Origin of the sequence: Gemmatirosa kalamazoonensis (assembly GCF_000522985.1) — a bacterium.
Taxonomy (GTDB): Bacteria; Gemmatimonadota; Gemmatimonadetes; order Gemmatimonadales; family Gemmatimonadaceae; genus Gemmatirosa; species Gemmatirosa kalamazoonensis.
In genome coordinates, this window is the sequence record NZ_CP007129.1 from 111,489 (window position 1) to 168,916 (window position 57,428).

General features: G+C 73.4%; 47 protein-coding genes and 3 pseudogenes (2 of these 50 cut by a window edge). 24 read left to right on the forward strand and 26 right to left on the reverse strand.

What is annotated here, in order from left to right:
- Nucleotides 1-788, reverse strand: a pseudogene (locus J421_RS34815) (pyridoxal-phosphate dependent enzyme); it reaches 177 nt to the left of the window's first position.
- Between the two features lie 354 nt (nt 789-1,142).
- Here J421_RS34815 and J421_RS23595 point away from each other — a divergent pair.
- Together J421_RS23595 and J421_RS23600 are read left to right on the forward strand one after the other, a co-directional pair.
- Nucleotides 1,143-3,575: an ABC transporter permease gene (locus tag J421_RS23595; RefSeq protein ID WP_025413581.1), complete on the forward strand. Its 2,433-nt coding sequence runs from the start codon at nt 1,143-1,145 to the stop codon at nt 3,573-3,575.
- Between the two features lie 122 nt (nt 3,576-3,697).
- Complete coding sequence (locus J421_RS23600) at nt 3,698-4,297, forward strand: class I SAM-dependent DNA methyltransferase (RefSeq protein ID WP_025413582.1); 600 nt, start codon at nt 3,698-3,700, stop codon at nt 4,295-4,297.
- A 66-nt stretch (nt 4,298-4,363) separates the two neighbouring features.
- Here the strand turns inward: J421_RS23600 and J421_RS23605 are convergent, their stop codons facing one another.
- From J421_RS23605 to J421_RS23615, 3 genes are all read right to left on the reverse strand, one after another.
- Nucleotides 4,364-4,867, reverse strand: coding sequence for a DUF456 domain-containing protein (locus J421_RS23605; protein ID WP_025413583.1), 504 nt, complete (start codon nt 4,865-4,867; stop codon nt 4,364-4,366).
- 84 nt (nt 4,868-4,951) lie between these two features.
- Nucleotides 4,952-6,001: a saccharopine dehydrogenase family protein gene (locus J421_RS23610; protein WP_312845250.1), complete on the reverse strand. Its 1,050-nt coding sequence runs from the start codon at nt 5,999-6,001 to the stop codon at nt 4,952-4,954.
- A 17-nt stretch (nt 6,002-6,018) separates the two neighbouring features.
- Nucleotides 6,019-6,759, reverse strand: coding sequence for a DUF1906 domain-containing protein (locus J421_RS23615; RefSeq protein ID WP_104023218.1), 741 nt, complete (start codon nt 6,757-6,759; stop codon nt 6,019-6,021).
- 381 nt (nt 6,760-7,140) lie between these two features.
- Here J421_RS23615 and J421_RS23620 point away from each other — a divergent pair, with 381 nt between their 5' ends.
- Nucleotides 7,141-7,689, forward strand: coding sequence for a hypothetical protein (locus J421_RS23620; RefSeq protein ID WP_025413586.1), 549 nt, complete (start codon nt 7,141-7,143; stop codon nt 7,687-7,689).
- A 164-nt stretch (nt 7,690-7,853) separates the two neighbouring features.
- Nucleotides 7,854-8,483: a hypothetical protein gene (locus tag J421_RS23625; protein WP_025413587.1), complete on the forward strand. Its 630-nt coding sequence runs from the start codon at nt 7,854-7,856 to the stop codon at nt 8,481-8,483.
- Nucleotides 8,484-8,890: 407 nt separating this feature from the next.
- On the opposite strand, the gene J421_RS23635 is transcribed toward J421_RS23625, so the two are convergent.
- Complete coding sequence (locus tag J421_RS23635) at nt 8,891-10,417, reverse strand: N-acyl-D-amino-acid deacylase family protein (RefSeq protein ID WP_025413588.1); 1,527 nt, start codon at nt 10,415-10,417, stop codon at nt 8,891-8,893.
- Between the two features lie 113 nt (nt 10,418-10,530).
- Between J421_RS23635 and J421_RS23640 the strand changes: the two genes are divergently transcribed.
- Nucleotides 10,531-11,526 carry a cytochrome D1 domain-containing protein gene (locus tag J421_RS23640; RefSeq protein ID WP_025413589.1) on the forward strand — a complete coding sequence of 332 codons (996 nt, stop codon included), beginning with the start codon at nt 10,531-10,533 and terminating at the stop codon, nt 11,524-11,526.
- A gap of 7 nt (nt 11,527-11,533) precedes the next feature.
- Here the strand turns inward: J421_RS23640 and J421_RS23645 are convergent, their stop codons facing one another.
- Together J421_RS23645 and J421_RS23650 are read right to left on the reverse strand one after the other, a co-directional pair.
- Nucleotides 11,534-12,529: a hypothetical protein gene (locus J421_RS23645; RefSeq protein WP_025413590.1), complete on the reverse strand. Its 996-nt coding sequence runs from the start codon at nt 12,527-12,529 to the stop codon at nt 11,534-11,536.
- Between the two features lie 90 nt (nt 12,530-12,619).
- The gene (locus J421_RS23650) at nt 12,620-13,771 is read right to left on the reverse strand and encodes a cis-3-hydroxy-L-proline dehydratase (protein ID WP_025413591.1); all 1,152 of its coding nucleotides are present in this window, start codon (nt 13,769-13,771) and stop codon (nt 12,620-12,622) included.
- A gap of 264 nt (nt 13,772-14,035) precedes the next feature.
- Here J421_RS23650 and J421_RS34385 point away from each other — a divergent pair, with 264 nt between their 5' ends.
- The gene (locus J421_RS34385; protein ID WP_260525865.1) at nt 14,036-14,170 is read left to right on the forward strand and encodes a hypothetical protein; all 135 of its coding nucleotides are present in this window, start codon (nt 14,036-14,038) and stop codon (nt 14,168-14,170) included.
- A 119-nt stretch (nt 14,171-14,289) separates the two neighbouring features.
- On the forward strand, nt 14,290-14,769 hold the full coding sequence (locus J421_RS23655) for a hypothetical protein (RefSeq protein WP_025413592.1): 480 nt from the start codon (nt 14,290-14,292) through the stop codon (nt 14,767-14,769).
- Between the two features lie 22 nt (nt 14,770-14,791).
- Here the strand turns inward: J421_RS23655 and J421_RS23660 are convergent, their stop codons facing one another.
- Both J421_RS23660 and J421_RS23665 read right to left on the reverse strand, forming a co-directional pair.
- A complete protein-coding gene (locus J421_RS23660) occupies nt 14,792-15,061 on the reverse strand; it encodes a hypothetical protein (protein WP_025413593.1) in 270 nt (89 codons plus the stop codon).
- A gap of 106 nt (nt 15,062-15,167) precedes the next feature.
- Nucleotides 15,168-16,739, reverse strand: coding sequence for a PAS domain-containing sensor histidine kinase (locus J421_RS23665; protein WP_025413594.1), 1,572 nt, complete (start codon nt 16,737-16,739; stop codon nt 15,168-15,170).
- Between the two features lie 219 nt (nt 16,740-16,958).
- On the opposite strand from J421_RS23665, the gene J421_RS23670 reads away from it, so the two are divergent.
- Nucleotides 16,959-18,251, forward strand: a complete 1,293-nt coding sequence (locus J421_RS23670) for a copper resistance CopC/CopD family protein (RefSeq protein WP_104023220.1) — start codon at nt 16,959-16,961, stop codon at nt 18,249-18,251.
- A gap of 2 nt (nt 18,252-18,253) precedes the next feature.
- Nucleotides 18,254-18,826 (forward strand): DUF1775 domain-containing protein, encoded by a 573-nt coding sequence (locus J421_RS23675; protein ID WP_025413596.1) that lies wholly within the window; start codon nt 18,254-18,256, stop codon nt 18,824-18,826.
- 6 nt (nt 18,827-18,832) lie between these two features.
- On the opposite strand, the gene J421_RS23680 is transcribed toward J421_RS23675, so the two are convergent.
- A complete protein-coding gene (locus J421_RS23680) occupies nt 18,833-19,621 on the reverse strand; it encodes an SDR family oxidoreductase (RefSeq protein ID WP_025413597.1) in 789 nt (262 codons plus the stop codon).
- Nucleotides 19,622-19,645: 24 nt separating this feature from the next.
- On the opposite strand from J421_RS23680, the gene J421_RS23685 reads away from it, so the two are divergent.
- Complete coding sequence (locus tag J421_RS23685; protein WP_025413598.1) at nt 19,646-19,963, forward strand: ferritin family protein; 318 nt, start codon at nt 19,646-19,648, stop codon at nt 19,961-19,963.
- Between the two features lie 24 nt (nt 19,964-19,987).
- Here the strand turns inward: J421_RS23685 and J421_RS23690 are convergent, their stop codons facing one another.
- A complete protein-coding gene (locus tag J421_RS23690; RefSeq protein ID WP_104023221.1) occupies nt 19,988-20,518 on the reverse strand; it encodes an LssY C-terminal domain-containing protein in 531 nt (176 codons plus the stop codon).
- 3 nt (nt 20,519-20,521) lie between these two features.
- A complete protein-coding gene (locus tag J421_RS23695) occupies nt 20,522-21,229 on the reverse strand; it encodes a hypothetical protein (protein WP_025413600.1) in 708 nt (235 codons plus the stop codon).
- Nucleotides 21,230-21,326: 97 nt separating this feature from the next.
- Here J421_RS23695 and J421_RS23700 point away from each other — a divergent pair, with 97 nt between their 5' ends.
- From J421_RS23700 to J421_RS23715, 4 genes are all read left to right on the forward strand, one after another.
- Nucleotides 21,327-24,662: a VPS10 domain-containing protein gene (locus J421_RS23700; protein ID WP_025413601.1), complete on the forward strand. Its 3,336-nt coding sequence runs from the start codon at nt 21,327-21,329 to the stop codon at nt 24,660-24,662.
- Nucleotides 24,663-24,691: 29 nt separating this feature from the next.
- Nucleotides 24,692-25,693: a DUF3592 domain-containing protein gene (locus J421_RS23705; protein WP_025413602.1), complete on the forward strand. Its 1,002-nt coding sequence runs from the start codon at nt 24,692-24,694 to the stop codon at nt 25,691-25,693.
- A 270-nt stretch (nt 25,694-25,963) separates the two neighbouring features.
- Nucleotides 25,964-26,314, forward strand: a complete 351-nt coding sequence (locus tag J421_RS23710; protein ID WP_025413603.1) for a PadR family transcriptional regulator — start codon at nt 25,964-25,966, stop codon at nt 26,312-26,314.
- Entirely contained in the window at nt 26,311-28,995 is a 2,685-nt protein-coding gene (locus tag J421_RS23715; RefSeq protein WP_025413604.1) for an ABC transporter permease, read from the forward strand. The genes J421_RS23710 and J421_RS23715 overlap by 4 nt, the downstream gene beginning before the upstream one ends.
- Here J421_RS23715 and J421_RS23720 read toward each other — a convergent pair.
- Nucleotides 28,915-29,655 (reverse strand): PEP-CTERM sorting domain-containing protein, encoded by a 741-nt coding sequence (locus J421_RS23720; protein WP_148306510.1) that lies wholly within the window; start codon nt 29,653-29,655, stop codon nt 28,915-28,917. The genes J421_RS23715 and J421_RS23720 overlap by 81 nt on opposite strands.
- A gap of 171 nt (nt 29,656-29,826) precedes the next feature.
- Here J421_RS23720 and J421_RS23725 point away from each other — a divergent pair, with 171 nt between their 5' ends.
- The 3 genes from J421_RS23725 to J421_RS23735 all read left to right on the forward strand — a co-directional run bounded on the left by J421_RS23725 (nt 29,827) and on the right by J421_RS23735 (nt 33,789).
- Nucleotides 29,827-30,714 (forward strand): energy transducer TonB, encoded by an 888-nt coding sequence (locus J421_RS23725; RefSeq protein ID WP_025413606.1) that lies wholly within the window; start codon nt 29,827-29,829, stop codon nt 30,712-30,714.
- A gap of 77 nt (nt 30,715-30,791) precedes the next feature.
- Nucleotides 30,792-31,124 (forward strand): PadR family transcriptional regulator, encoded by a 333-nt coding sequence (locus tag J421_RS23730; RefSeq protein WP_025413607.1) that lies wholly within the window; start codon nt 30,792-30,794, stop codon nt 31,122-31,124.
- Nucleotides 31,117-33,789, forward strand: a complete 2,673-nt coding sequence (locus tag J421_RS23735) for an ABC transporter permease (protein ID WP_025413608.1) — start codon at nt 31,117-31,119, stop codon at nt 33,787-33,789. The genes J421_RS23730 and J421_RS23735 overlap by 8 nt, the downstream gene beginning before the upstream one ends.
- 272 nt (nt 33,790-34,061) lie before the next feature.
- Here J421_RS23735 and J421_RS23740 read toward each other — a convergent pair whose 3' ends face one another.
- Nucleotides 34,062-36,761: an ABC transporter permease gene (locus J421_RS23740; protein WP_025413609.1), complete on the reverse strand. Its 2,700-nt coding sequence runs from the start codon at nt 36,759-36,761 to the stop codon at nt 34,062-34,064.
- A 1-nt stretch (nt 36,762) separates the two neighbouring features.
- Nucleotides 36,763-37,113: a PadR family transcriptional regulator gene (locus J421_RS23745; protein WP_104023222.1), complete on the reverse strand. Its 351-nt coding sequence runs from the start codon at nt 37,111-37,113 to the stop codon at nt 36,763-36,765.
- A gap of 120 nt (nt 37,114-37,233) precedes the next feature.
- Here J421_RS23745 and J421_RS23750 point away from each other — a divergent pair, with 120 nt between their 5' ends.
- Both J421_RS23750 and J421_RS23755 read left to right on the forward strand, forming a co-directional pair.
- Nucleotides 37,234-39,666: a glycoside hydrolase family 95 protein gene (locus J421_RS23750; RefSeq protein ID WP_025413611.1), complete on the forward strand. Its 2,433-nt coding sequence runs from the start codon at nt 37,234-37,236 to the stop codon at nt 39,664-39,666.
- Between the two features lie 154 nt (nt 39,667-39,820).
- On the forward strand, nt 39,821-41,227 hold the full coding sequence (locus tag J421_RS23755; protein ID WP_025413612.1) for an amidohydrolase family protein: 1,407 nt from the start codon (nt 39,821-39,823) through the stop codon (nt 41,225-41,227).
- Between the two features lie 4 nt (nt 41,228-41,231).
- On the opposite strand, the gene J421_RS34090 is transcribed toward J421_RS23755, so the two are convergent.
- The 6 genes and pseudogenes from J421_RS34090 to J421_RS23780 all read right to left on the reverse strand — a co-directional run bounded on the left by J421_RS34090 (nt 41,232) and on the right by J421_RS23780 (nt 46,534).
- Nucleotides 41,232-41,483, reverse strand: coding sequence for a hypothetical protein (locus J421_RS34090; RefSeq protein WP_236646354.1), 252 nt, complete (start codon nt 41,481-41,483; stop codon nt 41,232-41,234).
- Between the two features lie 80 nt (nt 41,484-41,563).
- Nucleotides 41,564-41,740 (reverse strand): annotated as a pseudogene (locus J421_RS34820) (histidine phosphatase family protein); the annotation flags it as partial.
- A gap of 8 nt (nt 41,741-41,748) precedes the next feature.
- Nucleotides 41,749-44,550 carry a glycoside hydrolase family 2 TIM barrel-domain containing protein gene (locus tag J421_RS23765; protein WP_025413613.1) on the reverse strand — a complete coding sequence of 934 codons (2,802 nt, stop codon included), beginning with the start codon at nt 44,548-44,550 and terminating at the stop codon, nt 41,749-41,751.
- Nucleotides 44,551-44,697: 147 nt separating this feature from the next.
- Nucleotides 44,698-44,976, reverse strand: a complete 279-nt coding sequence (locus J421_RS23770; RefSeq protein ID WP_025413614.1) for a DUF6510 family protein — start codon at nt 44,974-44,976, stop codon at nt 44,698-44,700.
- A gap of 171 nt (nt 44,977-45,147) precedes the next feature.
- Nucleotides 45,148-45,918 carry a ferredoxin reductase gene (locus J421_RS23775; RefSeq protein WP_236646355.1) on the reverse strand — a complete coding sequence of 257 codons (771 nt, stop codon included), beginning with the start codon at nt 45,916-45,918 and terminating at the stop codon, nt 45,148-45,150.
- A complete protein-coding gene (locus J421_RS23780) occupies nt 45,908-46,534 on the reverse strand; it encodes a molybdopterin-dependent oxidoreductase (protein WP_025413616.1) in 627 nt (208 codons plus the stop codon). Before J421_RS23780 ends, J421_RS23775 begins: the two co-directional genes overlap by 11 nt.
- A gap of 87 nt (nt 46,535-46,621) precedes the next feature.
- Between J421_RS23780 and J421_RS34535 the strand changes: the two genes are divergently transcribed.
- The 3 genes from J421_RS34535 (at nt 46,622) to J421_RS23795 (ending at nt 49,986) form a co-directional block, all read left to right on the forward strand.
- The gene (locus tag J421_RS34535) at nt 46,622-48,298 is read left to right on the forward strand and encodes an FAD-dependent oxidoreductase (protein WP_025413617.1); all 1,677 of its coding nucleotides are present in this window, start codon (nt 46,622-46,624) and stop codon (nt 48,296-48,298) included.
- 137 nt (nt 48,299-48,435) lie between these two features.
- Nucleotides 48,436-48,705, forward strand: a complete 270-nt coding sequence (locus tag J421_RS23790; protein ID WP_025413618.1) for a UBP-type zinc finger domain-containing protein — start codon at nt 48,436-48,438, stop codon at nt 48,703-48,705.
- 18 nt (nt 48,706-48,723) lie between these two features.
- Nucleotides 48,724-49,986, forward strand: a complete 1,263-nt coding sequence (locus J421_RS23795) for a hypothetical protein (protein ID WP_148306511.1) — start codon at nt 48,724-48,726, stop codon at nt 49,984-49,986.
- Between the two features lie 4 nt (nt 49,987-49,990).
- Here the strand turns inward: J421_RS23795 and J421_RS23800 are convergent, their stop codons facing one another.
- Nucleotides 49,991-52,669 (reverse strand): ABC transporter permease, encoded by a 2,679-nt coding sequence (locus J421_RS23800; RefSeq protein ID WP_104023225.1) that lies wholly within the window; start codon nt 52,667-52,669, stop codon nt 49,991-49,993.
- Complete coding sequence (locus J421_RS23805) at nt 52,666-52,998, reverse strand: PadR family transcriptional regulator (RefSeq protein ID WP_025413621.1); 333 nt, start codon at nt 52,996-52,998, stop codon at nt 52,666-52,668. Before J421_RS23805 ends, J421_RS23800 begins: the two co-directional genes overlap by 4 nt.
- Before the next feature lie 172 nt (nt 52,999-53,170).
- Here J421_RS23805 and J421_RS23810 point away from each other — a divergent pair.
- Both J421_RS23810 and J421_RS23815 read left to right on the forward strand, forming a co-directional pair.
- Nucleotides 53,171-54,966 (forward strand): annotated as a pseudogene (locus tag J421_RS23810) (ABC transporter ATP-binding protein).
- A gap of 119 nt (nt 54,967-55,085) precedes the next feature.
- On the forward strand, nt 55,086-55,784 hold the full coding sequence (locus J421_RS23815; protein ID WP_025413622.1) for a histidine phosphatase family protein: 699 nt from the start codon (nt 55,086-55,088) through the stop codon (nt 55,782-55,784).
- An 82-nt stretch (nt 55,785-55,866) separates the two neighbouring features.
- Here J421_RS23815 and J421_RS23820 read toward each other — a convergent pair whose 3' ends face one another.
- The 3 genes in view from J421_RS23820 to J421_RS23830 are tightly spaced (at most 60 nt apart) and all read right to left on the reverse strand, a layout consistent with a single transcriptional unit that may run on beyond the window.
- Complete coding sequence (locus J421_RS23820; RefSeq protein WP_025413623.1) at nt 55,867-56,826, reverse strand: MBL fold metallo-hydrolase; 960 nt, start codon at nt 56,824-56,826, stop codon at nt 55,867-55,869.
- A 60-nt stretch (nt 56,827-56,886) separates the two neighbouring features.
- Nucleotides 56,887-57,294 (reverse strand): hypothetical protein, encoded by a 408-nt coding sequence (locus J421_RS23825; RefSeq protein WP_025413624.1) that lies wholly within the window; start codon nt 57,292-57,294, stop codon nt 56,887-56,889.
- A 60-nt stretch (nt 57,295-57,354) separates the two neighbouring features.
- Nucleotides 57,355-57,428, reverse strand: partial view of a hypothetical protein gene (locus J421_RS23830; RefSeq protein WP_025413625.1) — the final stretch only. 301 nt of this gene lie beyond the right edge of the window; only the last 74 of its 375 coding nucleotides appear in the window; the start codon falls outside the window, past its right edge; it ends in the stop codon at nt 57,355-57,357.

Sequence of the window (57,428 nt, forward strand, 5' to 3'; positions counted from 1 at the left end):
TTCGCTCACCGTCACGTGGTCGTCGATGAGCGCCGCGCAGAGCGGGACGGTGATCGCGCCCGGCTCGAGGTTCCCGGCCGTGCCGTCGGAGAGCGTCGGCTCCTCCTCGACCTCCACGACGTGGCCGGCGCGGATCGACGCGAGCATCGCGGTCGCGTGCTCGGGCCAGCAGCCGACCACGCGCACGTCGGGGCGCGCCGCCTTCACCGCCGCCGCCACGCCGGCCGCGAGCCCACCGCCGCCGACCGCGACGTAGATCGAGTCCAGCTCGGGCAGCTGCTCGAGCAGCTCGATGCCTAACGTCCCCTGGCCGGCGACGACGTCGGGATCGTTGTACGGGGACACGTAGACGCGGTTCTCGCGCTCGCCTAACGCGCGCGCGCCGCCAGCTCGGCCGCCATCGGGTCGCCGTCGTGCGTCACGACCTCGAGCCCCGCCGCGGCGAGCTTCCCGACCTTGTACGCCGACGCCCCCGCCGACACGACGATCGTCCCGCGCCCACCGACGAGCCGCAGTGCCTCGGCGACGGCGAGGCCATGGTTCCCGGTCGAGGAGGTGACGACGCCGCGCGCGCGAGCCTCCGCGGGCAGCGACAGGATCTTGTTCAGCGCCCCGCGGATCTTGAACGACCCGGTGCGCTGCAGGTTCTCGCACTTGTACCACGCGCGGTCGTTCGGATCGAGCGCGCGCGCGGGGACCACCGGCGTGCGGAGCGCGTACGGCGCGAGCCGCTCGGCGGCGGCGCGGATCTCGTCGCGGAGAGTGACGAGCGTGGGAGCGGCGGTCATGGGCCAATGTTAATCTCACGCGGAGCCGCGGAGAACGCGGAGCGGTGAACCGGCCGTGCATGTGAACCGCAGAGGGCGCAGAGGGCCGCAGAGCCTTTCACCTGAACCACAGAGGACACGGAGGACACGGAGGAAAACCAACTCTCTTCAGAAGCGTTCTCCTCTGTGCCCTCCGTGTCCTCTGTGGTTCAATACAAGGAGGGCAGTCCTCTGCGGCCCTCTGCGTCCTCTGCGGTTCGATTCGAAGAGGAAGTTCTCCGCGTGCTCCGCGCCTCCGCGTGAGACACGAAGAGCCGGAGAAACGCTTTCCCACCGACCGCTGTCTCACGGCCGACCTTCATCCCGAGGGATTCCGTGTCGTTCAGCATGATGGAGCTCCGCTCGGCCGCGCGCGGCCTGATGCGCGCCCCCACCGTCGCGGTGTCGGCGATCCTCTGCCTCGCCCTCGGCATCGGCGCCACCACCGCGATCTCGAGCGCGATCGACCGCGCGCTCGTGCAGGCGCTCCCATTCCGCGCGCCCGACCGGCTCGTCGCCGTGTTCCGCACGACGCCGCAGTCCGGGCCGCAGGGCACGTGGCCGCAGTCCGTCGCGAACTACCTCGATCTCGCCGCGGGCACGCGCCGGCTGAGCGCCCTCGCCGCCATCTCGCAGGGGACCGCGCTCGTCACGCTGAAGGGCGGCGCCGTGCAGGCGAGCCAGCTCTACGTGACCGGCAACCTGTTCCCGCTGCTTGGCATCGCGGCCGAGCGCGGACGGCTCATCGGGCCCGAGGACGACCGCACCGACGCGCCGCTCACCGCGGTGCTGAGCGACGAGTTCTGGCGCGCCACGCTCGGCGCCGACCCGACGATCGTCGGACGCACCGTCATCATCGACGGCGACCCGACGACCATCGTCGGCATCGCGCCGCGCGATCTCCGGCTCCCGGTGGGGCCGCAGATGCTGAAGGCCGACGTGTGGATGGCGACGCGCTTCACGGCGCCGCAGCCCGGCACGCGGCGCAACAACTTCCTGCAGCTCGTCGGACGGCTCGCCCCGGGCGCCACGCCGGAGGCCGCGGAGACCGAGCTGCGCACGCTGTTCCAGGGGATCGTCGCCGCGAACCCGGAGCTGCGCGGCGAGAACGTGCGCCTCGCCGGGATGCAGCCGGAGAGCGTGCAGTCGATCCGCACGCCGCTGCTGCTGCTGTTCGGCGCCGTGTGCATGGTGCTGCTCATCGCGGCGACGAACGTGGCGGGGCTGCTGCTCGCGCGCGGCGTCCAGCGGCGGCGCGAGCAGGCGGTGCGCTCCGCGCTCGGCGCGAGCCGGTGGGACGCGATGCGCCCCGCGCTGGCCGAGTCGGCGGTCGTCACCGTCGTCGGCGCGACGTTAGGCCTCGGCCTCGCCGCCGCCGGCGTGCGCACGATCGGCAAGCTCGCGGCGGCACGCATGCCGCAGCTCGAGGGGCTCGGACTCGACCCGCGCGTGCTGCTGTTCGCGGTTGCCGTGTCGGCGGTCGTCGCGGTGGTGTGCGGCGCGGTGCCGGCGTGGCGCGGCGCCTCGGTGGATCCGCAGGACGCGCTGCGCGGTGGACGCGGCGGCGGCATCGGCCGGTCGCAGCACCGCATGCTGCGCACGCTCGTCGTGTTCGAGATCGCGCTGTCGCTCGTGCTGCTCATCGGCGCGGGGCTCGTGCTGAAGGGCTTCGCGCAGCTGCTGCGCAACGATCCCGGCTTCGAGACGGCGCACGTGATGACGATGCGCGTCGCCGTGCCCGCGGCCGCGTACACGAACCAGCGCGCCGTGCCGCGCTTCCTCGAGCCGGCGCTCGACGCCATGCGGGCGATCCCGCGCGTGGAGAGCGTCGCGGCGATCTCGGCGCCGCCGTACGTGAACTGGGGGAACAACTCCAACATCCGCTACGAGGGACAGCCGAAGGACGACCCGACGCGGCAGCCGATCGTCGAGCAGCGCACGATCACGCCCGGCTTCTTCGACGTCACGAAGCAGCGGCTCATCGCCGGCCGGCTGCTGAACGCGTCGGACGACGAGCGCCCCGAGGCGCCGGCCGTCGTCGTCGTGAACCAGGCGCTCGTGAAGCGCGACTTCCACGGCGAGAACCCGGTGGGCCGCCGCTTCTACACGAGCGACACGTCGTTCGCGACGATCGTCGGCGTGGTGAGCGACATCCGCAACATGGGTCCTGCCACGGATCCGCAGCCGGAGATGTACTGGACGTACCGCCAATCGGGGCTCGGCAGCTCGTCGTTCCCGCTCGTGATCCGCGTGCGCGGCGAGGACCCGACGGCGGTCACCGGCGAGGTGCGCGCGGCGCTGCGGCGGATCGACTCGCAGGCCGCGGTGTCGCAGGAGCGCGCGATGCCGGACGTGATGGCGAAGGCGTTAGGCCGCCCGCGCTTCTACTTCAGCCTCCTCGGCACGTTCGCCGGCGTCGCGCTGCTGCTCGCGCTCGCCGGGCTGTACGGGGTGCTGAGCTACGTCGTCGCGCAGCGCACCCGGGAGCTCGGGATCCGCACGGCGCTCGGCAGCTCGTCGGTGGGGCTCGTGGCGCTCGTCACGCGCGACGGGCTCGCGCTCGTCGTCGCCGGAGTCGTGCTCGGCCTCGCGGGCGGCGCGGGCGTGACGCGGCTCATGGAGTTCATGCTCTACGGCGTGAGCCCGCTCGACGTCGTCGCGTGGTCCGGCGCCGCGCTCCTCATGATCGCCGCCGGTGCGCTGGCCACGCTCGTCCCGGCGCGGCGCGCCACGCGCGTCGACCCGACGATCGCGATGCGGGCGGAGTGAACGGGGCTGACTAACGGCCGGTCGTCCGCAGATTGCGCAGATTTCGCAGACCGCTCTTCACCAGCGCTGCGGAATCTGCGTAATCTGCGGACCACCTGTGCCGTCGACTCAGCGCCCGAGACATGCCCCGCGCCTACGACAAGAGCTACTTCGACAAGTTCTACCGCGCCTCCGACACCCGCGTGCGCTCGGCCGCGGAAGTGGAGCGCATGATCCGGTTCGTGCTGTTCACCGCGGACTACGTGCTCGGCCGCCCCGTGCGCTCGGTGCTCGACGTCGGCGCGGGCGAGGGGAACTGGCTGCCGGTGCTGCGAAAGCTGCGGCCGCGCATCCACTACCAGGGCGTGGACCCGAGCGCGTACGCGGTGCGCCGCTTCGGCGCGCGGCGCAACATCCTGCTCGGCGGCGTGGGCTCGCTCGACCAGCTGCCGCTGCGCGACGGCTACGACCTCGTGGTCGCGAACGGTGTGCTGAACTACCTGTCGCCCGATGCGCTGCGCGATGGACTCCCGCAGATCGTTCGCCGCGCCGACGGCATGCTGTACCTCGAGATCTTCACCGACACCGACGACATCACCGGCGACACGCGCTTCGGGCAGCTCGAGTCGGCGGCGCACTATCGTACGCTGCTGAAGCGCGCGGGGCTCGTCGGGTTGGGCATGCACTGCTACCTGCGCCGCGCGCTCGAGGGACGGCTCGCGGCGCTCGAGCGATCGATGTGAGCAGTGGCTGCGTGGCGCCTAACGCAGCGACGAAGCCACGCAGCCACGCAGCCACGCAGCCACTACTCACACCCACGCCGCGAGCAGCAGCCACGCCGCGATCGCGAGCCCGAAGCCGACCTTGAGCGCGGCCCCGGCGGCGCGGCCGAGCAGCGCGCCCCACGCGACGCGCGTCGCCGTGCCCGCGCCGCTGCCGCGGTTCGACATCTCCGCGATGAACGCGCCGGCGAACGCGCCGAGGAACGCGCCGATCACCGAGCCGACGATCGGGATCGGGATGCCGGCGAACGCGCCGAGGAAGCCGCCGACGATCGCGCCCCAGCCGGCGCGCCGCGACCCGCCGTACTTGCGCGCGAACCGCGCCGCGAGCGTGAAGTCGAGGATCTCGGAGACGATCCCGAGCGCCACGGTGCCGACGAGCGTCGGCCAGCCGATCGGCCCGGCGATCGCCCCGACGGTGAGCGCGTTGTAGCCGACCGCGGCGGCGATCATCACCCACAGCCCGGGGAGGCCGAGGGGGATCATCACGATGGAGACGAGCAGGACGAGCGCGAGGAGCAGGAGGCCCATGGTGGTCTCGGACGGTACCGGCGTCGCCGGCGGCGCGCCGGCCCTTCTCCCTACGCGAGACGGGTGCCCCGGGTTCAGACGGGGTCAGACGACGTCGGTCCGCTCCACGCCGGGGATCTCGAGGATCACGTCCGCCCCGTAGGCGCGCGACGGCGTGTGGAACCCCGGCGGCGCGTCGCCGCCTAACGCCTTCGCCGCGAGGTGCACCGCGGTGCGCGCGGTGAGCGTGTACGCCTCGGGCCCGCGCAGCCGCGCCTCGACGCGCCGTCCGTCGGTGGCGACGGCCTCGCCCCACAGCAGGCTCGTGCCGCGCGCGCGGGCGGCCGCGTCGGGGCCCGGCGCGCCCCGGCGCACGCGCCGCGCGAGCGCCCCGCGCACGACGCCGCTCCTGAGCAGTGGCGCCATCCATCGTCCCCACCGCATCGCGCGGCGGACCGCGGGCGCCATCGTCATGTAGACCTCGACGTCGGGCATCCCGGTGCTGTGCCACGCGGTCGACACGTCGCCCCACGGGATCGTCGTCGCGTCCCGGACGCGGCCGTCGCCGAAGTCGATGCGCCGCGTGCGCCACGCGGGCGGCACCGGCACGATGCGTCCGCCGCGCCGCACCGCGCCCGGCGTGCCGAGGTTCGCGACGGTGGTCAGCAGCGTGCCACGCGACATGCCGCCGAGCGCGCGGAAGGCGAGCGCGAGGCGCGTCGCGTCGGGGAGCCTGCGCGCGAGGTGCGCGGCGAGGCAGTCCGACGGCACCACGTCGAACCCGACGCCGGGGAGCAGCATCACGCCCGCGGCGCGCGCCTCCGCGTCGCGCGCGGCGAGCCGCTCGAAGACGAGGATCTCGCCGGTGATGTCGAGGTAGTGCGCGCCGCGGCGGAGGCACGCGTCGGACATCGCCTTCCATGTCTGCGCGAACGGCCCCGCGCAGTGCAGCACGACCGTCGCTCCGTCGAGCGCGCGGTCGAGGGCCGCGGCGTCGTCGAGCGCCGCGGCGCGCCACGCGAGGCCTAACGGCTCCGCCTGCGCCCGCACCGCGTCGCCATTCCGCGCGGCGAGCACGGGCCGCAGCCCGCGCGCGACCGCCTCGTCGACGATCAGGCGGCCGGTGTAGCCGGGAGAGCCGTAGATCAGGAGCACCGTGATCCGCGGTCAGCTCAGCCGAGCAACGAGCTCGTGAGCCAGAACGGCCGCCCGCCGAGCATGTCGACGCGCGTGACGTCGTCGTCGTACGTCTCCGTCGTGATGCCGGCGACGGTGCCCGACGTGCCGACGCGCTGCTTCAGCTGCCAGCCGCGCGGGAGCGGCTCCTGGTCCGCGTTCACGTTGTACGCGCCCCAGTAGTGGCGGAACGCGAGGTCGCGGTACAGCTGCGTGGCGCCGAGTCCGGGCGAGTCGCCGACGTACAGGCCCGGTGCGTAGCCGGCGTCGCGCACCGCGTGGTGCCATGCGTTGCAGTACTGGATGACGTCGAATGCGGTCGCGTCGTCGCTCACCCCCTCGAGGTCGCACCACACGCTGACCCCCGTGGGCACGCCGATCTGCCATGTGAACCGCGCCGCGTTCGCGCCGTACTCGGCGCCGAGGGCGCGGCTCGGGAGCCAGCCCGGGTTGAGGACGTGCTGCACGATCATGAGCGCCAGCCCGGCGTCGAGGATCGTGCGCGCCTCGCGGTGCGACAGGTCGCGCGCCGGGTTCATCGCCGTGCGCCCGACGTAGCGAACGCAGAAGTGGTAGCCGCGGTCGCGGAACGCCTGCGCCGCCGCGGCGGTGAGCGGCGTGTCCACGTCGAACCCCCGGACGCCGGCGGGCGCCGCCTCCACGGTGCCGGGGAGGGAGGTGACCGCGGTGAACGTGGTGTCGGCCGCGCCAGTGGTAGAGGCCGGGTCGGGGCTCATGCGCGCTCCCGTGTGAGTGGTGGCTCCACGTTTCCATCCCGCTCCGAACCGGTCAACTCGGGACCGGATCGGCGCCGGATCGGCGCCGGATCGGCGCTGGATCGCCACCGGCGTGATCGGATCCGGCGCGCTGCCGCGTATGGCACCGTCGAGGGGAAGAACGTCCCGAGGCCGGGGATCCGCCGTGAGACTCGTGGGCCGGTCGATGCGTTATCTGGCGGCCGGAGCCGTAGTTACGAACTCGGAGCATGCCCGTCTTAGGGGTACGTGCGTGACACGGTCTTCACGGTCCCGCGCGTCGAACGTCTTCCATCCGCCGCGTGCGCCACTTCCGGCGTGCCGGCCCCGCCGTCGCCGTCGCTTCGCTCCTCCTCTGACGCCATGACCACTACGCTCCGGTCGGCGCTGCCGACCTACGTCGCCCCGACCCTCGGCGCGCGCATCACGCTCCCGGCGTCGTCCACCGACGAGGCGGTGCGTGGCTCCGGCCGCCAGGTCCGCATCCTCCGGGCGCCGTCGCTCGGCGAGCTGCGCGAGCTCGTGACGCGCGAGATCCGGGCGTTCGCGATGACGTTCGTCGGCGAGACCCGCGCGCAGCGCAAGCGCGGCGAGTTCGCTGGGAAGACCGCGTACATGGCGATCGCCGCGGGCGTGCTGGCGAAGCTCGACGCGGGCGATTTCGTCGGCGCGGTCACGGCCCACGTGGAGGGCTTCGGCCTCGGCGTCGTGCTCCCGCCCCAGCTCGGCGGCGCGATCGGCGAGTGCTTCGAGCTCCCGGCGCCGGTCGACAAGCGCAAGCTCGTGCTCGACGAGGAGGCCGCGGTGGAGGAGGAGGTCGCGGAGCGGACGGAGGAGCTGACGCTGGTGACGGCCGAGTCGCCGCTGCCGCCGGCCCCGGCCCCGGACCGTCCGGTGCGCCACGCCGCCTGACCCGGCGACGCCGGACAGGATTCGACACGAGCCCGCGCCGCCGAGGACACTCGGTGGCGCGGGCTCTTCGTTTGGACAGGATGACGGGACGGACAGGATGAAAACGAACCACTAGTGCGTGGTTGTATTCATCCTGTCCGTCCCGTCATCCTGTCCCGACGCCCGTGCAGCGCACGCTCCGCACTCTGGCCGCGGTCTTCGCGGTCGTCCTCGTGTCAGGCATCCTGTCCCTCGCGCCGCTCCCGGGGCGGCGCGGCTGCGTGGTGAGCGCGATCGCCACGACGCTCGGCGACGACGGGCCGAAGAGCCGCGGCACCGCGCCGCGGCCCACCGACGTCGACCCGCGGGTGACGTTCGACGCGCTGCTCGCGCCGGGCGACGACGCGACGCGATTCGACGCCCGCCGCGCGGTCGAGGTGGAGGCGTGGGTGACCGGCGTCCACGTCGGTGGGTGGGAGGGAGTGAACTGCTTCGCGCTCGACGCCGCGCACCGCGACACGCACATCGATCTCGCGCGCACGCCCGACGCGCCGGACACGGCGCGGGTGATCGCCGAGGTCACGCCACGGTGGCGCGACGCGATGCGCGCGCGCGGCGTCGACTGGTCCACCGAGTCGCTGCGTGCCGCGCTCGTCGGCCGCCGGGTGCGGGTGCGCGGGTGGCTCTACTTCGACGCGCATCATGCGACGGGGGCCATGCACGGCGATCCGGCGGACGTGCGGGGCGAGCGGAACTGGCGGGCGACGGCGTGGGAGATTCATCCGGCGACGGGGATCGAGGTGGTGCGGCCGTGAGGCGGGACGACTGACGGCGGGACGACTGACGGCGGGACGACTGACCGCGGGACGACGAACGGCGGGACGACGAACGGCGGGACGACGAACGGCGGGATGTCTGACGGCGGGACGGTCGACGGTCGGGGCGGGATGCGTTCAGCGGGATCCACGCTGCGTCGGATTGGTACGGCAGCGGTTTCAGCGCATAGCACCTTGGGCGAAGGGGGGGAGCCCCCCTGGCACCTAGGTACGCGCCGTTCAATCCCGCCCTCGACCATCTCGCAGTGGATCGTCCCGCAGTGGATCGTCCCGCAGTGGATCATCCCGCTGTGGATCGTCCCGCCGTCGATCGTCCCGCCGTCGATCGTCCCGCCGTCGATCGTCCCGCCGTCAGGTGTGAGGCGTCCCGCCGTCGATCGTCCCCCTCACCGCCGCCTCACCCCCCGCCCCGGATACGCCCCCGTCGCCCGCCCGCCGTCCCACACCGCCACCCCGTTCACCCACGTCGTCACGATCCCCTCCGACACCGCCCGCGGCGCCGCCGGCGTCGCGCGGTCGATCACCCGCGCCGTGTCCAGCAGCACGAGGTCCGCATACCGTCCCGGCGCGACCACGCCGCGCTCGCGGATCCCCACGTGCTCCGCGGCCGACGACGTCATCTTGCGGATCGCCTCCGCCCACGACACGACCCGCCGCTCGCGCACGTAGCGCCCCAGCACGCGCGTGAATGCGCCGTACCCCCGCGGATGGCGCCCCGCGAGCTCGCCGTCGGTGCAGACGTTCGCGTGCGGCCACGCGAGCAGCCGCGCCACGTCGTCCTCGCTCATGCTCGTGCCGATCACGCTCTCCGCGCCGCCCGAATCCGGATGCGCGCGCTCCCACGCCTCCGCCTCGTGGATGAGCGCCGCGAGCGTCGCGCCCGGCGCCGTGCCGCGAAGCGCCGAGATGTCGGCCAGCGTCTTTCCGACGTAGCTCGGCTCCGGCGCGAAGCGGCCTAACAACAGCCCCTCCGGCGCCGCCACCTCGCGCAGCGCGAACTCCTGCGCCGCCGCGTCGTCCACGTTGCGGTCGGGGAACAGCACGGTGAGCGTCGACTGCCAGTACGTGTACGGGTACACGTCCGCCGTCACGCGCACGCCGGCGGCGCGGGCGCGGTCGAGCGTGTCGAGCAGCGCGGGGGCCCGTCCCCACAGGCTCCGCATCGCGAGCTTCGCGTGCGACAGCTGCACCGGCATCCCCAGCCGGCCGATCGCGAGCAGCTCGGCCACCGCCGGCCAGAACGCGCGATCCTCGCTTCGCACGTGGCTGATGTACCGACCGCCCGACGATGCTGCGGTGCGGGCGAGCGCGAGGACCTCCTCCGGTCGCGAGTAGATCCCCGGGTCGTACTCGAGCCCCGTGGAGAGGCCTAACGCGCCGGCGGCGAGGTCGAGCCGCAACGCCGCCTCCATGCGCGCGAGCTCGGCCGGCGTCGCCGCGCGCTTGTAGTCGGCGCGCATCGCCTCCTCGCGCAGCGAGCCGTGCCCCGCGTACGTCGCGAAGTTGATCGCCGCCGGCGTCGAGTCGAGCCGCGCGAGGAAGCCCGCCACCGACGGCTCCGGCGACCCGCCGTCCTGACCCACGACGGCGGTCGTGATCCCCTGGCTCACCGCGGCGATCGCGTCGCGATGCGTGAACACGCCGCGGTCGTAGTGCGAGTGCGTGTCGATGAATCCCGGCGCGAGCACGAGTCCCGTCGCGTCCACGACGCGGTCGGTCGCGCGCGGCGTGAGGTCGCCGACGGCGTCGATCCGGTCGCGCACGATGCGCACGTCGGCGATCCGCGGCGGCGCGCCGGTGCCGTCGAGCAGCGTCGCTCGGCGAATCAGCGTGCCGCGCGCGGCGGGAGCTCGGCTCGGCCGCGTGCAGGCGAGTGCGGCGACCAGGAGCAGGAGGAAGGAGCGGAGTCGCATCGGGGGACCTTCCCGCGGCGTGCGCGCGCTGTCAATGCCGGCCGCGGCCGCGCGACGCGTTGCGACCACGCGGGGGCTGCGATATGGTGGCGCACCTCCGTCGGAGATCTGACATGCGCCGTCTCGTCCGCGCGCTGCCCGCCGCCGCGATCCTGCTCGCCGCTGCCCGCCCCGCGGCCGCGCCCACGCCGTCGCCGGCGCTGCTCGTGCTGTCGAAGGGCGACCACGTGCTGAGCATCGTCGATCCCGCGACGCGCGCCGTCGTCGCGCAGATGCCGTCGGGCCCCGACCCGCACGAGGTCGAGGCGTCCGCCGACGGCCGCATGGCGTACGTGACGAACTACGGCGGTGGTGGTGCGGGCGCGCTGAACACGATCACGCCGATCGACCTCGTGGCGCAGCGCACGCTGCCGACCATCGACCTCGGCGCGATGCGCGGGCCGCACGGGCTCGCGTTCGTCGGCGGGCAGCTCTGGTTCACCGCGGAGGGCGCCGACGCGGTCGGCAGCTACGATCCCGCGACGCGGCGCGTCGAGCGCGTGCTGGAGACGGGGCAGGAGGGGACGCACATGGTGTACGTCTCCGCCGACCGCTCGCGCCTCGTGACGACGAACGTGCGCGCCGGCACGCTCACCATCGCCGACCGGCGCGCGCCCGGCGAGTGGACGCAGACCGTCGTGCAGGCCGGCGGCGGCGTGGAGGGCTTCGACGTCACGCCCGACGGCCGCGAGGTGTGGGCGGCGAGCGCGCGCGACGGCACGATCGCGATCGTCGATCTCGCCGCGAAGCGCGTCGTGCAGACGCTCGACGCGCACGTGGACGGCGCGAACCGGCTGAAGATCACGCCGGACGGACGGCTCGCGCTCGTCTCCACGCTGCGCGGCCCCGACGTCACCGTGTTCGACGTCGCGGCGCGGCGCGAAGTGAAGCGCATCCCCGTCGGCCGCGGCGCTGCGGGCATCGTCATCCAGCCCGACGGCGCGCGCGCGTACGTCGCGTGCACGCCCGACGACTACGTCGCGGTGATCGACCTGAAGGCGCTCGCGGTGGCGGGGCGCGTCGTCGCCGGCCGACAGCCCGACGGGCTCGCGTGGGCGGTCAGGCGTTAGGCGCCCGTCAGATGCCGTTCGTGCTCGCGAGCCCGTGCTGCAGCATGCACGTCGGGATGAACCAGTGCAGGTAGCCCTGGATCTCCTTCACGATCTGGCTCCGGCGCGCCGCCGTCGTCTTCGGGTTGGCGGGCTCCGTCTGCCACGCGGGGACGAAGTTGAAGTGCTTCGACCACCGCGGGTACGGCAGCGGGACGTGGCGCGGGCTCGCCCCCATCCCCGGCGAGGCGCCGGCCGGCTGCGGGCCCTGGTTGTACCGGAACACCCGCGCGCTGCCGATGCCGGCGAGCGTGACGCCCTTTTGCGCGAGCACGAACGAGCCGTCGAAGTCGTACACGGCCCGCACGCGCTTCACGAGGTCCGGGCAGCTCGTCACGAACTTGTTCAGCTCACCGATGCCGTCGCTGTTGCACGCCAGCACGAGCGGCAGCGGCGTCGTGAGGCTCGGGAACAGCTCGCGGCTGATCTCCGTCAGGCACTGCTCGACGAACGCCTGGCTGGACGCGAACTCGCCCGCACCGCCGACGGCGATCGGCAGGATGACCGCGACGTTCTTCCCCGACCGCAGCACCTGCCGGCAGACCTGCATCCGGCCGATGAAGTAGTCGCCCACGCCCGTCTCCAGCAGCTTGTGCTCGCCCTGGAAGTCCTTCTCCTTCACGCTGTGCCGGAAGTAGATGAGAAACGCCTCCGGCACCTTGCCCTTCAGCGCCGCGACGCCGACGTAGCGCACCTTCGCGCCGGGACGCGCCTCGAACGCGAACGTGTCCATCGTCGCGTCGGGGCCCGCGCCGGGAAAGTCGAGCGGTCCGGTGCCGTCGACCGACGACGTGCTGGCGAGCAGCGGCAGGTTCACGTTGCCACGGTGCCGCCACGTCGGCGTCGGGAGCCGGAGCACCGCGGCGCCCGGATGGTGGCGCCAGAACGTCGCCGGGTCCATCGACCGCGTCGTCGAGTCCAACGGCGACGTGTCCGGCACGCTGACGGCTGGCTCCTTGCCCATGGTCGCGGCTCCGCGTGATGAGAGAATCGTTGCAGACACTCTCCATACGCCGAGCGTGCCGGCATCGCATCACGCGACGGCCGGTCGCCGTCAGTGGATGCCGTGCCTCCGGTCGCCGTCGGTACCCGTTAGGCCCCGCGCATCCGCGACGAGGACCGGCTCGCCGAGCACCGCCGGGTCGGGCCTCACACCGAGCCCCGGCTCGCGCGACGCCGCCATCCGACCGCGATCGCGACGCGGCGCGCCGTCGGCGATCGACGTGGTCACGTAGCTGTTGAAGTCGGTCGTCGAGAACAGCAGCGGTGCCGGCGTGGAATGCGCCAGGTGCGCGATCGCCGCCGTGACGATGTCGCCGCCCCACGTATCCTCGATCGTCATCGCGATGCCGAGCGCGACGCAGAGGTCGCGGATCTCTCGCGCACGCGTCAGGCCGCCGACCTTCGAGATCTTGAGGTTCACCACGTCCATCGCCTGATCGTGCGCGCCGCGCACCACCATCCCGATGTCGTCCATCACCTCGTCGAGGACGAATGGGCGGTCGGTGTGGCGACGCACGGCGAGGCATTCCTCGTAGGTGCGGCACGGCTGCTCGAGGTAGACGTCCACGTCGCGGACCGCGGCCGCGACGCGCAGCGCCGCGTGCTGTGTCCACCCGGTGTTCGCATCGGCGACGAGCACGTCGCCCGGCTCGAGCTCCGCCGCCGCGGCCCGGATCCGCGCGATGTCGGTGTCCGCGTCGCCGCCGACCTTGAGCTGGAACTTCGTGTACCCGTCCGCGCGGTACTCCGCGACGCGCCGCGCCATCACCTCCGGCGCCTCCTGCGAGATCGCACGGTACAGCGCGACGCTCTCGCCCACGTGCCCGCCGAGCAGGGTGGCGACCGGCAGCCCGCTCGCCTGGCCGAGGACGTCCCAGCACGCCATGTCGATCGCGCTCTTCACGTAGGGGTGTCCCTTCATCGCCGCGTCCATGCGGCGGGTGAGGGGACCCAGCTCGAGCGGGTTCGCGCCGAGGAGCTGCGGTGCGAGCTCCGCCAGACCGGCCCGCACGCCCCGCGGATACGACGGGAGGTATGCGGAACCGAGCGGACAGACCTCGCCATGGCCGGTGATCCCCGCGTCGGTCTCGATCGCGACGACGGTCGAGTCGAACACGGTCACGACGTTGCCGCCTGACCACTTGTAGCTCCCCTCGTGCAGCGGGAGATCGATCTGGTACGCGCGGATCGCGGTGATCTGCATGATGTCGGTATGCGGTGGTATCGCTGCGAGCCGTTCTCACCTCGCATCGCCAGCATACGGACCGACGACGGCGAGCGACAGCGCGATGCCGGCGAACGCGACCAGGGCGCAGCCGCACGCGAGGCGGGCTGAGCGGCATTCGTCACAAGCGGTCCGGCCGACGGAATGCGTGCGCCGGCCACGGTGTCCATGGTGCCGTGACCATTGGCTTCCAGTTCATTGCCTCACGGCGACATTGCAGCAGACGCCACGATGGGGGAGCTGTTGACTCGAATCGCAGAATGGATCGAGGACGGCCTGATCTATGTGGTGGTCGTCGTCGCGTCGATCCCGACGTACCTGTGGACCATGCGGCGCCGATACCCGGCGCGGCACGAGGACGACGAGATGTCGTCGTGAGGCGCGCGGGCGCCACGGCGGCTGCCTAACGGAAGCTCGTGGCGCGATCGCCGCTCGCCGGCTCTGGTCGCGCCGCGGCGCGGGGTGTATGCTCGCTGCTCCCGCGCACCGAGCGAGCGATGTCGACGGATCCGCGTGCGTCCCGGTTCACGAGCACGAGCGACCTCACCGTCGGCGTCGGACGCGACGGCCCGGCACGCCTCGTCGCCGAGCTCTGGCGCCGGCTTCCGCCCGGCGCGGACACGCTCTCCGATTCCGGCGGCGGTGGATCGGAGCAGTGCGTCGCCGAGCTGCGCCGTTCGCTCGCGGCCGCGGCGACCGAAGCGAAGCGGATGACGCTCGACGGGCCACCGCTCGAGCGGAGCGCGGCGCGGCTGCTCGCCGAGACCGCGCAGGCCGTGCACGATGCCCTGGGCGCGTCGCACGCGGACGGCGTGACGCCGTGGATGGATCGGCTCCGCTTCGCGCGCATGGAGCGCTGGCTCGCCGCGCGGGCGGACGACGACGTCGACGCGGAGCCGGCGGCGAGCCTGTGCCTCTGGGTGATCGAGCACCTCGAGATGGCCGTGCCGCTGCCGCGCCGCATCGTCCCGCCCTAGCCGGACCGCTCGAGCGGCGCCCTCACATGAGGGCCAGCAGCTCTCCGTCGGCCAGGGTGGGCCAGCTCGCCGGGAACGCCTTCAACCGGCGCAGCACCAGCCCCGCGTCGAAGACGAGCGACCGCTCCCCGGGGAACGGCGACTGCTCGGGTGCGATCCACTCGTACACCTGCCACCAGGTGCCGTCGTCGTCGCGGAGCTCGCGCACGACCGACGCGGGCTGCGGCCCGACGAGGTCCGGCGACGTGGCCGGCACGCCGGCGAGCAACGGGTGCGAGAGATCCACCGACATCAGTCAGCGCGCATCGTGAGAGGGAGAGGGCACGGGCAGGTGGGAACCCCCGCAAGAAAGACACCCCGCGCTCCCGCCCCGACGACCGCCGCGTACGGTACCGTGCTCATGCGCACTGCGTGGGTCCGGGGAGCTGCAGCGTGAACGTCGACCCGTCGTTCGGCACGCTCCGCAGCCGCAGGTCGCCGCCCATGCCGCGCGCGAACTCGCGGCTGATCGCGAGCCCGAGCCCCACGCCGCCGATCGGGTTCTGCCGGCCGCGGTCGAGCTGCACGAACGGGAGGAACACGCGCTCCTGCTCCGCGGGCGGAATCCCGGGGCCCGTGTCGGTGACCTCGACCACGCCGCCGTCCGCCGGGTTCTCCGAGACCGGCGCGCTGCGGAGCGTCACCCGGCCGCCGGGCGGCGTGAACTTGATCGCGTTCGTCAGCAGGTTCACGACGATCTGCCGCACGCGCTTCGGATCGCCGCACACGTCCACCGGGCGCAGGTCGGAGTCGAGCACGACGCCCTTCGCCTGCGCGTTCCGCTCCATCCACGAGCACACGTCCTGGATCAGCGGGCGCAGCGCGACGGCGCTCGACTCGTACGCGACGCGTCCCGCCTCGATGCGCGCGTAGTCGAGGATGTCGGTGATCAGCTCGAGCAGGTGCCGCTCGCTGCGGGCGATCCGCTCGAGGCACTCGCGCTGCGCGTCGGTGACCGGTCCGTGGACGCCGAGCGCGATGAGCTCCGTGTAGCCGCGGATCGCGTTCAGCGGCGTGCGCAGCTCGTGCGACATCGTGGCGAGGAACTCCGCCTTCGCGCGGTTCGCCGCCTCCGCGGCGGCGAGCGCGTGGGCGGTCGCCTGTTCGGCGCGCACGCGCGGCGTGATGTCGCGCGCGACGACCAGCACGGCCTTCGGCCGGTCGTCGGCGTCGGGCTCGAGGACCGTCTGCGCCTCGAACCACCGGCGCCCCGACGGCGTGTCCAGCTCGAACGTGAGCGGCGAGAGGGGCTCGTCGCTGCACGACGACGCGAGGAGCGCGCGCAGTCGATCGGTGCACCGCGCGACGATGTCCGCCGGCAGACCGAGCATGTCGGGGGTGTGGCCGAGCAGCGCGTCGGCGGGGATGCCGGTGACACGCGTGACGGCGGGGTTCGCGAACGTGACGCGCAGCTCGCGGTCGAAGCGCAGCACCGCGTCGGTCGCCGTCTCCAGGATCACCGACAGCTCGCGCTCGCGCGCCGCGAGCGCGGCGGCGTAGCGCGCGCGCGTCGCGGCCGCCGCGCGCTCCTCGGTGATGTCGCGATAGACGACGGCGAGGCCGCCGTTCACCGTCGGGAACGCGTGGATCTCGTGCCAGACGTCGCGCCCCGGATAGTGGTGCTCGAAATGCGCGCTGCGGCGCTCGGCGACGACGGCGCGGTAGCGCGCCTCGACCTCGGTGCCACACGTCTCGGGCCACACATCCCAGTGGATGCGACCGACCAGCGCGTCGGGCGGTGCGCCGCTCAGGGCGACGGCGGCGGGGTTCGCGTACGTGACGCGCCACTCCGCGTCGAGGGCGAGAAAGCCGTGCGTGACGCTCTCCAGCACGGCCGCGACTTGGGCGTCGAGCGCGCGCCGGGGGATGGTGGTGCGTGCTCGACGCTCCACCAAGTTGGCGCCGTCGCCCGACGCCTGCGAGCTGTCCATGACCCCACTCCGCGCGAGCCCATCGACCGTGCCGCGGCCACCGATGGATGGTACGACGATACTGCAAGTGTTCGTCCACCGGCCCCGGCCTAACGATCGCCCGGCGGCCCCGCGTCGCTGCCTTGCCTCCGTCGGAACCGCTCTCCTAGCTTTGTCGACCATGGCCGCACGAGACCGAGCTCGAGCACCGCTCCGCCCACGGGCCGCGGATTCCGCCGCGTGACGCGGGTCGTTAGGCGGGTGCTCTCGATCGTCGCGGCGTGCGCGCTCGTGCTGGGCACGTGGACGCTGGCGTGGGCGCACGCGACGCTCGTGCGGGCCGAGCCGGCGGCGGGAAGCCGCCTCGCGACGAGCCCGAGCCGGGTGTGGCTGCTGTTCAGCGAGGCGCTGGAGCCCACGCTCGCGCACCTGACGCTCGTCGCGCCCGACGGCGGCGTTAGGCACCTCGTGGCGGCGGGCGACCCGCACGACGTGCACGCGCTGATCGCTCCGGTCGACGCGCTCGCGCCCGGCGCGTATCGGCTCCTGTGGCACGTGGTCTCCGCCGACGGACATCCGGTGGAGGGCAGCTACGTGTTCACGGTCGGCGCGCCGTCCGTCTCGCGACCGCCGCCGGCGCCGCCCGCCGCGGAGTTCGCGCCGACGACGTGGGGACCGGCGGTGCTCGGCGCGCCGCTGGTGCCGGCGCTGCTGCGCGGGCTCGGCGTCGGCGCGCTGATGGGACTCGTCGGACTGCTCACGCTCGCCCGGTCGGGGCGCGGGCTGCGGCTCGCGAGCGGGCTCGCGGTCGCCGCGTTCCTCCTGCTCGCGCTGCACCTCGGCGCGTGGCTGATGAACGTGTCGCCGCAGCGCGAGCTCACGGGCGACTGGGTGACGACCGCGCTCGCGAGCGGCGTCGGACGCGTGGAGCTGTGGCGCACGGGGCTCGCGCTGCTCGCGCTGTGGGCGCTCGGGCTCGCGCGTCGACCGCGCCTCGCGCTCGCGTTCGCGTGGGGCGCGCTGCTCGTGAGCGGCGCGGTGGGCCACTCGATGGCGATGCACGCGGCGTGGGCGGTCCCGGCGAAGGTGCTTCACCTCGCCGCGGGGGCGTGCTGGCTCGGCGGCCTGCTCTGGCTCATCGTCTGTGCGCCGCTCGGCCGCGACGGCGCCGCGTTCGTGCGCGAGGCCGAGCGCGTCTCCGCGATCGCGCTCGTCGCCGTGGTGCTGGTCGCGCTGAGCGGCGCGGCGCAGGCGCTGCTGTTCCTGCCGACGCCGATCGCTCTCGTGCGCTCGGCGTACGGCGCGGTGACGCTCGCGAAGGTCGTCGGGCTGCTCGCGCTCGCGGGGTTCGGCGCCTACCATCGCTTCCGCGTGCTGCCGCGTCTCGAGCGCGACCGGCGAACCGGCTTCGGCGGCGCGCTCCGCGCCGAGGTGCTGGTGATGGCGGTCGTCATTCTGCTCGGCGGCCTGCTCGCCTACATCCCGCCGCCGGCGGCGCCCGGCGCGCACGCCGCATCCACCTCCGCCGACTGAACATGTCTTTCCTCCTGCGCCGCGCGCGGGCCCTGGCGTTAGGCGTCGCGCTGCTGCTCGCCGCGCCGGCGCTCGCCCTCGCGCACGCCGTGGTGTTCCCGAAGACGTCGACGCCCGGCGCGTACGAGCGCTACGTGCTGCGGGTGCCTAACGAGAAGACCGTGCCGACGGTCCGCGTCGAGATCCGCTTCCCGGCGGACGTGCGGGTCACCGCGTTCGAGGACGTGCCGGGGTGGCAGCTGCAGGTGCTCACCGATTCGGCGAAGCGTGTCGTCGGCGCGGTGTGGACGGGCGTGCTGCCGCCGCAGCGGTTCGTCGAGCTCCCGTTCGTGGCCGCGAACCCGAAGGCGAGCACGCGTCTCGTGTGGCCCGCCTACCAGACCTACGCCGACGGCGAGCGCGTCGAGTGGACGGGAGCCGAGGGCACGAAGTCCCCGGCCTCGTCCACGAGCATCGCGGCGGCGGGGGCGTCGTCCGGCGGCGCTGCGCGCTGGGTGTCGTGGGCGGCGCTCGCGCTGTCGCTGCTCAGCCTCGGCGTGGCGCTGCGCCGCACGGACGAGCGAGTGGCGCGTTAGGCGTCGTCACCGTCCGCGCGCGATCGCCCGTGCCGCGATCCGATCCACGAGCGCCGGCGCGAGGAGCATGAGCCAGCGGCCCAGCTTTCCGCGCGCCGTCATCACGACCTCGCGCTTCCGCCGATCCATCGCGTCGACGACCTGCCGCGCGCACGCGTCGGCCGACATCGCGTGCGCGTCGTGAACGTGGCGCGTGCCGTACGAGCGCGCGGCGATGTCCGTCGCGACGAAGCCGGGATAGACGACGGTGACGCTCACGCCGCTGCCGGCGAGCTCGATGCGCAGCGAGTCGAAGAAGCCGCGCACGGCGTGCTTGCTCGCGGCGTACGCGGTGCGCGTCGGCACGCCGGAGAGCCCCGTGAGGCTCGACACCGCGGCGATCCGCCCGCGCGTCGCGCGGAGGTGCGGCAGCGCGGCGTGCGTGCAGTACACGGCACCGAGGAAGTTCACGCGCATGATGCGCTCGACGAGCGCGAGGTCGGCGATCTCCTCGAACCGCAGCTCCATCGAGATCCCGGCGTTGTTCACGAGCGCGTCGATCCGACCATAGCGAGCCGCGGCGCCTGCGACGAACGCGCGGCACGGCGCCTCCTCCGCGACGTCGGTGGGGAACGTGGCCGCCTCGCCTCCGGCGGCGCGGCACGCGGCGGCGACCCGCTCCAGCTCCGGTGCGCTGCGCGCGGCGAGCGCGAGCCGGCAGCCGCGCGCCGCGAGCCGCCGCGCGATCGCCTCGCCGATGCCCGACGAGGCACCGGTGACGAGGACGACGTCGCGTGCGGCCAGTGGAGCGGACATGAGCACCGCTTAGTTTACACCGCCATGCCCACTACACAGTACCACGAGCCGCCCGACGAGCTGCCGCAGCGCACGCGCACGTTCGCCCGCATGATCACGTCCCTCGGCGAGGAGGCCGAGGCGATCGGCTGGTACGAGCAGCGCATCGCGCTCGAGAAGGACAAGGGTGCGCGGGCGATCATGCGCAACGCGCAGCAGGAGGAGTTCAAGCACTTCGGCATGAGCCTCGAGTTCCTGCTGCGGCGCACGCCGAAGTGGCGCGAGATCCTGCGCGAGATCCTCTTCACCGAGGGCGACATCGTCGAGCACGGCGAGCAGGCGGAGGACGACGCGAGCGAGTGACGCGGTGCGGCCGACGCGACGCGCCTAACGCAGCACCAGCACCGCGAGGCGCCAGTCGGTCACCGCCGGCGTCGTGCCGTCGTTCACGAGCACGGGGCCATCGGGCGGCGTGCGCGCGACGTACGAGCGCGCCGCCACGGCCGACGCGGCGACGAGGTCGTCGACGATCTTGTCGCGCTCCGCGTCGACGTCGGGATCGATGCGATGCGTGACGGCGTGCCGGGCGCGCGAGTAGCGCATGCCGTCGTCGCGCGTCGCCGCGACGAGCCACAGCGGCTGCCCGTCGACGTCGCCCCACGGCCACGCGCGCGCGTGGTGCCGCTTCGCCATGGAGTTCACGACCTTCTCGAACGCGAGCGTCGGCGGCCGCCCGTCGAGCTGCAGCGTCGTGAACGGCTGCGCGCCGAACCCGCGGCCGCGCGCCGCGGCGAGGATCGTCGCGAGCTCGCCGCGCAGCTTCGACCGCGCGGGCGTCGTCCACCCGGCGGCCGTGAACGCGCGCGCCACCTCCGACGCGCTGCCGAGCAGCGCCACGGTGAACAGGTCCGCCGGCAGCCGCTACCTCACCGTCGCCACGCGCGTCGGCGCGTCGCGTAGGGCGTCGGCAGCCGCCGGCGGCGCGGCGGGAAGCGGTGGCGCGGCGGGCCGCGCCGGGAGCGCGAGCGGGGCGGTGAGCACGAGCGTCATCTCGACGCCCGGCGCGTACGCGATCCGACGGTGCCGCTCGAGGCGCTCGGCGTCGAACGCGGCGAAGAGCATCGCCGCGGCGAGCGGCTCCTCGGCGCCGAGCAGCGCCGCCGCCCACGTCGTGCGCGAGCGCAGCACGCCCGGACGCTGCGGCCCGACGACCCGTCCCGCGGCGTCCACCGACTCGCGCGCGTTAGGCACGTCCGCCACCCGCGCCGTGAGCGGGAGCGCCGCACGCGACGTCGGGTCGGCGAGCGCGACGCGGTCGAACGCGAGCGTGAGGAACTGCCGCCGCCCGCGCGCGTGCTCCGTGCCCGCGTCCCGCAGCACGCCGTCGACCGTGTCGCCCGGCGCGAGCCCCGGCCGTGAGCCCCCCGGTGGGCGCGCCGGCGCGATGACCAGGGCGCGCACCCGCCGGCCGAGCGCCGACGACGTTCCCGGCACCGCGTCGAGCAGTCGGACGGCGACGCGCGTGCCGACGGGAAGGACGGGCTCCGTGGCGGCGCCCTGGGCCGCGGCGCGGACGGACGACGCCCCGAGCAGCAGCGCGAGCGCGAGGTGTACGACGCGTTCTCCCATGCCGATTCCGTGGTGACGGGCGCGAGGTCCTCCCGGCGGCGACCGATACGGCGCAACTTCGCCCCGGCTGGTTCGACTCCTACCCTGGGGAACACGTATGCCGCGCGCCACCCGGCCGTTCCACCTCGCCGTGCTCCTCGCGCTGCTCGCCGCCGCGCCGTCCATGCTCGCCGCGCAGAAGCGCCCGCGCGAGGAGCTCCGCCCGCTCGCCGCGCTGCGCGTCGACACCGCGACGTACTCGCGCCTTCGCTGGCGCCACGTCGGGCCGGAGGGAAACCGCGTCACGTCGGTGGCCGGCGTGGCGGGCGATCCGAACGTGTACTACGCCGGCGCCGCCTCGGGCGGCGTGTTCAAGACGACCGACCGCGGCATCCACTGGAGCCCGATCTCCGACAGCCTCCCGGTGTCGTCCATCGGCGCCGTCGCCGTCGCGCCGTCGGATCCGAACGTCGTGTGGATCGGCACCGGCGAGGCGTTCATCCGCAGCCACATCTCCGCCGGCTGGGGCGTGTGGCGATCGACCGACGCGGGGAAGCACTGGGCGCGCGCGGGGCTCGAGAACACCGGGCGGATCTCGCGCATCGTCGTCGATCCGACGAACCCCGACCGCGCGTTCGCCGCGTCGTTGGGCTTCGCGTACGGGCCGCAGCAGGAGCGCGGCGTCTACCGCACGACCGACGGCGGCAAGTCGTGGGAGCGCGTGCTGTTCGTGAACGACTCCACCGGCGTGTCGGAGCTCGCGATGGACCCGACGAACCCGCGCGTGCTCTACGCCGGCACGTGGCAGATCGAGATCCACACGTGGGGGCGGACGAGCGGCGGCGCCGGCGGCGGCCTCTGGACGTCGCGCGACGGCGGCACGACGTGGACGAAGCTCACCGGGCACGGGCTCCCCACGACGCCCGTGGGCAAGGTGAACGTCGCGCTGAGCGGCGCGAACCCGAGCCGCGTCTACGCGCTCATCGAGGCCGGCGACTGCGTGCCGCTGCCTAACGGCCAGGAGACGTCGTGCGGCCGCCTCTGGCGCTCCGACGACGCCGCCGCGACCTGGCGGCTCGTCAACAGCGACATCCAGCTCGCCGGCCGCACGCACTACTACAACCGCTTCGCCGTCATGCCCGACAACGCCGACGAGGCGTACTTCGCGAACGCGGCGTGGGTGCGGACGCTCGACGGCGGCCAGACCGTGCAGGACCCGCCGCCCGCCGAGGTGCCGGGCGGCGACCACCACGACATCTGGATCGACCCGAAGAACGCGAATCGCATGGCCGTGAGCCACGACGGCGGCGTGTCGATCACGACGAACCGCGGCAAGAGCTGGCTGCAGGTGCAGCTCCCGATCGCGCAGATGTATCACGTGACGGTCGACAACAGGATCCCGTACAACCTCTACGGCAACCGGCAGGACGGTCCATCGGCGATGTGTCCCAGCAACCCGCGGGTCGCCGGCTTCGACGCCTACTCGAACACGATCCCGCGCGGCGTCTGCCAGACGGTGGGCGGCGGCGAGAGCGGGTGGGCGACGCCCGACACGGTCGACGGGAACCTCGTCTGGTCGAGCGCGTCGGGCTACGGCAGCGTGGGCGGCATCGCGACGCTCTGGGACCGGCGCACGAACGTCGCGCACAACCTCGACATCTGGCCGCTCTCCACGATCGGGTGGGCGCCGGACAGCCTGCGCTACCGCTTCGTCTGGAACTTCCCGCTCACCATCTCGCCGCACGACCACAACATGGTGTACGTGGGCTCCCAGCACGTGCACGTCACCACCGACAGCGGCCGCACGTGGCGCGAGCTCAGTCCCGACCTCACGCGCAACGACAAGAGCCGGCAGCAGCGCTCGGGCGGCCTCACGCCGGACAACATCGGCGTCGAGTACGCCGGCGTGGTGTTCGCCATCGCCGAGTCGCCGGTGCAGCGCGGGCTGCTGTGGGCGGGGACGAACGACGGTCTCGTGCACGTCTCGCGGGACGGCGGGAAGACGTGGACGAACGTCACGAAGAACCTGCCGAGCCTCGTCGAATGGGGCACGGTGAGCTCCATCACGCCGTCGCGCTTCGACGCGGGCACGGCGTATCTCACGGTCGACGGTCACCAGGTGGACGACCGCGATCCGTGGGTCTACAAGACGACGGACTTCGGCGCGACGTGGCGACTGATCACCGGCGGGATCCCGAAGTCGCCGCTCTCCTACGCGCACACGATCGCCGAGGACCCGGTCACCCGGGGGCTGCTCTACCTCGGCACCGAGAACGGCATCTACGTGTCGTTCGACGACGGCGCGCGCTGGCAGCCGCTGCAGACGAACCTGCCGCACGCGCCCGTCTACTGGATCACGGTGCAGCCGCGCTACCACGACCTCGTGATCGCGACGTACGGGCGCGGCTTCTGGATCCTCGACGACGTGACGCCGCTGCGGGAGCTCGCCTCGGCGGTGCCTAACGCGCCGGCGCATCTGTTCGCACCGCGCGAGACGTACCGGCTGCGCGACGCGGAGGGGCCGTTCGCGATCTTCGACGACCCGGCGGCGTCACAGGCGCCCCCGGCGGGCGCGGCGATCACCTACTGGATCACGAAGGCGCCGAACGACTCGGCGAAGCGGGCCGTGGGCGCGAAGCCCGACACGACGAAGAAGCCGCCCGCGGACAGCGTGACGATCACGATCGCCGACGCGGCGGGTGCCGTCGTGCGCACCATGAAGGGCCCGGCCGACGCGGGGGTGGGCCGCGTGTGGTGGAACCTGCGCTACGATCGCACGCGCGAGGCGAAGCTGCGCACGTCGCCGGAGTACGCGTCGTGGTTCGCGGTGGGCCCGTCGGGGCGGACGGCGCCGGGCGTGGGGCGGCTCGCGGTGCTCGCGCCGCCGGGGGCGTACACGGTGAAGCTGTCGTACGGCGGCACCGAGACGACGCGGCCGCTCGTGATCCGCAAGGACCCGAACAGCGGCGGCAGCGAGGCGGAGATCTCGGCCCAGGTCGCGCTGCTCCGCGCCATCGGCAAGGATCTCGACAGCGCGGTGTCGATGATCAACACGCTGGAGACGGTGCGCGGCCAGCTCGCGTCGCTGCGCACGCTGCTCGCCGACGACTCGGCGCGGGCCGACGCGCACACGCCCGTGCGCACCGCCGCCGACTCGCTCGACCGCCGACTGTTAGGCGCCGAGCGTCGACTGTTCCAGACGCGGATCACGGGGCGCGGACAGGACGACGTGCGGTGGCCGATGCGGCTCGCCGAGCAGCTCGTGTACCTCGGCGAGGAGATCGGCGGCTCCGACTACGGGCCCACGCAGTCGCAGCGCGACGTGGCGACGCTGCTCCACGGGCAGCTCGGCCAGGTCGCGGGCGATGTCGCCGCGCTGCTCGACCGCGACCTCGCGGCGTTCAACGCGATGCTGCGCGACCGGAAGCTGCAGAACATCATCGCGGCGCAGTGAGGCGGCGAACACCGAAGGGATTTCGCGCCATGATCGTCGCCGCGCTGTCGATCCTCGTCCTCATCGGCGTGGCGATCGGCGCGGTGGGCGTGCGCAACGCGTGGCGCGCGGCGGCGAGCCGTGGGTGGCCGACGGCGTCCGGCGTCGTCGTCGCGTCGGCGCGCGAGACGCACGTCACGTACGACCAGCGGACGAACCGCTCGTCGAGGGCGTACGGCGCGCGCGTGCGCGTGCGGTACGCGGTGGGCGGCGCGGAGTACGAGACGGAGCAGCGCCGGTTCGGGCAGATCGTCGGAACGACGGATCCGTCGGACGCCGGGCTGCTGGTGCTGCGCTACCCGCCGGGCGCGCCGGTGACCGTCGCGTATGACCCCGCGCACCCGTCGCGCGCGGTGATGGAGCCGGGGCTGTTCGCCGAAGCGCTCTCGCTGCCGGCGGCGGGGCTCGCGTTCGTCGTCGCGGGCGTGCTCTCCATCGTGCTGTTCCTCGGCAGCGTCGGTGACGACGCGCGCGGGATGGCGTTGGGCCTCACGCTGTTCGGGCTCGTGTTCTGCGCGATCGGCGCGGCGCTGCTCACGCCGGGCGCGATCGCGCTGTGGCGCGCGCGGGCGAGCGCGCACTGGCCGGCGGCGGCGGGAACGATCGTCATGGGCCGCCCCGCGCCGCTCCCGGTCGACGCCGCCGACGCGGCCGTCGACAGCGCCGAGTCGGCCGACAGCGCGTCGGGGCGCGTGCTCCAGCCGGGGCGGCTGGTGTATGCGTACGACGTCGGCGGGCACCGGCACTACGCGAACGTGCGGACGTTCGGCCAGGTCTCGCGCGGCGGCGGCGGCCCGGACGAGACGATCGGGGCGCGCTATCCGATCGGTCGCGCGATCACCGTCAGGCACGCGCCCGACGCGCCGGATCTCGCGGTGCTGGAGCCGGGCGTGTCGGGCGAGGCGTGGCTGCTGCCGGGGGTGGGGGCGGCGTTCCTGCTCTTCGGATTCGCCGTCGTCCGGTGGGGGGTGCCGGCGCTGGCGCGCTCCTGAGGTTCGGCGCGCCGCGCGCGATTCTCTCGTCGGGCACGGGCCCACGTGATCTGGACGCGGATCACGCGGATCGCGCGGACACTACCGGATAGATCGAAGGATCGAGGCTCGAGCCTAACGCCTCCTACCTATCTGGTAGTGTCCGCGTGATCCGCGTCCACTCACACGGAGCCACGCATGGCCGCAGCGTCGCGCGTGGCGCGCTCACCCCTTGACACTCTAGTGGTCCGCCCCCATCGTACCACCAGAACATCTAGGGGTAATCGACGCATGCCCATCGGCGCGAACAGCGACTTCCTCCACGGCACGCTCGACGTGCTGATCCTGAAGACCCTCTCCTGGGGCCCGCGCCACGGCTACGCCATCGCGCGCTGGCTCGAGACCGGGTCCGGCGACGCCCTCCAGATCGAGGACGGCTCGCTCTACCCCGCGCTCTACCGCCTCGAGCGCAAAGGATGGATCGAGGCCGAGTGGGGCGTCACCGAGACGAAGCGCAGGGCGAAGTTCTACCGCCTCTCCCGCGCCGGTCGCGACCACCTGCTGCGACAGACGGCCGAGTGGGCCGCGTTCTCCGAGGCCGTCTCGCGCATCCTCCTGCCGGCGCACGCCGCCGCGACGTGAGCGGGTGGCAGCGCGTCCTGCCGGCGCGCCTCCGCCGCGGTGCCGTCGCCGGCCAGGTGGACGACGAGCTGGCGTTCCACCTCGAGATGCGCGCGCAGGAGTACGTCGACCGCGGCCTCACTCCGGAGGCCGCGCGGGCCGAGGCGCTCCGCCGCATGGGCGACCTCGAGCGAGTGCGCGGGACGTGCCGCGCGTTGGGCGAAGCGAAGGAGCGTGACATGGCGCGGGCCGAGTGGTTCGAGGAAGCGTGGCAGGATCTCCGGTTCGCCGCCCGGCAGCTGCTCCGCGCGCGCGCCCTCACCGCGATCGCCGCGCTCACGCTCGCGTTAGGCATCGGCGCCACCGCCGCGATCTTCGGCGTGGTCGATGCCGTCGTGCTGCGGCCGCTCCCGTTCGACCACCCCGAGCGCATCGTGAAGCTCCGCAGCGCCGCGCGCGGCGGCGGCGTGAGCAGCGTGTCGAACGCGAACTTCCTCGACTGGCGCGCGCAGGGCGCCGCCGTGTTCGAGGTCATGGCCGCCGAGGTGCAGACGGGGATGACGCTGTCGCGCCCCGGCGACGTGCCCGTGCTGCTCGACGGCGCGCGCGCGTCCGCCGACTGGTTCCGCGTGTTCGGCGCCCGCGCGGCGATGGGGCGCACGTTCGGCGCCGACGACGACGTGCCGGGACGCGGCAACGTCGTCGTGCTCGCGGACCGCACGTGGCAGAAGTACTTCCACGCGGACCCGCGCATACTCGGCCGCGCGCTGCAGCTCAACGGCACGTCGTACACCGTCATCGGCGTCATGCCGGCGTCGTTCGACTACGTGGAGGAGAGCGAGGCGCTGTGGGTGCCGCTCGCGCTCTCGCCGAAGGACGCTGCGAACCGCGGGGCCGGCTATCTCACCGTCCTCGGACGGCTGCGCCGCGACGTCGCGCCGGAGGACGCGGCGCGCGCCATGGCGCTCGTCGGGCGACGCCTCGCGCAGCAGTACCCGGAGGACAACCGCGACGACGGGATCAGCGTGAAGCCGTTCGCCGCCGATCTCACGGGCGACTACAGCGGCCGCCTGCTCACGCTGCTCGGCGCGGTGGGCTTCGTGCTGCTCATCGCCTGCGCGAACGTGGCGAACCTGCTGCTCGCGCGCGGCGCGTCGCGGGCGAAGGAGCTCGCGCTGCGCAGCGCGTTAGGCGCGGGGCGCGCGCGGCTCGTGCGACAGCTCCTCACGGAGAGCGTGGCGCTCGCGCTGCTCGGTGGCGTGCTCGGCGCGGCGCTCGCCGTCGGCGGCGTGCGCGCGCTCGTCGCCATCGCGCCGCCCGGCGTGCCGCGCCTCGAGCAGGCCGCGGTCGACGGGCGCGTGCTCGCGTTCACGCTGCTCCTCTCCGTCGCGAGCAGCATCGTGTTCGGCCTCGCGCCGGCGCTGCGCGCGGCGCGCCCGGATCTCCAGCCGACGCTGCGCGAGGGCGGACGCGGGACGATGCCGGCCGTGCGCGACCGGCTGCGCGCGGGCCTCGTGGTGGCGGAGGTCGCGCTCGCGCTCGTGCTGCTCACCGGCGCCGGGCTGCTCACGCGCAGCGCCGTGCTGCTGCACCGCGTGGAGCCCGGCTTCGACCCGGCCGGCGTGCTCACCGCGCGCATCATGCTCCCCGAGGCCGGCTACGCCGACGCCGCGCGCGTCGTGGAGACCTATCGCCGCATCGGCGAGGAGGTGCGGCGCGTGCCTGGCGTGAAGGACGCGGGGTTCGTGCTGATGGTGCCGCTCGCCGACGACGATGCGGCGGCGACGGTGACGGCGGAGGGAAAGCCGCTCACGCCCGAGAACCGGATCCCGGTGCCGTTCCGCATCACGAGCGGCGGCTACTTCCAGACGATGGGGATCCCGATCGTGCGCGGACGCGACTTCACCGATCGCGACGACGCGACCGCGCCGCGCGTCGCGATCGTGAACGAGTCGCTCGCCCGAAAGCTGTGGCCCGGCCAGGACGCGATCGGCAAGCGGCTCACGCAGATCACGGCGTCGCCCGAGGATCCGGGATGGACGGAGGTCGTCGGCGTCGTGCGCGACGTACGCGAGAAGGGGATCGGCATACCGACGCGGGCCGAGGTGTTCTATCCGGTCGCGCAGACGAACCCGCGGCTCTGGGCGCTGCTCCAGCGGTCGCTCGTGCTCGTCGCGCGCAACGGTCGCGGGGCCGGCTCCGCGTCGGCGCTCGAGCGGCCGCTGCGCGCCGCCGTCGCGCGCATCGATCCCGACCTGGCGCTCGGCAGCGTGCGCAGCATGGACGACTACCTCGCGGCGTCGCTCGCCACGTCGCGCTTCACGTCGCTGCTGCTCGGCGCGCTCAGCGCGATCGGGCTCGCGCTCGCCGTCGTCGGCATCTACGGCATCATCGCGTACTTCGTGACACAGCGCGTGCCGGAGATCGGCGTGCGCATGGCGCTCGGCGCGACGCCACGCGGCATCCGCGTGCTCGTCGTGCGGAGCGCCATGCGCCCCGTGGCGCTCGGCGTCGTGCTGGGCGCGGCGGCGGCCGTCGGCGCGACGCGGCTGCTGCGCGCCTACCTCTTCGGCGTCACGCCCACCGACCCGGCGACGATCGTCGTCGTCGTCGCGCTGCTGTTAGGCGCGGCGCTCGCCGCGAGCCTCGTCCCCGCGAGGCGCGCGATGCGCGTCGACCCGGCGACGGTAGCCCGCGGCTAGCACGAGCAGCGCACCGACGCCGACCAGGCCGACGGTCGCGGGCTCCGGCGTGCTCGTGACCGCCAGCGACGCGACGGTGAACTCGGAGACGACGTCGGTCACGCCGCCGGCATCGTCGGGACCCGACCAGAAGTCGGACATCAGGAACGGGGTCGGGTAGCCGACCGCCGCCGCGCCGGCCGGCGCGTCCACCGGCAGGTATCCGGTGAGGGCGTTCGCGAACGGGCTCGACGCGCCGGACGTGAACGTCCACGCGATCGCCTGGCCGGGCGCGAGGCCGTCGAGCGACTGGAACAGGAACGGGACGACCCCGCCCTCCCCCAGGTCGCCGTCGCGGAACAGCCACAGGTCGAACGACGTGACGACGAACGGCGCCGGGCCCGCGAACGCGGGCGCGAGATAGGTCGTCGTGCCGGTGAGCGCGTAGTCGACGAGGTACGACGGCACGTTCTGCGGCGCGAGTCCGGGCACCCCGGGCAGCGGCAGGACCGGGCCGCTGCGCGCGACCTCGGTCAGCGTGAACTGGTGGCAGGCGAACGCGGAGCAGCCGGCGAACGTGCCGAGCCGGCCGAACTGTCCCGCCCCCGACTGCGCGTGCGCCACGGCGGCCGCCGCGGGAAGAGTGAGGGCGGCGAGGGCGACAACGATACGGCGGTGCATGGATTCTCCTTCGGCGTGCGGCTATGCCGGAGCACCGCCAGCGTCGGCGGAACTGCGTGGGCTGCCCGACCATTGCGCCGCCGCGACGACGGCGCAAGCGGGGACTGGCGGGTCGGCGGTTGGCGTGATAGATGCGCGATCGTACCTCGGAGGTTTCGGAGCGAATCCCCGATGTTCACGCGGTTCTCGATGCCGCCGCAGCGGAGGGATCCGGCGCCCGTCGCCGGTTCCGTCGCGAGCCTCGCGGCGCATGCCACGCTGGTCGTTCTGCTCATCGGCGGGGGCCCGTCCGGCACGGGCACCGGGGCCGGCGCGGCGGGTGCGCCCGCGAGCGCGTCGGCCGAGCCGGCGGCCGGGGAGCGCATCCAGTGGGTGGGGTCGCCCGATGCGGACCGCGGCGCGTCGGCGGCGCCGAGCACGACCCGGCCGCCGATCGCCTACGTCGTGCCGGGGCGGGGACCGCTGCGGGAAGTGACGGCGCCCGTCGCGCCGCGCCGCCGTCCCACGCGCGGCACCGCGACGTCCGTCCCGCCGATGCGGCCGCCCGAGCCGCGTCGGCTGAAGTTCTGGCAGCGGCAGCTCCTGCCGCTCCCGCCGCTCCCGGAGGTCGACGTCGCGCTGCTCGTCGCCGGCGTCGTCGCGGCGGCGCCCGACCTCGACCGGCTCGTGACTCGCCCGGAAGACTTCCACCGGCTGCCCACGACGGACCCCGCGGAGTTGCTGGCGCTGGCGAACGTGCTGACGCCTAACGGGCCGCGTCCCGTCGGGCCGGTGGACGTGCTGCCGATCGCGTTCGTGAGCAACCCGAAGCCGACCTACCCGATGTTCCTCGCGCAGTCGGGCGTCGGGGGGCGCGTGCTCGTCGAGTTCACGATCGACAGCGCCGGCGTCGTGGACCTCGCGTCGCTGCAGGTGGTGCGGAGCACGAACGACATGTTCACGCAGGCGGTGCGCGCCGTGCTGCCGCAGCTCCGCTTCCTCCCCGCGCAGATCTCGCAGCACGCGGTGGGCGTGCGCGTGCGGCAGCCGTTCGAGTTCCGCATCGGATCGCGGAACTGACGCGGGCGAACGCGGTCCGAGGTTGACGACCGCGCGACGCGGCCGTATATGTATGATACATACATATCGGAGTCGCGATGCTCACCGACGCGCTGAAGAAGGGGAGCACGGAGTTCCTCATCCTGTCGCTGCTCGCGGCCGAGCCGCGGCACGGCTACGAGCTGCAGAAGCTCATCGAGTCGCGGTCGCGCGGCGTGCTCACGTTCAACGTCGCGTCGCTCTACCCGCTGCTCTACAAGATGGAGGACCGCGGCTGGATCGTCGGCCGCTGGGTGGAGAAGGCCGGCGAACGCCGCAAGCGCTACTACCGCCTCACCGCCGCCGGCCGCGACGCGCTCGAGGCGCAGCGCGTGAGCTGGCGCGAGTTCGTCGAGGCGATCGAGAGCGTCGCGGGGGTAGGCTATGCGTGACGCGCGCGAGATCGACTGGCATCGCGAGGTGCGCGCGCGGCTGCGCGCGACGCGGCTGCATCCACAGGACGAGGCCCAGGTCGTCGACGAGATCGCCGAGCACCTCGCGGCGCAGTACGCCGAGCTGGCGCCGGCGATCGGACCGGGGGCCGCGCGCGAGCGGCTGCTCGCCGAACTGCGCGAGCCCGGGCTCGACGACGCGGCCGCCGCGCGCCGCCGCCGCGCCCGTCCCGCGCCGACGCGCGTGTGGGGCGCCGGCTCGCTCTGGCGCGACGTGCGCTACGGCATGCGCTCGCTGCGCCGCAGCCCCGGGATGGTGGCCGCCGGCGCCGCGGCGCTCGCGTTAGGCATCGGCCTCACGGCGACGGTGTTCAGCATCCTGTACGGGCTCCTGCTCAAGGGGCTCCCGTTCGACGACGCGCCCCGCATCGCGATCGTGCGCTACGTCGACCCACGCAACGGCTCCGACGACCTCCCGATCCCGTTCGGCGATTTCGTGCGCTACCGCGCGGGACAGCGCTCGTTCGAGACGCTCGGCGCGTACGGCGCCGAGATGGCCACGGTCACCGGCGGCGATCGGCCGGACCGCGTGCGCGCCGCGCGCGTCACGGCGGGCGTGTTCGACGTCACGCGCGTCCGTCCGCTGCTCGGCCGCACGCTCGTCGCCACCGACGCCATGTCGGGCGCGCCGCCGGTCGCCGTGCTCGGCTTCGCGACGTGGCGCGACCGGTACGGCGCCGACTCGGGCGTCGTCGGCAAGGTGCTGCGCGTCGACGGCCATCCGTACACGGTCGTCGGCGTGATGCCCGAGCGGTACGAGTTTCCGCGCGAGGTGCGCGTGTGGCTCCCGCTGCAGCTCGACGCGGCGACGGCGCGTGCCGGCGAGGGGCCGTCGCTGCTCGTCGTCGGCCGGCTGCGCGCGGGCGCGTCGTACGAGCAGGCGAACGCCGAGCTGACGGGCATGGCGCGACGGATCGCGACGGAGCGCACCGAGGGCGGCGTCACGTTCCGCGCCGTCGTGCAGCCGTTCATCCGCGGCACGATCCCGGTGCGCGTGTACTCGCTGTTCTACGCGATGCTCGGCGCGGTGATGCTCGTGCTGCTCGTCGCCTGCGCGAACGTGGCGAACCTGCTGCTCGACCGCGCGGCCGCGCGCACGCGCGAGATCGGCATCCGCACGTCGTTAGGCGCATCGCGGCTCGCCGTGATCCGGCAGTCGCTCGTCGAGTCGACCCTCATCGCCGCGCCGGCCGCGCTGCTCGGCACCGCGCTCGCCGGGGGCGGCGTCGTCGCGTTCAACCGGGCGATGGCCGAGCTGGAGCACCCGTTCTGGATGGACATCCGCCTGCACCCGGCGGTGCTCGCGTTCGTGCTCGCGACGACCGCGCTCGCCAGCCTCGTCTCGGGGCTCCTGCCCGCGCTGCAGTCGGCGCGGCTCGACGCCGCCGAGACGCTGAAGGACGAGTCGCACGCCGCCTCGTCGCTGCGCGTGGGGCGGCTCAGTCGCGCGATCGTCGGCGTGGAGATCGCGCTGTCGTCGGCGCTGCTGCTCGCGTCGGGGTTCGTCACGAAGAGCGTCGCACAGCTGCGCGCCGTCGAGCCGGGCTTCGCGACGACCGGCGTGTACACGGCGCAGGTCGACGTGCCCGCAGGCGACCCGGACGCGCGTCGCCGCTTCACCGACGCGCTCGAGCGCGGGCTGTCGAGCCTCCCGCGGGTGGAGGCGGCGTACGTCGGAAGCGGGCTCCCGGGCACGGGATGGGGCGGCGGATCGTTCGCCGTCGAGGGCCGCAGCTACACGCGCGACCAGGACTACCCGTCGGCGCGGTCGCTCGCCGTGAGCCCGGGGTTCTTCACGACGTTCGGCGTGCGCGTGCTGCGCGGACGCGCGATCGGCGCGGCGGACCGTGGCGGCGCGACGCCGGTGGCGGTGATCAGCGAGTCGCTCGCGCGCCGACAGTTCGCGGACGTCGATCCGCTCGGCCAGCGCCTGCGACTCGGCGGCGCCGACGGTCACGGCGAGTGGCTCACCGTGGTCGGCGTGATGCCCACGCTGTTCGCGATGAGCATGCGGAACCCGTGGCCCGCCGAGGTGCTCACCGCGCTCGCGCAGGAGCCGCGGGCCGCGGGCGCGTCGGCGGTGACCGTGGCGCTGCGCGGTCCGGTCGACGCGGGCACGGCGATCCGCGCGGCGGTGCGAGCCGCGGATCCCGACGCGCCGGTGTACGATCAGGCGTCGATGGAGGCCGTGTTCGCGCGCGAGACGTGGATGGCGCGCGTGCTCGGCACGATGTTCATGATCTTCGGCGGCGTGTCGCTCGCGCTCGCGGCGATCGGCCTCTACGCGGTGATGGCGTTCTCGGTGAGCCGACGCACGCGCGAGCTGGGTATCCGCGCGGCGCTGGGCGCGTCGCGGCGCGACGTGATCCGCATGGTCCTGCGCCAGGCCGCCGCGCAGATCGCGCTCGGCATGACGGCCGGCTTCCTCGTCGGCGGCGCCATCGTGCGCCTCGCGCGCGCCGCGCTGTTCGAGGTGCAGCCCGGCGACCCGACCGTCTTCGCGGCGGTCGCCCTCGTGTTAGGCGCCGCGGCGCTCGTCGCGTGCCTCGTTCCTGCCCGGCGTGCGACGAAGGTGGACCCGCTCGTCGCTTTGCGGATCGACTGAAGGGCGTCTCGCGCGGAGCCGCGGAGAACGCGGAGTGCTGCCTCCGCTGTGTGAACGAACCGCAGAGGACGCAGAGGGCCGCAGAGGACATCAACAGCAATACCTGGGGATGAAAGGATCTCCGGATCCCTAAGGATCCTTGCATCTCCGGATCTCTTGCCGTTCGAAGCGGCAGTCCCTCTGCGACCCTCTGCGTCCTCTGCGGTTCAATTACGCGGCAGCAGGCAGTTCTCCGCGCTCTCCGCGGCTCCGCGTGAGGTTCCCGGATGGGTTCACGCCTCGTGCAACACCGTCGCCGGATCGGCTCGCGCCGCGCGCCGCGCCGGCCAGATGCTGGCGAGCAGCGCGACGGCGCCAGTGACGACGACGACGCCGACGAACGTGAGCGGGTCGGTCGGCGCGACGCCGTGCAGGAACGCCGTCATCGTGCGGGTGAGCGCGAGGGCGAGCAGCGTGCCGAGCACGAGTCCCACCGCGGCCTGCGCGGCGCCGGCGCGCACGCCGAGCCCCACGAGGTGGCCGGGCACCGCGCCGAGTGCCGCGCGGATCCCGAACTCGTACGTGCGCGCCGCCACCACCTGCGCGACGATGCCGAAGATGCCGATCGCCGACAGCAGCAGCGCGAGCACGCCGAACAGCGCGAGCAGCCCCATCGCGAACCGCGGCTCGGCGATCGAGGCGCCGAGCACCTCGTTCATCGTGCGCACGTCGGAGATCGGCAGCCGCGGGTCGAGGGCGTGCACCGCCGACCGCACCGGCGCGACGAGCGCCGTCGGGTCGCCGTTCGAGTGGACGACGAGCGTCATGCTGCGGCTCGTGTTGCCCGGCGCCCGCGCGTACTGGCCGAGCGGCGCGTAGAACTGCGGCTTCACGTCGACCGTCAGCGCGTTGTGGTGCACGTCGTCGACCACGCCCACCACGGTGTACACGAGCCCACTGTCCGATCCGCCGACGGTCACGCGCCCGCCCAACGGCTCGCGGCCGGCGAAGTACTTCCGCGCGAACGTGCGGTTCACGATCATCGCGAGCGGCGCGTTCATCACGTCGCGCGAGTCGAACACGCGACCGGCGCGCAGCCGCAGGCCCATCGCCTGGAAGTAGCCCGGCGTCACGACCTGCCAGTCGCCCGGCGTGCCCTCGTTAGGCGGCGGCGTGTAGCCCTCGACGCGGAGCCCCCAGTCGCCCATCTCCGTGGCGAGCGGCAGCAGCCGCGCCGCGCCGACCGCGTCGACCCCCGGCAGCGCAGCGACGCGCCGCTGCAGCTCCGACCAGAACGCCTCCACCTTCACCGAGTCGGCGTACCAGGTGGACGGCGTGGAGAGCCGCATCGTGAGCACACCGTCGGCGCGGAAGCCGCTGTCGATCGCGAACAGGTTCGCGACGCTGCGGATCATGAGCCCCGCGCCCGCGACGAGCACCACGGCGAGCGCGACCTCGCCGACGACGAGCGTCTGACGCCAGCGGAGCCGCGACGTGCCCGCCGTCGCCGCGCGTCCGCCCTCGCGCAGCGCCGTGGCCGGCGCGACGCGCGTCGCCTGGAGCGCGGGCAGGAGCCCCGACAGCACCGCCGCGAGTCCCGCCGCGACGAGCGCGAACAGCAGCACGCCGAGATCGAGCCGCGTGTCGGCGACGCGCGCGAGCCCCGCCGGCGCGGTGTGCCGCACGAGCCACACGCCGAGCGCCGCGAAGCCGACGCCGAGCACCATGCCGATGCCGGCGAGCACCATGCTCTCGGTGAGCAGCAGCCGCACGAGCCGCCGCACGCCCACGCCCAGCGCGACGCGCAGCGCCATCTCGCGACGCCGCGCCTCGCCGCGCACGAGCAGCAGCCCGGCGACGTTCGCGCAGGCGATGAGCATCACGAGGCCGACCGCCGCGAACACGACGAGCAGCACCGGCTTCACGCGCCCCATGACCTGCTCGTCCATCGGCAGCGCGTAGGCGCGGAACTGCGGCGGCGCCTGGAACGAGCCGTCCTTCTGTACGCGGTCGAGCAGCGCGGCCATCTGCCGGTTCGCCTGATCGACCGTCGCGCCGGGAGCGAGCCGCGCGAGACCGTAGTAGCCGTGGTTGCCGCCGTTCGGGTTGAACGCGGGGCCGATCGTGCCGCCGTTCTGCGCCGCGTCGGTCTGCAGCGGGAACCACAGCCGCGTCGCGCCGGCGACGCCGTAGTCGGTGGGCAGGCGGAAGCTCGCCGGCATGACGCCGACGACCGTCGTCGCCTGGCCGCCGATCTGGATCGCCTTGCCGAGGATCGCCGGGTCGCCGCCGAAGCGGCGCTGCCAGACGTCGTAGCCGAGGATGACGACGTTCGGCCCGTTAGGCCGGTCCTCCTCCGCGGTGAACGCGCGGCCGAGCACCGGCGAGACGCGCAGCAGGCGGAAGACGCCGTGGTCGACGAAGCCGGCGCGCGCGCGCTCCGGCTCGCCCGTGCCGTCGTTCAGCGTCACCGCGCCGTCCCGGTACACGGCGACGTCGCTGAACGCCTTCACCTCGTACTTGTAGCCCTCGTACTCATCGTACGAGAGCCACGTGCGGTCGAACCCCTTCCACGCGCTCCAGATCCCGACGAGGCGCTCCGGCTGTCCCCACGGCAGCGGCGTGAGGAGCGCCGCCTTCACCACGCCGAACAGCGTGGTGGTGGCGCCGATGCCCAACGCGAGGGTGAGCGCGGCGACGAGCGTGAAGCCGGGACGGCGCCGGAGCGAGCGCCAGCCGAAGCGCGCGTCCTGGAGCAGGTCCTCGAGCGGCCGCGTGCCGCGCTGGTCGCGCACCTCCTCCTTGTACCGCTCCACGCCGCCGAACGAGCGCAGCGCCTGCCGGCGCGCCTCGTCGGGCGAGAGCCCCTCGCGCTCGTGCCGGGCGGCCTCCATGTCGACGTGGAAGCGGAGCTCCTCGGCCATCTCGACCTCGTCCTGTCGCTTGCTGACGAGCGCTCGCGCGATCGAGCGCATCTCATGATGCCACGCCATGTCAGCCTCCCTGGAGCGCGAAGCGGAGCACGCGATTCACGGCGCGCGACGACCGATCCCACTCGGCCATCTGCGCGTCGAGCTGACGCCGGCCCTCGCGGGTCAGCTCGTAGTACCGTGCGCGTCGGTTGTTCTCGGTCGCCTGCCACGCGGACTTGATCCACCCGCGGCGCGTCATGCGCTGCAGCGCCGGGTAGAGCGATCCCTGCTGCACCTCGAACACCTCGCCCGAGATCTGGCGCAGGCGCATCGAGATCCCCCAGCCGTGCATCGGCTCGAGCGTGAGCGTCGTGAGGACCAGCATCTCCAGCGTGCCCTGGAGCAGGTCGGCGCGATCGGTGGACAAGGGCATGCTCCTGTAGATGGTCTGAAGGGCAATATGGTTTGCTCCTGTAGACCGTCAAGAGGAGAATGCGTCCGGGCCCGCCGCGGGTTTCGACCGCCCGCGGCGACGCCTACATTCGCCGCCACGATGACCGACCCACGCGACCTGTCCCGGCGCGAGTTCCTGCGCGGTACCGCGGCCCTGACGGGCGGGCTGCTGCTCGGCGCCGGCGCGGCTGCGGGACAGCCGGCAACGACGCGGGACGCGCCGCTCGCGCTCTGGTACCGCCGACCCGCGGCGCGGTGGGTGGAGGCGCTGCCGCTCGGCAACGGCCGCCTCGGCGCGATGGTCTTCGGCGGCGTGGAGCGCGAGCGGATCGCGCTGAACGAGGACACGCTCTGGTCGGGCGGCCCGAGCGACTGGAACAACCCGAGGGCGCGCGAGGCGCTCGCCGAGGTGCGCCGGCTGATCGCGGCCGAGGACTACGTCGGGGCCGACCGCGCCGCGCACGGTCTGCAGGGGCCGTACACGCAGTCGTATCTGCCGTTAGGCGACCTGCGCCTCGCGTTCGAGCACGGCGACGTGACGCGCGGCTACCGGCGCGAGCTGGACCTGCGCTCGGCGACGTGCACGGTGCGCTACCGCGTCGGTGAGACGACGTTCACGCGCGAGACGCTCGTGTCGCACCCCGATCAGGCGCTCGTGATGCGGCTCGCCGCCGACCGGCCGGGCGCGATCACGTTCACCGCGACGCTCGACAGCGCGCTGCGCCACCGCACCGCCGCCGACGCCGACGTGCTGAAGCTGCTCGGCCGCGCCGCGACGCACGACGACCCGAACTACTTCGACTCGGCGACGCCGATCCGCTACGACGAGCGCGCCGGGATGACGTTCGAGGTGCACCTCGGCGTGCGCGCCACGGGTGGACGCGCGTGGACCGACCAGGACGGCGTGCACGTGCGCGGCGCCGACGAGGTGCTGCTCGTGCTCACCGCGGCGACGAGCTTCGCGGGGTTCGACCGCGCGCCGGCGCCCGAGGCCGGGGGGCGCGACCCTGGACCGGTCGCCGCGGGCGCGCTCGCCGCGGCGTCGGGCAGGTCGTTCGCCGCGCTGCGCGACGCGCACGTCGCCGACCATCGCGCGCTGTTCGACCGCGCGGCGCTGGAGCTCGGCGCGCCGGGCGGCGCGAACGAGGACCTGCCGACCGACGAGCGTCTCGCGCGCGCGGGCGCGCGGGATCCGCGGCTCGTCGAGCTGTTCTTCCAGTACGGCCGCTACCTCCTCATCGCCAGCTCGCGCCCGGGCACGCAGCCAGCCACGCTGCAGGGGATCTGGAACGAGGAGACGCGGCCGCCGTGGAGCTCGAACTACACGATCAACATCAACACGGAGATGAACTACTGGCCGGCCGAGGCGACGAACCTGGCCGAGCTGCACGAGCCGCTGCTCGACTTCGTGGCGCGGCTCGCGACGAACGGACACACGACCGCGTCGGTGAACTACGGCGCGCGCGGCTGGGTCGCGCACCACAACAGCGACGTGTGGGCGCAGTCGGCGCCGGTGGGCGCGTACGGGCAGGGCGATCCGGTGTGGGCGAACTGGAGCGGCGCGTCGGCGTGGCTGTCCCAGCACCTGTGGGAGCACTACGCGTTCGGCCGCGACACGGAGTATCTGCGCGGGGCGTACCCGATCATGCGCGGCGCGGCCGAGTTCTACCTCGACTGGCTCGTGCCCGACGCGCAGGGCCGGCTCGTCACGTCGCCGTCGACGTCGCCGGAGCTGAAGTTCCTGCTCCCCGACGGACGCGCCGCGGCGGTGAGCGCCGGCGCGACGATGGACCGCGCGCTGGTGTGGGACCTGTTCACGAACGTCATCGAGGCGTCGGAGGTGTTGGGCACCGACGCGGCGTTCCGCGCGCGCGTGCGGGCGGCGCGCGCGCGGCTCATCCCGTACCAGATCGGCGCCCGCGGCCAGCTCCAGGAGTGGGCGCACGACTGGCCGGAGCAGGAGCCGCGGCACCGCCACTTCTCGCACCTGTTCGGCGTGCATCCCGGCCGCGAGCTGACGCGCGACGCGACGCCCGCGCTGTTCGCCGCCGCACGCCGGTCGATGGAGCTGCGCGGCGACGAGGCGACCGGCTGGTCGATGGGGTGGAAGATCAACTTCTGGGCGCGCATGGGCGACGGCGACCGCGCGCTCGCGCTGCTCGCGAACCTGCTGCGCCCGTTAGGCACCGTGCCGAACCAGATCGGCGGCGTCTACCCGAACCTGTTCGATGCGCACCCGCCGTTCCAGATCGACGGCAACTTCGGCGCGACGGCGGGGATCGCGGAGATGCTGTTGCAGAGCCACGCCGGCGAGATCCACCTGCTGCCGGCGCTTCCCGCCGCGTGGCCCGACGGACGGGTGCGGGGGCTGCGCGCGCGTGGCGGGTTCACGGTCGACATCGCGTGGACGGGCGGTGCGCTCGCCGAGGCCGCGCTGTCGTCGGCGCGCGGGGGCGTCGCGCGGGTGCGCGCGGGGACGTCGGTGCGCGAGGTGCGCGTGCGGGCCGGGGAGCGCGTCGTGCTTTCGGGGTGAGGGTGCGCCGTTCACGACTCCACGTTCTCTGGACGCGCGCCGGGCGCGCCTAACGCCGCGCCGCACGCCCGCCGGGCCAACGGTTCCGGACGTGGGCTCGTAGACGTGGTGGCGGTCCGGGAGACGGACCGCGACTCCCCCGCGTCCCGCCGTCATGCGCCTCCCGACCCTCCGCTCCGCCCTCGTCTGGCTGGCCTCGCTCTGCCCCGCCACGCTCGCCGCCCAGCGCGACGGCGGCGCGGTCATCGTGCGCGGCGGCTGGCTCTTCACCGCCACGGCGGACACCGTGCAGCGCAACCGCGGGCTGCTCATCCGCGCCGGCAAGCTGCTCGTCACCGACGGCGACATGGCGGGCGAGGACACGGCCGGCGCGCGCGTGGTGCAGCTGCGCGACGACGCGTACGTGCTGCCGGGGCTCTTCGACATGCACGCGCACTACAACATGACGCTCGGCGACAACGCGTCGCGGCAGGACGAGTACACCTACAACCCCGTCATCTTCCTCGCCAACGGCGTCACGTCCACGTTCCCGGCCGGCGAGTACGACCCGGACGGCATGATGGCGGCGCGCCGGCGGATCGACGAGGGCGCGCAGATCGGCCCACGGATCTACAACTCGGGCCCCTACTTCGGCACCGCGCGCCCGGGGTGGAACGCGAACGCCACGGCCGCCGACATCGACCGCGACGTGGACCTGTGGGCGGCGCAGGGCGTGCGCGGATTCAAGGCGAAGGGGATCGCCCCCGACCACCTCCGGGAGCTCATCCGCCGTGCGCACATGCACGGGCTCACGGTCACCGCGCACCTCGAGTCGGGGTTCCGCAACAGCACGAACGCGAAGGACGCGATCCTCATGGGCATCGACCGCGTGGAGCACATCCTCGGCGGCGACGAGCTCGATCGCACGAAGGCGGCGTACCCGTCGTGGGTCCACGTCGACACGGCGTCGCGCGAGTTCAAGGACATCGCGCGGCTGTTCGTGAAGCATCATGTGATCTTCGATCCGACGATCACCGCGCCCGTGTACTTCTCCACCGTGGCCGACAAGCCGGGCTTCGACTACTGGGTGGACGAGCGGACGTTCTTCACGCCGGACGTGCAGGCGTGGGTGAAGGCGCAGCCGGCGCGGAAGGCGTACCCGCTGTTCGACTCGCTGTACCTGGCGATGCTGCGCACGACGAAGGCGCTCTACGACGCCGGGGGCACGCTCACGCTCGGCACCGACAACCCGAGCCGCGGCGAGTACCTCGCCGGCTTCTCGGCCCACCGCGAGCTGCACGCGCTGGTGCTCGCCGGCATCCCGCCGGCGGCGGCGCTCCGCATCGCGACGATCAACGGCGCGCGCGCGCTGAACGTCGCCACGACGCTGGGCACCATCGAGCCGGGGAAGCTGGCCGACCTCGTGGTCGTGCGCGGCAACCCGCTGACCGACATCCGCAACACGCGGCACGTCGAGCTCGTGATGAAGGACGGCGTGACGTACGATCCGCAGGCGCTGCTGAAGTCCGTGGAGGGGAAGATCGGGTTCACGGCGCCCCGGGCGTCGGCCGCGAGGCGTTAGGCGCTCAGCGCACCCGCCGCAGCTGCCCCGCGCGCAGCAGCCACTCGAGCCGCACCGCGCCGGGGCTCACCGGCGCGTCGCACTCCAGCAGACATGCGCCGCCACGCGTCAGCTCCGTGAACGCGTGCTCCTGCCCCGACAGCAGCCAGCCGACGAGCCGCGAGAGATGCGGCTCGTGCCCGACGAGCGTGATCGTCCACCCGGCGCGCTGCGTGTCGAGCCAGTCGCGCGTGAACGCGAGCGGCGCGTCGGGCACGAGCGCCGACAGCGTGACGATCCCCTCGCTGCGGCCGAACCGGTCGGCGAGGATGTCGGCCGTCTCGCGCGCGCGCGCGCCAGGGGGCTCGACGCGACGACATCCACGTGCTCCAGGATGTCGCGCAGGCCGCGGGCCGCGCGGCGCATGCGGCGCCGTCCCTCGCGCGTGAGCGGCCGCGCCTCGTCCGGCTGACCGGTGTGGGCGAACGCCTCGCGGTCCTCCGCGATGCCGTGACGTACGACGACGATGCGCATGGGGCCTCCTACCGCGCGGGCGGCTCGCCGGCGTAGAACCACACCGACGCCGTGTAGTCCGGGACCTCGGTGCCGCGCGAGCTGCGCTGCACGAGGTTCTTGCGTCCGGACGGCGAGATCTGCGCGGGCGTCATGAACTTGTTGCCGATCGGTGGGATGGCGTGCAGGAACGACAGTCCGCCCGGCGGGAACTCCACCGCCGTCGCCCCGGGCGTCATCTTGCGGTCTTCCGCGTTAGGCAGCCGAGGGGTCAGCACGCGGAGGAAGAGATCCGGCTCCGGCGTGACGACGGTGAGCGCGAGCGGACGCGTCTCGAGCACGGCCCAGTGCAGGTTCGCGTGGAACCCCTTGAACTCCGGGTACTGCCACACGAGCCCCGTGACCGCATCGTTGTACGGCTTGCGCCACACGTCGTACTCGACGCCCTCGCGACGGTTCTTCCACACGCGATACGGGCCGCGGCCGAGCCACCGCATCGCCGTCACCGCGGAGTCGGGCAGGTCGAACGTGATGCCCGCCGCGTCGACCTCGCCGTTCAACTCGTAGCGGTAGTCCAGCCCGAGCCAGCCGTCGGGGCGCAGCCGCCAGCGCCCCGAGCGGAGCGCGCCGTCGTACGTCGCCTCGACGACGTGGTCGGCCCCGTCGGCGCGGTGCGTGAGCGCGGTGAGCTTCCCCTCCGCGCCGCCGACGAGGCGTGGTCCGTCGGCGAGTGGCAGCGACGCGCTCCCGCGCGCCAGGCGCACGAGCCGCCCCGTCGCGCGGTCGATCTCCACGCGCACGTCGCCCGCCGCGAGAGCGATGCGGTCGGCGGTCTCGGTGGCAGTGACCGCCGGACCGCGCGCTTCGTTAGGCACCACGCGCTGGGCGACCGCGCGCGGCGACCGGAGCATCCACGTCCACGTGTAGAGCTCGCGGCCGTGCGGGTCGGTCGCGGTGAGATACAGCGCGTCGTGCCGCGCCCACTCGGCGGGGAGGCCGAGCGCGAGCACGCCGCGCATCCCCGGCGCGACGCTCGGCGCGGCCGCCGTGCCGCGCACCGCCACCGTGTGCCCGGTGCGCCGATCGCTCGGCGCGGGGAAGTCGACGAGCTGCCACGCGAAGCGCACGCGGTCGAGGTTCGTGTAGTCGTAGCGGTTCTCGGCCACGAACCGCCCGTCGAACGTCGGCGGCAGCGTCTCCACGTCGCCGAGGTCGAGGTGCACCGGCGACCAGATCTTCTTGATCGTGTAGAAGCTCGCCTCCTTCTCGCGGTGCGGTCCCACGATGCCGTCGGCGCCGCGGTTCCCCTCGGTGTCGAGCGTGTCGCCGGGGAGGTCGGTGCGGAGCACGCCCTGATCGACGAGATCCCAGAGGAACATCCCCGCCCACCGCGGGTCGGCGAGCGCCGCGTTCCAGTAGTCGGCGAGCCCCGCACCGTGGCCGCCGTCGTAGAGCCCGTGCTGCACCTCGGTCGGCATGACGAGGTCGCGCCCCTGGAACACGCGGCCCGCGCAGCACGCGAGCGGGCGATAGTGCGCGGTGTTGATGCCGTCGTGCAGCGTCCACGGGTGCATCACCTTGCGGCCCTGCGGATCCCACTTCGCGAAGTCGTCGTCGAGGTCGAAGTTGAAGCCGCCCTCGTTGCCGTTGTCCCACAGGACGATGCTCGGATGGTTCACGTCGCGCACCACGAGCTCGCGCACGAGCGTCTCGCCGACCGGCGTGTCGTAGTTGCGCTGCCATCCGGTGAGCTCGTCGAGCACGAACAGGCCCAGCGAATCGGCGACGTCGAGGAAGTGCGGGTCGGGCGGATAGTGCGACATCCGCACCGCGTTCATGTTCATGTCCTTGATCAGGTTCACGTCCATCTCGCTGATCGCGCGACTGGTCGTGCGCCCGGCCTCGGGCCAGAACGTGTGGCGATTGACGCCCTTGAGCCGCACCTTCGTGCCGTTGACGTAGACGCCGTCCTCGGGCCGCACCTCGACGGTGCGGAAGCCGATGGTCTCCGTGACGGTGTGGCCGCCGGCGAGCGCGACGCGGAGCCGATAGCGGTTCGGCTCCTCCGGGTTCCACGGCCGCACGCCGGCGACGCGGCCGCGCAGCGTGGCGACGCCGCCCGTCGCCGTGCCGGCGAGCGCCCCGCCTAACGGCCGGCCGTCGAGCGCAAGCACCTGCGCGGTGACGCGCGCGCCGTCGAGCCGCGACGAGTCAGAGGTGCCGACGTACGCGTCCACGCGCAGCGTGCCGTCGGCGCGCGCATCGACGGCGACACGGTCGATGTGCCGCGCGGGCATGGCCTCGAGGTACACGGGGCGGTAGATGCCGCCGAACACCCAGAAGTCGCCCTGCCGCTCGGCGCGGTTCACCGACTCGTCGGCGGAGTGCTCGTCGACGTCGGCCTCGATCACGTTCTCCTCGCCGTACTTCAGCAGCGGCGTGACGTCGTACGTGAAGCGATAGAACCCGCCGCGGTGGGTGGGCCCGGCCGATGCGCCGTTCACGCGCACGGTCGCGTCGGTCATCACGCCCTCGAACACGAGGCGCACGGCCTTGCCGCGCCACGCCGCGGGCACCTGGAAGCGTCGGCGGTACGCGCCGCGGTCCGGCGGGTCGACGTCGCGGCCGTAGCTGTAGGTGCCGAACTTCTGCAGCTCCCAGTTCGACGGCACGGCGATCGTCGTCCACCTGCCCGCGTTCTGCCCCGACGACATGCGGAACTCCCACGGCACCGTGTGGTCCTTGTCGGGGCCGGAGAGCATGAGCGTCTCCGTCGGTTGGGCCCCGATGGGCAGGCCGAGGAACGTCAGCGCGACGAGCCATCGCGTCATCGACACGACTCCACTGCGAGGTGATCTCGATTCGAGGAATCGGGAGGATTCACGGAATCCCGTTCACCGACGCGAGCGGCATTCCTCGAATTCTCCGGATTGCTCGAATTGAAACACGAAGAGCGTGGAGTCCGGAAGCGGCGCGCCTCAGGACGGCGGCGCGTCGGGGACGGCGAGCAGCGCGATCCCCGACACGTCGGCGCGCAGCCACCCCGGCGTGCGCGCGAGCCGCAGCATCACCGCGTCGCAGCCCGGGCAGCGCATGACGGTGCCCATCGCGTGCCCGTAGACGAGCAGGGCCCCGACCGACCAGGCCGTGCCGCACCCCGCGCACGTCGCGGCCGCCGCCGTCACGTCGCGCGCGAACAGCTCGCGCAGCATGCCGCCCGCCGCGTTGCCGTCGAGTCGCATCTCTTCCGATCGCATGCGTGCCTCCCGAGGCCAGACAGGACGACGACAGGATCGTCAGGACCTGTCGCTCCATGGTTTCGACAGGATGAACACAACGGACAGGATGAAAACCAACGACGAAGGCGCTGCAATTCGCTGTTGGTTTCATCCTGTCCGTCCCGTTCATCCTGTCCAAAGAACGCACCGTTAGGCAGCGTCTCCCGTCGGCCCGAAGCGCTCGGTGCGTACGCGCATCGGGTCGTGGCCCAACGCGACGAGCTCCGTCGCCACGGCCTCGACGAATGGCGTGGGGCCGCAGACGAACACGCGCGGCGCGACCGCCGCCGGCCAGCTCGTCGCCTCGAGCATCGCACGGTCGACGCGGCGCCGGTAGCCCGGCCACGCGTCCGCCGACTCGCGCGTGAGCGTCAGCACCACCTCCACGTCGGCGTCGGCGGCGAGGCGCTCGAGCTCCGCGCGATACAGCACGTCGTCGCGCCGGCGCGCGGAGTACAGCAGCCGCACCGGCACGCGTGCGCGCGTCGCCGCGTCGGCATGCGCGCGGTGGCGGAGCATCGCCATGAGCGGCACCACGCCCGAGCCGCCGGCGACGAGCTGCAGCGGGCCCGCCATCGCGGTGCTCCACACGAAGTATCCGCCGATCGGGCCACGCACCTCGAGGCCGTCGCCGGGGCGCAGCACGTCGGCGAGATAGGGGGACACCTCGCCGTCGTCGAGCCGCTCCACGGTGAGCGCGACGGTCGGGTCCTCCGGCGGCGACGCGATCGAGTACGAGCGCTGCGCCTCGTAGCCGTCCTCCGCGACGAGCCGGACGTCGACGTGCTGCCCGGCGCGGTGCCCCGCCCACTCGGGGACGTCGAGCAGTAGCGTGCGCGCCCGCGGCGACTCGGCCCGCACATCGACCACCGTCGCCACGCGCCAGACGAGCGGCGCGTTAGGCACGCCGTCAGGGATCACCCTGGTAGCGCTGCTCGCGCCACGGGTCGCCGCGGTCGTGGTAGCCGAGCTCCTCCCAGAAGCCGGGGACGTTCTTCTCATGGAGCGTGAGGCCGCGCACCCACTTCGCGCTCTTCCAGAAGTACAGGTGCGGCACGAGCAGCCGCACCGGGCCGCCGTGCTCCGGCGCGAGCGGCGCGCCGGCGTAGCCGAACGCGACCCACGCCCGCCCGCCGGTGACGTCGGCCAGCGGGAGGTTCGTCGTGTAGCCGCCGTCGCAGAACGCGACGACGTACGGCGCGCGCGCCACGCCGCGCGCCGCCGCCGCGTCGAGCAGCGCGTCGACGGAGACGCCGTCCCACGTCGTGTCGAACTTCGACCACTTCGTGACGCAGTGGATGTCGACCGTCGGCGTCTCGCGCGGCAGCGCCTGCAGCTCGTCCCACGACCAGCGGGCGGCGCGGCCCGCGGCGTCGCGGATCGTGAAGTCCCACGTCGCGAGGTTCACGCGCGGCGTCGGGCCGGCGGAGAGCACCGGGAAGTCGCGCGTCTCGTACTGGCCGGGCGGCAATCGGCCGGGCGGCGTCTGCGGACGGCGTCCGACGAAGCCGCGGGCGATGAAGGGGCGGTCGCTCATGGGGGGGGGAGGAGGTACCGGGTGGCGCGATCGGGCGCGGGACGTGACGCGTCGTGTAGAATGATGTGGTACCGGCCCCACGAGCGCATGACGAATCCCGTCGAGTCCGCCGACCAGCGCGCGAGCGTGGCGGCGATGTTCCCCACGCTGACCGACGCCCAGCGCCAGCGCCTCGCCGCGCACGGGCGCGAGCGGCGCGTCGCCGACGGCGAGGTGCTCGTCGAGGTCGGCCAGCGCGACATCCCGTTCTTCGTCGTCACCGCGGGGAGCATCGAAGCGGCGCGGCCGTCGACGTCGGTCGATCGCGTCATCGTCACGCTGGAGCCGGGGATGTTCACCGGCGAGGCGACGATGCTCACCGGCCGACCGGCGATCACGCGGCTGCGTGCGGCGGGTCCGGGTACGGTGCTCGAGATCCCCCGCGAGCGGCTGCTCGACGCCGTCGTACGGAACGATCCGGAGCTGAGCGACATCCTGCTCCGCGCGTTCGTGCGCCGTCGACAGGATCTCATCGCGAGCGGCGGCGGCGATGCGCTGCTGCTCGGCTCCACGCACTCGGCGGCGACGCTGCGCGTGCGCGAGTTCCTCACGCGCAACGGGCACCCGTTCACGTTCGTGGACCTCGACCGCGACGAGGGCGCGCAGGATCTGCTCGACCGCTTCGACGTCGGCGTGGCGGACGTGCCCGTGCTCGTGGCGTGCACCGGCGACGTGCTTCGCAACCCGTCGAACGAGGCGGTCGCGCGCACGCTCGGGCTGAACGCCGCGATCGACGCGGCGCAGGCGCGCGACGTCGTCGTCGTGGGCGCCGGGCCGTCGGGGCTCGCGGCCGCGGTGTACGCGGCGTCGGAGGGGCTCGACGTGCTCGTGATCGAGAGCGACGTCCCCGGCGGCCAGGCGGGCAGCTCGTCGCGCATCGAGAACTACCTCGGCTTCCCGGTCGGCATCTCGGGCGCGGACCTCACGGCGCGTGCGTTCGTGCAGGCGGAGAAGTTCGGCGCGCAGGTGCTCGTCGCCGACGGCGCGCGGCGGCTCGCGTGCGACTGGCCGCGCTACGAGCTCGAGGTGTCCGACGGCAGCATCGTGCCGACGCGCACGGTGATCATCGCCACGGGAGCGGAGTACCGCCGGCTCCCGCTCGTCGACGTCGCGCGCTTCGAGGGCGCGGGCGTGTACTACGCGGCGACGCACATGGAGGCGCAGCTCTGTCGCGGCGAGGAGGTGATCGTCGTCGGCGGCGGCAACTCCGCGGGACAGGCCGCGGTGTTCCTCACGGAGCACTGCGCGCGCGTGCATCTGCTCGTGCGCGCCGACGGGCTCTCGGAGTCGATGTCGAAGTACCTCATCAACCGCATCGAGCAGCACCCGAAGATCACGCTGCGCACGCGCACCGAGGTGACCGCGCTGCTCGGCGGCGCCCACCTCGAGCGCGTGGAATGGACGGACCGGCGCGCGGGAACGGCGGAGACGCGCGACCTGCGGCACGTCTTCACGATGACCGGCGCGGACCCGTGCACGGCGTGGCTGCGCGGCTGCGTCACGCTCGACGACCGCGGCTTCATCAAGACGGGCCCCGACCTGACGCGCGACGAGCTCGCGGCGGCGCGCTGGCCGCTCGAGCGCGTTCCGTACCTGCTGGAGACGAGCCTTCCCGGCGTGTTCGCGGTCGGCGACGCGCGCGCCGGCAACGTGAAGCGCGTCGCCTCCGCCGTCGGCGAGGGGTCGATCGCCGTGTCGTTCGTGCACCGGGTGCTGCATGCATGAGCGGCGCGCGGAGAACGCGGAGAACATCTTTGAACCGCAGAGGACGCAGAGGGGCGCAGAGGACACCAACGGCAATTGGTTCTCCTCTGCGGCCCTCTGCGGCCCTCTGCGGTTCAATGACACAGCGAGAGTACACCATGCCTAACGAGACCTGCGGCCACATCGAGGCGATCACCGACGTGCGACACGCGGCGACGCGCGAGTGCGCGGAGTGCGTGAAGACCGGCGCCCGCTGGATGCACCTGCGCACGTGCCAGTCGTGCGGCGTGACGCTCTGCTGCGACAGCTCGCCGAACCGGCACGCCTCGAAGCACGCACGCGCCGCGGACCACCCCGTGATCGCCTCGGCGGAGCCGGGGGAGCGGTGGCTGTACTGCTATCCGGACGACGCGTACGCGGAGTACTGAACAGCGCGGAGGTGCGCGATGCGGACGTCAGCGTCCTGCACGGCCATCCTGGCGTGCGTGGTCATGGGCCATCCGGCGCCGGCCGTCGCACAGGTCGATCAACAGCGCGCGCAGCAGTTCTTCGCCGAAGCCCGGGCGCTCTGTGAGCGCGACGGCGGGCGCCTCTGGGGCGAGTCGATCTGCATGCCGATGGTGATCGGCGACGCGCGGATGCAGACGTTCGCCACGAGCCAGCCGCCGCCGGACGCGCCGCGCCCGAAGCTCATCGGCATCGTGAACGGACCGATCCGGTGGGGCGACACCATGTGGGCGGCGATGTCGTGGGCGACGCTGGCCGACGAACCGCCTCACGTGCGCGACGCGATGCTCCTCCACGAGTCGTTCCACATCGTCCAGATGCGGCGCGGGCTGGTCGTCGAGACGACGCTGGCCGAGCATCTGGACTCCCCGGATGGGCGGTACTGGCTGCGGCTCGAATGGCACGCGCTCGCGCGAGCGCTGCGGGATTCGGGCGACGCGCGCACGCGGGCCGTTCGCGACGCGCTGGCCTTTCGCCAGGCTCGGCACGCGCGCTTTCCGGACATGGTGGAGACCGAGCGCGCCCTCGACATCACCGAAGGGCTCGCGTCGTACACGGGCGTCGTGCTCGCCGCGCAATCCGAGGCCGACGCGATCGCGGCCGCGATCGACGAGCTGGCCGGGCAGGAGAGCGGCGAGAGCTACGTGCGCACCGCCGCGTACGCGTCGGGCCCCGCGTACGGCCTGCTGCTCGACGCCGCGTCTCCCGGCTGGACACGAACGGTGCGCGCGAGCGACGATCCCGCCGCGATGCTGATGCGCGCGCTCGCGATACGGCCCGCCACCGACCTCGATGCGGCCGTCGCGCGATACGGCGGCGCCGAGATCCGCGCCGCCGAAGACCGACGCGCGCAGCAGCGGCAGGCTCGCGTCGCCGAGCTGCGTCGCCGGTTCGTCGACGGCCCGGTGCTCCTCATGCCGGGCGGAGGCAGCGGCTTCTCGGATTCCCACGGGGCCCTGGTCATCCCGGACGTCGGGACGATCTGGTTCGGCGAGTACCACCAGAAGGGACCGTGGGGCGCGCTCGACGCCGACAACGGCGTGCTCCTCTCGACCGACGGCAGCACGCGGCGTCTGCCGGCGCCGGTGCGGCGCGACGAGACGACGCTCACCGGAGACGGGTGGACGCTGCAGATCGCACCCGGTTGGATGATCCGCGAAGGCGCGAGGCCGGGTGACTTGGAGCTCGTCAGACGACCGTGACGGTTCACCCGCGCAGCGCGTTCACGGGATCGATGCGCGTCGCGCGCCGCGCCGGGCCGTACGACGCGGCGACGGCGACGCCTAACAACAGCAGCGCGATCGTCGCGTACGTCGGCGGGTCGGTGGGGCGGACCTCGTAGAGCAGGCGGCCGAGCGCTCGCGACAGAACGAGAGCGCCGAGCAGTCCCGCGCCGAGTCCCGCGGCGGCGATCGCGACGCCCTGCCGGACGACGAGCCGCCTGACGTCGGACGGGCGGCCACCGAGCGCGATGCGGATCCCGACCTCCGCCGTGCGCTGCGCGACGAGGTACGCCATCACGCCGTACAACCCCACCGCCGCGAGCGTCAGCGCCGCGGCGCCGAAGATGCCGAGCAGCAGCGCGTTGAACCGCTCGCGCACGACGGCGCTCGCGGTCACCTCGCGCATCGGCGCGACGCGCGCGAGCGGCAGGTCCGCGTCCAACGCGCGCACGCGTGCGGTCGCCGCGGCCACGAGCGCCGACGGCTCCCCGCGCGCGCGGAGCACGATGGAGAACGTCGGCTGCGGGTGCTGCAGGAACGGCTCGTAGATCTGCGGCTCGCCCTCGTCCTGCGGGCCGCCGTTGCGGACGTGGCCGACCACGCCGACCACCGTCGCGAACTCGCCCGGCTCGCCCGTGACGTCGATGCGCTTGCCGACCGCGGGCTCGTTCGGCCAGTAGCGCCGCGCGAGCGTCTCGTCGACGATCACGACGTCCGGCGCGCCGCGGCGGTCGTCGTGCGTGAAGTCGCGGCCCGCGAGCAGCGCGATTCCCATCGTGCGGAAGTAGCCCGGCAGCGTCCGCGCGTACTCGGCGTGCGGCAGCGGGACGCCCGCGGGATACGTCTGCCCGGCGACCTCGAACGAGCCGCTCCACCCGTCGCCGCTCATCGGCAGGGGGTACACGCCCGCCGCGTCGCGCACGCCCGGGAGCGCCGCGAGCAGCGCGGCGAGCTGCTCGTGGAACGCGACGAGCTTCGCGGTGCTGTCGTACTTCCGCGCCGGCAGCGAGAGCTGGAACGTGAGCACGCCCGCGTCGGCGAACCCGGTCGACACGCGGCGGAGCGCCGCGAAGCTCTGGCCGAGCAGCGCCGCGGCGACGAGCACCATCGCGGCCATCGCGACCTCGAACCCGACGAGCGCCGCGCGCAGCCGCCCCTGCCGGCGCCCGCCGGTCGTGCCGCGGGATCCCTCGCCCAACGCGGCGCGGACGTCCGCGCGCGAACCGTGCAGCGCCGGCAGGAGGCCGAACAGCAGCCCCGTGGCCGCCGACGCGCCCAACGAGAACAGCAGCGTCGCGGTGTCCGCGCGCGTCGTTGCGAGGCGCGGCAGGCCGTCCGGGTCGAGCCGCACGAGCAGGCGTACGCCGCCCCACGCGACCGCGGTGCCGAGCGCGCCGCCGGCGAGCGCGAGCAGCGCGCTCTCGGTGAGGAGCTGCCGCACGAGCCGCCCGCGGCGCGCGCCCAACGCCACGCGCACGGCGAGCTCGCGCGCGCGCCCGGTGCCGCGGGCGAGCAGCAGGTTCGCGACGTTCACGCACGCGATCAGCAGCACCAGGCCGACGATGCCGGCGATGAGCGCGAGCGCCGGCCGCGCGGCGCCGAGCATCGCATCGCGCAGCGGAACGGCGAGCAGGCGCCAACCCGCGGCCTGCTGGTACCGGTCGGGATACGCCGCGCGCCACCGCGCGGCCACCGCGTCGAGGTCGCGCCGCGCGCCGTCGAGCGTGACGTTAGGCGCGAGCCGCGCGAGCACGGCGAGGCGCTGGTTGCCGCGGTCCTCGGTGCGCGCGCGGTCGTAGTCGAGCGGGATCCAGACGTCGCCGCGTTCGCGGATGAAGTTCACCGGCGCGTCGGGAAAGCGCACGTCGGCGGGCATCACGCCCACGACCGTGCGCGGGATCCCGGCCACGGTCACCACGCTGCCGACGACCTTCGCGTCGCCACCGTAGCGGCGCGTCCACAGCGCGTGGCTGAGGACGATCACGCGCGGGCTTCCGGCGAGCCCGTCGTCGGCGAGGAAGCCGCGGCCGATCGCCGGCGCCGTCCCGAGGAGCGTGAAGACGTTAGGCGACACGACGTACGCCGTGACGCGCTCCGGCTCCGCGCCGCCGTCGCCCGAGACGTTCGACCCCTGCGGCGCGATCGCCGCGACGGCGTCGAACGCGTGGCTCTGCTCGACGAGGTCGGCCACCTCGGCCGGCGCGACCGCGGCCTGCGACGGGCCGTCGCCGCCGTAGCCGTTCCAGATCGTCACCACGCGGTCGGCGTGCCGGTACGGGAGGGCGCGCAGCAGCACCGCGTTCACGACGCTGAACACCGCGGTGTCGGCGCCGATGCCGATGGCGAGCGTCACGAGCGCCGCGACGGTGAACAGCGGTTGCTTGGCGAAGGAGCGCAGCGCGAGCGTCAGGTCATGGCGCGTCTCGTGGAGCAGCTCGGCGACTCGCATGCGGGCCTCCATGTCGTGGCGGATCTCGCGGCACTCCGCGCGCACGCGCGCCACGTCGCCGAAGCGGCGGAGCGCCTCGGCCCGCGCGACGTCGGACGGCATTCCCGCCTCGACGTAGCGGCGCGTCTGCAGCTCGAGGTGCGCGGCGATCTCCTCGTCCACCTCGCGCTCGGGGGGGATGCGCCAGAACAGCGCGCGGGAGCGGCGGCTCATGCGGTGCCTAACACCTTCGCCACCGCGGCGGTGAAGTCGGCCCACGCGGCCACCTCGCGGCGGAGCTGCGCGCGGCCGGCGGGCGTGAGCGCGTACACCTTGATGCGCTTGCCGAGCTCCGACGTGCCCCACTCGGCGGCGATCCACCCGCGGCGCTCGAGGCGGTAGAGCGCCGGATACAGCGAGCCCTCCTCGACGTGGAGCGCGTCGTCGGTCGTGTCCTCGAGCCACCGCGCGACGCCGTAGCCGTGGCGCGGGCCCCAGGACAGCGTCTTGAGGACGAGCAGGTCGAGCGTGCCCTGGAGCAGGTTGCCGGTCGGCGGCGTCATGGGCCTCGTGCCTAGGATTTCTGGGTACGCTAGGATCGCATGCCTAGAACGTCAAGGCAGGTTCGTCACGTAGCTTGCCGACATGGAAGCGAGCGTCCGATTCATCGGCGCCCGCGGCTTCGGCCGTCGGTTGCCCGACAAGCCGCCGCCGTGGCGCGACCGCGTCGCCGCGATGCGCCACGTGCCGGCGTTCCTGCGGCTCGTGTGGGAGTCGCACCGCGGCTACGCCGCCGCGGTCGCGGCGCTGCGCGTCGTGCGCGCCGGCGTGCCGGTGCTGACGCTGTGGGTGGGGAAGCTCATCATCGACGCCGTCGTCGCGGCCGCGCGCGCGCACGTCGCGCCCCGCGACGCGCACCGGCTCTGGCACTACGTCGCGATCGAGATCGCGATCGTGCTCGGCGGCGACCTGCTCGCGCGCGCGTCGGGGTACGCCGAGGCGTCGCTCGGCATGCTGTTCGCCAACCGCATGGGCGTGCGCATCATGGAGCACGCCGCGGCGCTCGACCTCGCGCAGTTCGAGGATCCGGCGTTCTACGACCGCCTCGAGCGCGCCCGCGCGCAGGCCGGCGGCGCGGGGATGAACGTCTTCGGGCAGACGCTCGGCATGGGCCAGAGCCTGCTCGCGCTCGGATCGCTCATCGCCGCGCTCGCGGTGTTCGACTGGCGGCTGCTCCTCCTGCTCGTCGCCGCCATCGTGCCGAGCTTCGTGAGCGAGACGTGGTACGCGGGGAAGCTGTACACGCTGTTCGTGCGCCGCACCGCGGAGCGCCGCCAGCTCGACTACCTGCGCTACGTCGCGGCGAGCGACCGCACGGCGAAGGAGGTGCAGCTGTTCGGCCTCGCCCCGTGGCTCGTGCGCCGGTTCCGCGCGCTCGCCGAGCGGCTGCTGCGCGAGGACCGCGCGCTCGCGCTGAACCGCTCGGGCGTCGGCGCGGGGCTCGGCGCGTTAGGCACCGCGTGCTACTACGGCGCCTACGTGCTCATCCTGGCGCGCGCGGTGGGCGGCGCGATCTCGCTTGGCACGCTCACGTTCCTCACCGGCTCGTTCGCGCGCGCGCGCGCGATCTGCTGCAGGGGCTCCTCGCCGGCGTGAACGGCGTCTCCGAGCAGGCGCTGTACCTCGGCGACCTGTTCGCGTTCCTCGAGATGCGGCCGACGATCGTGTCGCCGCCGGGCGCGCCGCCGGTGCCGACGCCGATCCGCGAAGGGTTCGTGTTCGAGGGCGTGAGCTTCCGCTACCCGGGCACGGAGCGGTGGGCGGTGCGCGACTTCCACCTCGTGCTGCGTCCCGGCGAGCGGATCGCGCTCGTCGGCGAGAACGGCGCGGGGAAGACGACGATCACGAAGCTGCTCGCGCGGCTCTACGATCCGACCGAGGGACGCATCCTGCTCGACGGGCGCGACCTGCGCGAGTACGATCTCGCGTCGGTGCGCGGCGCCGTCGGCGTGATCTTCCAGGACTTCGTGCGCTACGACATGCGGTTCGACGAGAACATCGCGGTCGGCGAGATCGACGTGCTCGCGTCGGACGGCGACGGCGTGCCCGCATCGATCGCGGCGGCGGCGGAGCGCTCGCTCGCCGACACGCTGCTGCCGCGGCTCCCCGCGGGCTACGCGCAGATGCTGGGCCGGCGCTTCGCCGACGGCGTGGACCTCTCCGGCGGCGAGTGGCAGAAGGTGGCGCTCGCCCGCGCGTATCTGCGCGACGCGCAGGTGCTCGTGCTCGACGAGCCCACCGCGGCGCTCGACGCGCGAGCCGAGTACGAGGTGTTCCTGCGGTTCGCCGAGCTGACGGCGGGGCGCATGGCGCTGCTCATCTCGCACCGCTTCTCCACCGTGCGCATGGCGGACCGCATCGTGGTGCTGCGCCACGGATCGGTCGTGGAAGCGGGAGACCACGCGACGCTCGTGGCGCGCAGGGGGCTGTACGCGGAGCTGTTCGAGATGCAGGCGGAAGGATATAGGTGAACTGCTTTGATCCACAGATTACACAGAGAGGAACAGCGATGAGCCTCTAGCTGTCAGGTACCCTCTCATCGCTGTTTCTTGTCTGTGTAATCTGTGGACAACGCTCTTCAATGAGCCCCATGACCACACGACTCTATCTCGCGCGCCACGGCGCCACGCAGCTCACGGCCGAGGACCGCTTCTCGGGCGACATCGGCGTCGACCTGTCGGACGAGGGGCGCTGGCAGGCGACGCAGCTCGGCGACCGGCTGCACGAGCACCGCGTGGACGCGATCTACTGCAGCCCGTACTCGCGCACGCGCGACACCGCGCGGCTGATCGCCGAGCGACTCGGCGACGGACCGGGCGTCGACGCGATCGCGACACGCGACGGGCTGCGCGAGATCAGCCACGGCCGGTGGGAAGGGCTCACGCGGCGCGAGGTCGAGGCGCGCTACGCCGACGAGTACTCGGCGTGGGAGCAGGACCCGTTCACGTTCGCGCCCGAGGGCGGCGAGTCCGGCGTCGCGGTGCTCGCGCGCGCGCTGCCCGTGCTGCGCGAGATCGTCACCACGCATCCGGATCAGCGCGTGCTCGTCGTCTCGCACAAGGCGACGATCCGTCTGCTGCTGTGCAGCCTGCTGGGCGTCGACGCGCGCGGCTACCGCGACCGCCTGGACCAGGCGCCGGCGTGCCTGAACGTGCTCGACTTCCGCGATCCGGTGCGCGCGCGGCTCATGCTGTTCAACGACACGTCGCACTACGCGGGGCAGCCGCGCGAGGCGGAGTCCAATCTCTCCCGCTGGTGGGACCAAGGTGGCGGTGCGCGCCAAGCATGACTCCACGTACGAGTGGTCCTTCTTCAGTCCTCCTTCAGTCCTCCATAAACACGTACGTGGAGTCCAGCAAGGGCACACCTGCTCAGCCCGCGCCCATCCGGTCGCGCTGCGATAGCCACCGGGCGATCCCCGTCACGGCCATGTGCGACGGCGTGGCGAGCTCGTAGTCGTCGACCAGCGCCGCGTCGCCGCCCGCGTCGGACACCTCGCGCGCGCCGCGCGCCGCGAGCGCCGGCACCGTTGCCTCGGGTGAGCCGCCTAACGCGAAGCGCCCTTCGATCCAGCCGGCCGAGTCGTACAAGCGCGCGAGCAGCTCGTCGAGGTGCCAGTCGACGTCGTCGTGTGCGCCGAAGTGGGTGAGCAGCAGGCGGCGTGCGTCGAGGGCGCGGAGGCGCGCCACGCTCGCGCGCCACGCGTCGAGGTCGATGTCCGGCGGCGGCGTCGGCGCGCGCACGTAGCGCAGGGCGCCGAGCCGCACGCCGGCCACGTCGCCCGTCATGACGTCGCCGCGCTCCGGCTCGTGCAGCGCGACGTGGTGCACCGCGTGTCCCGGCGTGTGGAGGGCGACGAGGCGTCGGCGTCCGACCGCGACGGCCTCGCCGTCGTCGAGCGTGTGCAGGCGCTCGGCGGGCACCGGCTCGAACGCGCCCCACAGGCGATCCATGTCGTCGCCGTAGATGCGCGTCGCGCTCGCGATCAGCTTCGACGGGTCGATCATGTGCCGCGCGCCCTTGGGATGCACGTGGAACGTCGCGCGCGGCGCCTCGCGCAGCACCGCACCCGCGGCGCCCGCGTGATCGAGGTGGATGTGCGTCACGATCACGCGCGTGACCTGCGCGAGCGCGAAGCCCGCCGCGGCGAGCGCGGCGCGCAGCGCGGGGAGGGTGGATCCGGGCCCCGTCTCCACGAGCGCGACGTCGTCGCCGTCGGCCACGACGTACGCGCCGACGGTGCCGGGGTGGCCGAGGAAGTCGAGGTCGAGCAGCCACGTCGCGTCGCCGATCGGCAGCGCCGAAGCATTGGGGGTCGGGGCGGCGGTCATGGCGCGCAAGCTCGCTAGAAGTGCGCCCCGAAGAACAGGTCCCGGATCACCGGCGTCGTGTCATCCACGTTTCCCGAGACCAACGAGGCTCTCGCTGAAGAGCTTCTGGCCAGCCATGTCGTGCTGCCTGCTGACTTGGATGTCGTGCATTGGCCCGTTCGAGGATGCGCCGGACGTCGCGCTCGGCGTCGCGCGCACGAGGCTCTCCAGGAGCGACTTGCCGTCGAGGTCCACGCCGGTCGGCAGATAGAACACCACGACCTCGCCGCTCGCCATGGCCGGTGGCGCGTCCGGCGGCACGATCCGCAGGGAGTGCACGCGGCGCCCGACGTTGGAGAGCGCCGCACGTCCCGCGTCGGACATCGAGAGCTGGTGCAGCCGGTTCATGACGGTCGTGTTGTACAGGGGGCCGCGGAGGCCCCCGCCGCCGTCGACGAGGATGTTCGTGCCGAATTTCGTCGCGCTCATCGTGTCCTCCGATGTGGTTCGTGTGCGATGCCGTCCGCGGTGAGGCCGGCCACGGCAGCGCTAAAGGATCGGAGCAGCGCTACCGACCGGGGTGACGATACGGACGGGCATCTGTATGCGCCTGCCCGTGGCCT

Coding starts and splice junctions, on each gene's coding strand:
- J421_RS23600 (WP_025413582.1), top strand. CDS start 3,698: ATGCCCCGCGCCTACGACAAGAGCTACTTCGACAAGTTCTACCGCGCC.
- J421_RS23605 (WP_025413583.1), bottom strand. CDS start 4,867: ATGGGCCTCCTGCTCCTCGCGCTCGTCCTGCTCGTCTCCATCGTGATG.
- J421_RS23615 (WP_104023218.1), bottom strand. CDS start 6,759: ATGAGCCCCGACCCGGCCTCTACCACTGGCGCGGCCGACACCACGTTC.
- J421_RS23620 (WP_025413586.1), top strand. CDS start 7,141: ATGACCACTACGCTCCGGTCGGCGCTGCCGACCTACGTCGCCCCGACC.
- J421_RS23635 (WP_025413588.1), bottom strand. CDS start 10,417: ATGCGACTCCGCTCCTTCCTCCTGCTCCTGGTCGCCGCACTCGCCTGC.
- J421_RS23640 (WP_025413589.1), top strand. CDS start 10,531: ATGCGCCGTCTCGTCCGCGCGCTGCCCGCCGCCGCGATCCTGCTCGCC.
- J421_RS23645 (WP_025413590.1), bottom strand. CDS start 12,529: ATGGGCAAGGAGCCAGCCGTCAGCGTGCCGGACACGTCGCCGTTGGAC.
- J421_RS23650 (WP_025413591.1), bottom strand. CDS start 13,771: ATGCAGATCACCGCGATCCGCGCGTACCAGATCGATCTCCCGCTGCAC.
- J421_RS23655 (WP_025413592.1), top strand. CDS start 14,290: ATGTCGACGGATCCGCGTGCGTCCCGGTTCACGAGCACGAGCGACCTC.
- J421_RS23660 (WP_025413593.1), bottom strand. CDS start 15,061: ATGTCGGTGGATCTCTCGCACCCGTTGCTCGCCGGCGTGCCGGCCACG.
- J421_RS23665 (WP_025413594.1), bottom strand. CDS start 16,739: ATGGACAGCTCGCAGGCGTCGGGCGACGGCGCCAACTTGGTGGAGCGT.
- J421_RS23675 (WP_025413596.1), top strand. CDS start 18,254: ATGTCTTTCCTCCTGCGCCGCGCGCGGGCCCTGGCGTTAGGCGTCGCG.
- J421_RS23680 (WP_025413597.1), bottom strand. CDS start 19,621: ATGTCCGCTCCACTGGCCGCACGCGACGTCGTCCTCGTCACCGGTGCC.
- J421_RS23685 (WP_025413598.1), top strand. CDS start 19,646: ATGCCCACTACACAGTACCACGAGCCGCCCGACGAGCTGCCGCAGCGC.
- J421_RS23695 (WP_025413600.1), bottom strand. CDS start 21,229: ATGGGAGAACGCGTCGTACACCTCGCGCTCGCGCTGCTGCTCGGGGCG.
- J421_RS23700 (WP_025413601.1), top strand. CDS start 21,327: ATGCCGCGCGCCACCCGGCCGTTCCACCTCGCCGTGCTCCTCGCGCTG.
- J421_RS23705 (WP_025413602.1), top strand. CDS start 24,692: ATGATCGTCGCCGCGCTGTCGATCCTCGTCCTCATCGGCGTGGCGATC.
- J421_RS23710 (WP_025413603.1), top strand. CDS start 25,964: ATGCCCATCGGCGCGAACAGCGACTTCCTCCACGGCACGCTCGACGTG.
- J421_RS23720 (WP_148306510.1), bottom strand. CDS start 29,655: ATGCACCGCCGTATCGTTGTCGCCCTCGCCGCCCTCACTCTTCCCGCG.
- J421_RS23725 (WP_025413606.1), top strand. CDS start 29,827: ATGTTCACGCGGTTCTCGATGCCGCCGCAGCGGAGGGATCCGGCGCCC.
- J421_RS23730 (WP_025413607.1), top strand. CDS start 30,792: ATGCTCACCGACGCGCTGAAGAAGGGGAGCACGGAGTTCCTCATCCTG.
- J421_RS23735 (WP_025413608.1), top strand. CDS start 31,117: ATGCGTGACGCGCGCGAGATCGACTGGCATCGCGAGGTGCGCGCGCGG.
- J421_RS23740 (WP_025413609.1), bottom strand. CDS start 36,761: ATGGCGTGGCATCATGAGATGCGCTCGATCGCGCGAGCGCTCGTCAGC.
- J421_RS23745 (WP_104023222.1), bottom strand. CDS start 37,113: ATGCCCTTGTCCACCGATCGCGCCGACCTGCTCCAGGGCACGCTGGAG.
- J421_RS23750 (WP_025413611.1), top strand. CDS start 37,234: ATGACCGACCCACGCGACCTGTCCCGGCGCGAGTTCCTGCGCGGTACC.
- J421_RS23755 (WP_025413612.1), top strand. CDS start 39,821: ATGCGCCTCCCGACCCTCCGCTCCGCCCTCGTCTGGCTGGCCTCGCTC.
- J421_RS23765 (WP_025413613.1), bottom strand. CDS start 44,550: ATGACGCGATGGCTCGTCGCGCTGACGTTCCTCGGCCTGCCCATCGGG.
- J421_RS23770 (WP_025413614.1), bottom strand. CDS start 44,976: ATGCGATCGGAAGAGATGCGACTCGACGGCAACGCGGCGGGCGGCATG.
- J421_RS23780 (WP_025413616.1), bottom strand. CDS start 46,534: ATGAGCGACCGCCCCTTCATCGCCCGCGGCTTCGTCGGACGCCGTCCG.
- J421_RS34535 (WP_025413617.1), top strand. CDS start 46,622: ATGACGAATCCCGTCGAGTCCGCCGACCAGCGCGCGAGCGTGGCGGCG.
- J421_RS23790 (WP_025413618.1), top strand. CDS start 48,436: ATGCCTAACGAGACCTGCGGCCACATCGAGGCGATCACCGACGTGCGA.
- J421_RS23795 (WP_148306511.1), top strand. CDS start 48,724: ATGCGGACGTCAGCGTCCTGCACGGCCATCCTGGCGTGCGTGGTCATG.
- J421_RS23800 (WP_104023225.1), bottom strand. CDS start 52,669: ATGAGCCGCCGCTCCCGCGCGCTGTTCTGGCGCATCCCCCCCGAGCGC.
- J421_RS23805 (WP_025413621.1), bottom strand. CDS start 52,998: ATGACGCCGCCGACCGGCAACCTGCTCCAGGGCACGCTCGACCTGCTC.
- J421_RS23815 (WP_025413622.1), top strand. CDS start 55,086: ATGACCACACGACTCTATCTCGCGCGCCACGGCGCCACGCAGCTCACG.
- J421_RS23820 (WP_025413623.1), bottom strand. CDS start 56,826: ATGACCGCCGCCCCGACCCCCAATGCTTCGGCGCTGCCGATCGGCGAC.
- J421_RS23825 (WP_025413624.1), bottom strand. CDS start 57,294: ATGAGCGCGACGAAATTCGGCACGAACATCCTCGTCGACGGCGGCGGG.